The 54,331-nt window shown below is 68.6% G+C and carries 62 protein-coding genes, 2 tRNA genes and 1 pseudogene (1 of these 65 cut by a window edge); 34 read left to right on the top strand and 31 right to left on the bottom strand.

Annotated elements, in window-relative coordinates; genetic code table 11:
* Positions 1–331, bottom strand: a pseudogene (locus tag AB0M95_RS02245) (BTAD domain-containing putative transcriptional regulator); its annotated part reaches 899 nt to the left of the window's first position; the annotation flags it as partial.
* Positions 332–1,086: 755 nt separating this feature from the next.
* Between AB0M95_RS02245 and AB0M95_RS02240 the strand changes: the two are divergent.
* Entirely contained in the window at positions 1,087–2,313 is a 1,227-nt protein-coding gene (locus tag AB0M95_RS02240; protein WP_363758262.1) for a serine hydrolase domain-containing protein, read from the top strand.
* Between the two features lie 108 nt (positions 2,314–2,421).
* Positions 2,422–3,474: an NBR1-Ig-like domain-containing protein gene (locus AB0M95_RS02235; protein ID WP_363758261.1), complete on the top strand. Its 1,053-nt coding sequence runs from the start codon at positions 2,422–2,424 to the stop codon at positions 3,472–3,474.
* A 59-nt stretch (positions 3,475–3,533) separates the two neighbouring features.
* Here the strand turns inward: AB0M95_RS02235 and AB0M95_RS02230 are convergent, their stop codons facing one another.
* A complete protein-coding gene (locus AB0M95_RS02230; protein WP_363758260.1) occupies positions 3,534–4,469 on the bottom strand; it encodes a SpoIID/LytB domain-containing protein in 936 nt (311 codons plus the stop codon).
* A gap of 40 nt (positions 4,470–4,509) precedes the next feature.
* On the bottom strand, positions 4,510–5,355 hold the full coding sequence (locus AB0M95_RS02225; RefSeq protein WP_363758259.1) for a peptidoglycan-binding protein: 846 nt from the start codon (positions 5,353–5,355) through the stop codon (positions 4,510–4,512).
* A 148-nt stretch (positions 5,356–5,503) separates the two neighbouring features.
* Between AB0M95_RS02225 and AB0M95_RS02220 the strand changes: the two genes are divergently transcribed.
* Entirely contained in the window at positions 5,504–5,824 is a 321-nt protein-coding gene (locus AB0M95_RS02220; protein ID WP_363758258.1) for a hypothetical protein, read from the top strand.
* Between the two features lie 293 nt (positions 5,825–6,117).
* Here the strand turns inward: AB0M95_RS02220 and AB0M95_RS02215 are convergent, their stop codons facing one another.
* The gene (locus tag AB0M95_RS02215) at positions 6,118–7,098 is read right to left on the bottom strand and encodes a hypothetical protein (protein WP_363758257.1); all 981 of its coding nucleotides are present in this window, start codon (positions 7,096–7,098) and stop codon (positions 6,118–6,120) included.
* A gap of 184 nt (positions 7,099–7,282) precedes the next feature.
* On the opposite strand from AB0M95_RS02215, the gene AB0M95_RS02210 reads away from it, so the two are divergent.
* Genes AB0M95_RS02210 through AB0M95_RS02190 form a run of 5 tightly spaced genes read left to right on the top strand, consistent with a single transcriptional unit; the run spans position 7,283 to position 13,005 of the window.
* Positions 7,283–8,311, top strand: coding sequence for a LacI family DNA-binding transcriptional regulator (locus tag AB0M95_RS02210; protein WP_363758256.1), 1,029 nt, complete (start codon positions 7,283–7,285; stop codon positions 8,309–8,311).
* A gap of 15 nt (positions 8,312–8,326) precedes the next feature.
* Complete coding sequence (locus tag AB0M95_RS02205) at positions 8,327–9,931, top strand: FAD-dependent oxidoreductase (RefSeq protein WP_363758255.1); 1,605 nt, start codon at positions 8,327–8,329, stop codon at positions 9,929–9,931.
* Positions 9,932–9,972: 41 nt separating this feature from the next.
* Complete coding sequence (locus AB0M95_RS02200; RefSeq protein ID WP_363758254.1) at positions 9,973–11,250, top strand: sugar ABC transporter substrate-binding protein; 1,278 nt, start codon at positions 9,973–9,975, stop codon at positions 11,248–11,250.
* Positions 11,247–12,185: a sugar ABC transporter permease gene (locus AB0M95_RS02195; protein ID WP_363758253.1), complete on the top strand. Its 939-nt coding sequence runs from the start codon at positions 11,247–11,249 to the stop codon at positions 12,183–12,185. Before AB0M95_RS02200 ends, AB0M95_RS02195 begins: the two co-directional genes overlap by 4 nt.
* Positions 12,175–13,005, top strand: coding sequence for a carbohydrate ABC transporter permease (locus tag AB0M95_RS02190; RefSeq protein ID WP_363758252.1), 831 nt, complete (start codon positions 12,175–12,177; stop codon positions 13,003–13,005). The genes AB0M95_RS02195 and AB0M95_RS02190 overlap by 11 nt, the downstream gene beginning before the upstream one ends.
* A gap of 210 nt (positions 13,006–13,215) precedes the next feature.
* On the opposite strand, the gene AB0M95_RS02185 is transcribed toward AB0M95_RS02190, so the two are convergent.
* A complete protein-coding gene (locus AB0M95_RS02185; protein ID WP_363758251.1) occupies positions 13,216–13,587 on the bottom strand; it encodes a DUF5997 family protein in 372 nt (123 codons plus the stop codon).
* A 56-nt stretch (positions 13,588–13,643) separates the two neighbouring features.
* Here AB0M95_RS02185 and AB0M95_RS02180 point away from each other — a divergent pair, with 56 nt between their 5' ends.
* Positions 13,644–14,372 carry a LysR family substrate-binding domain-containing protein gene (locus tag AB0M95_RS02180; protein WP_363758250.1) on the top strand — a complete coding sequence of 243 codons (729 nt, stop codon included), beginning with the start codon at positions 13,644–13,646 and terminating at the stop codon, positions 14,370–14,372.
* Between the two features lie 530 nt (positions 14,373–14,902).
* The gene (locus tag AB0M95_RS02175) at positions 14,903–15,298 is read left to right on the top strand and encodes an OsmC family protein (protein WP_363758249.1); all 396 of its coding nucleotides are present in this window, start codon (positions 14,903–14,905) and stop codon (positions 15,296–15,298) included.
* Positions 15,299–15,426: 128 nt separating this feature from the next.
* On the opposite strand, the gene AB0M95_RS02170 is transcribed toward AB0M95_RS02175, so the two are convergent.
* Positions 15,427–15,906, bottom strand: coding sequence for an ATP-binding protein (locus AB0M95_RS02170; protein ID WP_363758248.1), 480 nt, complete (start codon positions 15,904–15,906; stop codon positions 15,427–15,429).
* Between the two features lie 187 nt (positions 15,907–16,093).
* On the opposite strand from AB0M95_RS02170, the gene AB0M95_RS02165 reads away from it, so the two are divergent.
* Entirely contained in the window at positions 16,094–16,402 is a 309-nt protein-coding gene (locus AB0M95_RS02165) for an antibiotic biosynthesis monooxygenase (RefSeq protein ID WP_363758247.1), read from the top strand.
* On the top strand, positions 16,399–17,601 hold the full coding sequence (locus AB0M95_RS02160) for a helix-turn-helix transcriptional regulator (RefSeq protein ID WP_363758246.1): 1,203 nt from the start codon (positions 16,399–16,401) through the stop codon (positions 17,599–17,601). Before AB0M95_RS02165 ends, AB0M95_RS02160 begins: the two co-directional genes overlap by 4 nt.
* 467 nt (positions 17,602–18,068) lie before the next feature.
* On the opposite strand, the gene AB0M95_RS02155 is transcribed toward AB0M95_RS02160, so the two are convergent.
* Together AB0M95_RS02155 and AB0M95_RS02150 are read right to left on the bottom strand one after the other, a co-directional pair.
* Positions 18,069–18,144: transfer RNA gene (locus AB0M95_RS02155), tRNA-Arg, on the bottom strand.
* 105 nt (positions 18,145–18,249) lie between these two features.
* Positions 18,250–18,486 carry an RNA-binding S4 domain-containing protein gene (locus tag AB0M95_RS02150; protein WP_363758244.1) on the bottom strand — a complete coding sequence of 79 codons (237 nt, stop codon included), beginning with the start codon at positions 18,484–18,486 and terminating at the stop codon, positions 18,250–18,252.
* Between the two features lie 389 nt (positions 18,487–18,875).
* Here AB0M95_RS02150 and AB0M95_RS02145 point away from each other — a divergent pair, with 389 nt between their 5' ends.
* Positions 18,876–19,445 carry a hypothetical protein gene (locus AB0M95_RS02145; RefSeq protein ID WP_363758242.1) on the top strand — a complete coding sequence of 190 codons (570 nt, stop codon included), beginning with the start codon at positions 18,876–18,878 and terminating at the stop codon, positions 19,443–19,445.
* Between the two features lie 184 nt (positions 19,446–19,629).
* On the opposite strand, the gene AB0M95_RS02140 is transcribed toward AB0M95_RS02145, so the two are convergent.
* Complete coding sequence (locus AB0M95_RS02140) at positions 19,630–20,178, bottom strand: hypothetical protein (RefSeq protein WP_363758240.1); 549 nt, start codon at positions 20,176–20,178, stop codon at positions 19,630–19,632.
* 132 nt (positions 20,179–20,310) lie between these two features.
* Between AB0M95_RS02140 and AB0M95_RS02135 the strand changes: the two genes are divergently transcribed.
* Together AB0M95_RS02135 and AB0M95_RS02130 are read left to right on the top strand one after the other, a co-directional pair.
* Positions 20,311–21,519: a histidine kinase gene (locus AB0M95_RS02135; RefSeq protein ID WP_363758238.1), complete on the top strand. Its 1,209-nt coding sequence runs from the start codon at positions 20,311–20,313 to the stop codon at positions 21,517–21,519.
* Positions 21,516–22,133 (top strand): response regulator transcription factor, encoded by a 618-nt coding sequence (locus tag AB0M95_RS02130; RefSeq protein ID WP_363758236.1) that lies wholly within the window; start codon positions 21,516–21,518, stop codon positions 22,131–22,133. The genes AB0M95_RS02135 and AB0M95_RS02130 overlap by 4 nt, the downstream gene beginning before the upstream one ends.
* Before the next feature lie 71 nt (positions 22,134–22,204).
* On the opposite strand, the gene AB0M95_RS02125 is transcribed toward AB0M95_RS02130, so the two are convergent.
* Together AB0M95_RS02125 and AB0M95_RS02120 are read right to left on the bottom strand one after the other, a co-directional pair.
* Positions 22,205–22,660, bottom strand: coding sequence for a MaoC family dehydratase (locus tag AB0M95_RS02125; protein ID WP_363758234.1), 456 nt, complete (start codon positions 22,658–22,660; stop codon positions 22,205–22,207).
* 132 nt (positions 22,661–22,792) lie between these two features.
* On the bottom strand, positions 22,793–23,242 hold the full coding sequence (locus tag AB0M95_RS02120; protein ID WP_363758232.1) for a TIGR03668 family PPOX class F420-dependent oxidoreductase: 450 nt from the start codon (positions 23,240–23,242) through the stop codon (positions 22,793–22,795).
* Positions 23,243–23,725: 483 nt separating this feature from the next.
* Here AB0M95_RS02120 and AB0M95_RS02115 point away from each other — a divergent pair, with 483 nt between their 5' ends.
* Complete coding sequence (locus tag AB0M95_RS02115) at positions 23,726–24,451, top strand: HAD family hydrolase (protein WP_363758230.1); 726 nt, start codon at positions 23,726–23,728, stop codon at positions 24,449–24,451.
* A 17-nt stretch (positions 24,452–24,468) separates the two neighbouring features.
* On the opposite strand, the gene AB0M95_RS02110 is transcribed toward AB0M95_RS02115, so the two are convergent.
* From AB0M95_RS02110 to AB0M95_RS02090, 5 genes are all read right to left on the bottom strand, one after another.
* Complete coding sequence (locus AB0M95_RS02110) at positions 24,469–24,810, bottom strand: hypothetical protein (RefSeq protein WP_363758228.1); 342 nt, start codon at positions 24,808–24,810, stop codon at positions 24,469–24,471.
* Between the two features lie 87 nt (positions 24,811–24,897).
* Positions 24,898–25,185: a hypothetical protein gene (locus AB0M95_RS02105; RefSeq protein ID WP_358526550.1), complete on the bottom strand. Its 288-nt coding sequence runs from the start codon at positions 25,183–25,185 to the stop codon at positions 24,898–24,900.
* Between the two features lie 164 nt (positions 25,186–25,349).
* Positions 25,350–25,679 carry a hypothetical protein gene (locus tag AB0M95_RS02100; RefSeq protein WP_363758226.1) on the bottom strand — a complete coding sequence of 110 codons (330 nt, stop codon included), beginning with the start codon at positions 25,677–25,679 and terminating at the stop codon, positions 25,350–25,352.
* A gap of 342 nt (positions 25,680–26,021) precedes the next feature.
* The gene (locus AB0M95_RS02095) at positions 26,022–27,173 is read right to left on the bottom strand and encodes a histidine kinase (RefSeq protein ID WP_363758224.1); all 1,152 of its coding nucleotides are present in this window, start codon (positions 27,171–27,173) and stop codon (positions 26,022–26,024) included.
* Positions 27,174–27,231: 58 nt separating this feature from the next.
* Positions 27,232–27,768 (bottom strand): hypothetical protein, encoded by a 537-nt coding sequence (locus tag AB0M95_RS02090; protein ID WP_363758222.1) that lies wholly within the window; start codon positions 27,766–27,768, stop codon positions 27,232–27,234.
* A 200-nt stretch (positions 27,769–27,968) separates the two neighbouring features.
* On the opposite strand from AB0M95_RS02090, the gene AB0M95_RS02085 reads away from it, so the two are divergent.
* Positions 27,969–29,579 (top strand): FAD-dependent oxidoreductase, encoded by a 1,611-nt coding sequence (locus AB0M95_RS02085; protein WP_363758220.1) that lies wholly within the window; start codon positions 27,969–27,971, stop codon positions 29,577–29,579.
* A gap of 25 nt (positions 29,580–29,604) precedes the next feature.
* A complete protein-coding gene (locus AB0M95_RS02080; protein ID WP_363758218.1) occupies positions 29,605–30,843 on the top strand; it encodes a cytochrome P450 in 1,239 nt (412 codons plus the stop codon).
* A 146-nt stretch (positions 30,844–30,989) separates the two neighbouring features.
* Here the strand turns inward: AB0M95_RS02080 and AB0M95_RS02075 are convergent.
* Together AB0M95_RS02075 and AB0M95_RS02070 are read right to left on the bottom strand one after the other, a co-directional pair.
* Positions 30,990–31,079, bottom strand: a tRNA-Ser gene (locus AB0M95_RS02075).
* A gap of 500 nt (positions 31,080–31,579) precedes the next feature.
* Positions 31,580–32,143 carry a YceI family protein gene (locus AB0M95_RS02070; RefSeq protein WP_363758216.1) on the bottom strand — a complete coding sequence of 188 codons (564 nt, stop codon included), beginning with the start codon at positions 32,141–32,143 and terminating at the stop codon, positions 31,580–31,582.
* Positions 32,144–32,248: 105 nt separating this feature from the next.
* Between AB0M95_RS02070 and AB0M95_RS02065 the strand changes: the two genes are divergently transcribed.
* Positions 32,249–32,743, top strand: a complete 495-nt coding sequence (locus AB0M95_RS02065) for a MarR family transcriptional regulator (protein ID WP_363758214.1) — start codon at positions 32,249–32,251, stop codon at positions 32,741–32,743.
* On the opposite strand, the gene AB0M95_RS02060 is transcribed toward AB0M95_RS02065, so the two are convergent.
* Entirely contained in the window at positions 32,724–34,319 is a 1,596-nt protein-coding gene (locus tag AB0M95_RS02060) for a long-chain fatty acid--CoA ligase (protein ID WP_363758212.1), read from the bottom strand. The genes AB0M95_RS02065 and AB0M95_RS02060 overlap by 20 nt on opposite strands.
* A gap of 58 nt (positions 34,320–34,377) precedes the next feature.
* Positions 34,378–34,908, bottom strand: coding sequence for a SigE family RNA polymerase sigma factor (locus AB0M95_RS02055; RefSeq protein ID WP_358526563.1), 531 nt, complete (start codon positions 34,906–34,908; stop codon positions 34,378–34,380).
* 292 nt (positions 34,909–35,200) lie between these two features.
* Here AB0M95_RS02055 and AB0M95_RS02050 point away from each other — a divergent pair, with 292 nt between their 5' ends.
* Both AB0M95_RS02050 and AB0M95_RS02045 read left to right on the top strand, forming a co-directional pair.
* Positions 35,201–36,139, top strand: coding sequence for a hypothetical protein (locus AB0M95_RS02050; RefSeq protein WP_363758210.1), 939 nt, complete (start codon positions 35,201–35,203; stop codon positions 36,137–36,139).
* 3 nt (positions 36,140–36,142) lie between these two features.
* Positions 36,143–36,973, top strand: a complete 831-nt coding sequence (locus AB0M95_RS02045; RefSeq protein WP_363758208.1) for a MauE/DoxX family redox-associated membrane protein — start codon at positions 36,143–36,145, stop codon at positions 36,971–36,973.
* A gap of 214 nt (positions 36,974–37,187) precedes the next feature.
* Here the strand turns inward: AB0M95_RS02045 and AB0M95_RS02040 are convergent, their stop codons facing one another.
* Positions 37,188–38,369, bottom strand: a complete 1,182-nt coding sequence (locus tag AB0M95_RS02040) for an ATP-binding protein (protein ID WP_358526569.1) — start codon at positions 38,367–38,369, stop codon at positions 37,188–37,190.
* A 347-nt stretch (positions 38,370–38,716) separates the two neighbouring features.
* Between AB0M95_RS02040 and AB0M95_RS02035 the strand changes: the two genes are divergently transcribed.
* Positions 38,717–39,559 carry a M15 family metallopeptidase gene (locus AB0M95_RS02035; RefSeq protein WP_363758205.1) on the top strand — a complete coding sequence of 281 codons (843 nt, stop codon included), beginning with the start codon at positions 38,717–38,719 and terminating at the stop codon, positions 39,557–39,559.
* Positions 39,560–39,574: 15 nt separating this feature from the next.
* On the opposite strand, the gene AB0M95_RS02030 is transcribed toward AB0M95_RS02035, so the two are convergent.
* The 3 genes from AB0M95_RS02030 to AB0M95_RS02020 are packed head-to-tail and all read right to left on the bottom strand — an operon-like array spanning position 39,575 to position 41,640.
* Positions 39,575–40,843, bottom strand: a complete 1,269-nt coding sequence (locus AB0M95_RS02030) for a site-specific integrase (RefSeq protein WP_363758204.1) — start codon at positions 40,841–40,843, stop codon at positions 39,575–39,577.
* 10 nt (positions 40,844–40,853) lie between these two features.
* Entirely contained in the window at positions 40,854–41,054 is a 201-nt protein-coding gene (locus tag AB0M95_RS02025; protein WP_363758202.1) for a hypothetical protein, read from the bottom strand.
* Complete coding sequence (locus AB0M95_RS02020; protein WP_363758200.1) at positions 41,041–41,640, bottom strand: helix-turn-helix transcriptional regulator; 600 nt, start codon at positions 41,638–41,640, stop codon at positions 41,041–41,043. The genes AB0M95_RS02025 and AB0M95_RS02020 overlap by 14 nt, the downstream gene beginning before the upstream one ends.
* Positions 41,641–41,748: 108 nt before the next feature.
* On the opposite strand from AB0M95_RS02020, the gene AB0M95_RS02015 reads away from it, so the two are divergent.
* The 10 genes from AB0M95_RS02015 (at position 41,749) to AB0M95_RS01970 (ending at position 48,580) form a co-directional block, all read left to right on the top strand.
* On the top strand, positions 41,749–41,937 hold the full coding sequence (locus AB0M95_RS02015; RefSeq protein ID WP_363758198.1) for a helix-turn-helix domain-containing protein: 189 nt from the start codon (positions 41,749–41,751) through the stop codon (positions 41,935–41,937).
* Positions 41,934–42,287 carry a hypothetical protein gene (locus AB0M95_RS02010; RefSeq protein WP_363758196.1) on the top strand — a complete coding sequence of 118 codons (354 nt, stop codon included), beginning with the start codon at positions 41,934–41,936 and terminating at the stop codon, positions 42,285–42,287. Before AB0M95_RS02015 ends, AB0M95_RS02010 begins: the two co-directional genes overlap by 4 nt.
* Entirely contained in the window at positions 42,287–43,072 is a 786-nt protein-coding gene (locus AB0M95_RS02005) for a bifunctional DNA primase/polymerase (RefSeq protein WP_363758426.1), read from the top strand. Before AB0M95_RS02010 ends, AB0M95_RS02005 begins: the two co-directional genes overlap by 1 nt.
* Positions 43,069–44,685 (top strand): hypothetical protein, encoded by a 1,617-nt coding sequence (locus AB0M95_RS02000; protein ID WP_363758194.1) that lies wholly within the window; start codon positions 43,069–43,071, stop codon positions 44,683–44,685. The genes AB0M95_RS02005 and AB0M95_RS02000 overlap by 4 nt, the downstream gene beginning before the upstream one ends.
* Entirely contained in the window at positions 44,682–44,921 is a 240-nt protein-coding gene (locus AB0M95_RS01995) for a hypothetical protein (RefSeq protein ID WP_363758192.1), read from the top strand. Before AB0M95_RS02000 ends, AB0M95_RS01995 begins: the two co-directional genes overlap by 4 nt.
* On the top strand, positions 44,918–45,205 hold the full coding sequence (locus AB0M95_RS01990) for a hypothetical protein (protein ID WP_363758190.1): 288 nt from the start codon (positions 44,918–44,920) through the stop codon (positions 45,203–45,205). The genes AB0M95_RS01995 and AB0M95_RS01990 overlap by 4 nt, the downstream gene beginning before the upstream one ends.
* On the top strand, positions 45,205–45,495 hold the full coding sequence (locus AB0M95_RS01985; RefSeq protein WP_363758188.1) for a hypothetical protein: 291 nt from the start codon (positions 45,205–45,207) through the stop codon (positions 45,493–45,495). The genes AB0M95_RS01990 and AB0M95_RS01985 overlap by 1 nt, the downstream gene beginning before the upstream one ends.
* Positions 45,496–45,608: 113 nt before the next feature.
* Positions 45,609–47,513, top strand: a complete 1,905-nt coding sequence (locus AB0M95_RS01980; protein ID WP_363758186.1) for a hypothetical protein — start codon at positions 45,609–45,611, stop codon at positions 47,511–47,513.
* The gene (locus AB0M95_RS01975; RefSeq protein ID WP_363758184.1) at positions 47,513–47,734 is read left to right on the top strand and encodes a hypothetical protein; all 222 of its coding nucleotides are present in this window, start codon (positions 47,513–47,515) and stop codon (positions 47,732–47,734) included. The genes AB0M95_RS01980 and AB0M95_RS01975 overlap by 1 nt, the downstream gene beginning before the upstream one ends.
* Positions 47,735–48,112: 378 nt before the next feature.
* The gene (locus tag AB0M95_RS01970; RefSeq protein WP_363758182.1) at positions 48,113–48,580 is read left to right on the top strand and encodes a phage terminase small subunit P27 family; all 468 of its coding nucleotides are present in this window, start codon (positions 48,113–48,115) and stop codon (positions 48,578–48,580) included.
* A 194-nt stretch (positions 48,581–48,774) separates the two neighbouring features.
* Here the strand turns inward: AB0M95_RS01970 and AB0M95_RS01965 are convergent, their stop codons facing one another.
* Together AB0M95_RS01965 and AB0M95_RS01960 are read right to left on the bottom strand one after the other, a co-directional pair.
* On the bottom strand, positions 48,775–49,071 hold the full coding sequence (locus tag AB0M95_RS01965) for a 4a-hydroxytetrahydrobiopterin dehydratase (protein ID WP_363758180.1): 297 nt from the start codon (positions 49,069–49,071) through the stop codon (positions 48,775–48,777).
* Positions 49,072–49,094: 23 nt separating this feature from the next.
* Entirely contained in the window at positions 49,095–50,207 is a 1,113-nt protein-coding gene (locus AB0M95_RS01960) for a hypothetical protein (protein WP_363758178.1), read from the bottom strand.
* Between the two features lie 502 nt (positions 50,208–50,709).
* On the opposite strand from AB0M95_RS01960, the gene AB0M95_RS01955 reads away from it, so the two are divergent.
* Positions 50,710–50,895: a hypothetical protein gene (locus AB0M95_RS01955; protein WP_363758176.1), complete on the top strand. Its 186-nt coding sequence runs from the start codon at positions 50,710–50,712 to the stop codon at positions 50,893–50,895.
* 133 nt (positions 50,896–51,028) lie between these two features.
* Complete coding sequence (locus tag AB0M95_RS01950) at positions 51,029–51,184, top strand: hypothetical protein (RefSeq protein WP_363758174.1); 156 nt, start codon at positions 51,029–51,031, stop codon at positions 51,182–51,184.
* Positions 51,185–51,877: 693 nt separating this feature from the next.
* Here the strand turns inward: AB0M95_RS01950 and AB0M95_RS01945 are convergent.
* From AB0M95_RS01945 to AB0M95_RS01925, 5 genes are read right to left on the bottom strand one after another with little or no spacing between them, the layout of a single operon-like run.
* Positions 51,878–52,843: a DUF2637 domain-containing protein gene (locus AB0M95_RS01945; protein ID WP_363758172.1), complete on the bottom strand. Its 966-nt coding sequence runs from the start codon at positions 52,841–52,843 to the stop codon at positions 51,878–51,880.
* The gene (locus AB0M95_RS01940) at positions 52,840–53,067 is read right to left on the bottom strand and encodes a hypothetical protein (protein WP_363758170.1); all 228 of its coding nucleotides are present in this window, start codon (positions 53,065–53,067) and stop codon (positions 52,840–52,842) included. The genes AB0M95_RS01945 and AB0M95_RS01940 overlap by 4 nt, the downstream gene beginning before the upstream one ends.
* Positions 53,064–53,285, bottom strand: a complete 222-nt coding sequence (locus AB0M95_RS01935; protein ID WP_363758168.1) for a hypothetical protein — start codon at positions 53,283–53,285, stop codon at positions 53,064–53,066. The genes AB0M95_RS01940 and AB0M95_RS01935 overlap by 4 nt, the downstream gene beginning before the upstream one ends.
* Positions 53,282–53,608: a hypothetical protein gene (locus AB0M95_RS01930; RefSeq protein WP_363758166.1), complete on the bottom strand. Its 327-nt coding sequence runs from the start codon at positions 53,606–53,608 to the stop codon at positions 53,282–53,284. The genes AB0M95_RS01935 and AB0M95_RS01930 overlap by 4 nt, the downstream gene beginning before the upstream one ends.
* A complete protein-coding gene (locus AB0M95_RS01925) occupies positions 53,605–54,063 on the bottom strand; it encodes a hypothetical protein (RefSeq protein WP_363758164.1) in 459 nt (152 codons plus the stop codon). Before AB0M95_RS01925 ends, AB0M95_RS01930 begins: the two co-directional genes overlap by 4 nt.
* Positions 54,064–54,331: the final 268 nt, after the last annotated feature.

Genomic DNA, 54,331 nt, shown 5'->3' with positions numbered 1-54,331 from the left:
AGGCGAGCAGTTCCTCGTCGTGCGGCCGATCGGCCGCCGCCTCCTCCAGCAGCGGCAGCGCGCCCTCGTGAGCGCCGCTCCGGCCTCGCGCGATCGCCGCCACCCGTCGCGCCTCGGCCGCCCACCCCGCGGCGACGCTCCTCAGTTCGGCGAGTGGGCCCGTGGCGCCGTCCAAGCCGCCGGCCGCGAGACCCATGGCCTCTTCGGCGCGCCGACACGCGAGCGCCATGTCGTCTTCGCCCAGTGCGGCCCGTGCCTGCTCCACCAGCGCGCCGAGCAGCAGCGCGTCCACCTGACCGGCGGGCAGTCCGAGCCGGTAACCACGCGGCATCCGCACCACGACGTCGGCGCGGGTCGCCGCCCTGGTCCGCGAGACGACCACCTGCAGCGCCTTCGTCGGGTTGGCCGGCGCCTCGTCGGGCCACAACTCCTCGACCAGGCGCTCGTCACCGACCCCCGCACGCCCGTGCATGGCGAGCATGGTGAGCACGGCCAGCAGGGTCTGCGCGCGCTCGCCGACCACGCGCGCACCCTGCCAGCGGACGCCGTCGAGCAGGACGAGTGCGGGGGACACACTCCCAGCCTACGGACGGGTGGCAGTCGAGGAGCGTGACCATGTACATCTCGGTGTATTCGGCGAGTGGATCGAGTAAGTCGGCATGTGGATCGAAGCCCACGCGGCCGCGATCAAGCCGCGGCCGTTCGACCGCGCGATCAGGTTCGGAGAACTTCGACGAGTCTTACGGCGACGAGATTCCCACCCCTTGCGATAGTTATACGCCGTCCTTCGCCCTCTCCTCAAGCAGGCCGACTGCGCTGACGAGTCGAATCTTCCGTAGCGCGTGATTTCGGGCGGCTGCGGCCGAGCCCGGAAAATGCCGTCATTTTGCCCGATGTGGCCAGCGATCACCGAGCAGTGTCAACAAAGAGATATACGTAAGGAAAAAGGCGTCGATCACCGTTTGTGACTCTGAGGAACGGAAGGCAGACCTCACAAGAATGGCCGCTGGGGCGTTCTCGAACGAGACTCACTCGATTCGAAGAAATGCCGGAATTTCGGGGCAGCGGTACGCTCAAGGGAGAGAAATGCCCAAGTGTCCTAATGTTGTCAAGTTTCTCGTGATCAGCGCCGCGTTGACCGGCGGCTCCATACCCTCGGCCACTCCTGCCATCGCCGTAACCGCCGGGGACACCGTCGCGACCGGCCTCGCTGTCGATCGCGGCGCGGCCACCCAGAAATCGGACCCGCCAGCCACCTCACCAGCACGGCAGGACGATGAGACCGCCAAGGCGATGCGGGAGTACCTGCAAGATCTGGCCGCGAAGAAGGAGTTCACCGGCTCGGTGCTGGCGGTACGACGCGGAGAGGTGCTGGTGCGTTTCGCCGCCGGCGAGGCCGACGAGGAGAAGCACATCCCCATCCGGCCGGACACGGTCTTCCGGATCGCCTCGGTCACCAAGCAGTTCACCTCAATGATCGTGCTGAAGCTGCGCGACCGCGGGCTGCTCGGCCTGGACGACCCGGTCTGCCCGTATCTCGTCCCGTCATACATCAAGACCTGCCCGAAGGCGTGGCGGCCCATCACGATCCGTGAGATCCTCACCCACACCTCCGGCATCCCCGACATCCAGCAGTTTCCCGACTTCTATGCCAAGCTCTCGGAACCGACCACGACGCGGAGGCTCATCCAGCGGTTCGTGCACAAGCCACTGAACTTCAAGCCCGGCACATGCTGGGCATACAGCAACTCGGGCTACATCCTGGCCGGGGCGATCATCCAGAAAGTGACGCACAAGCCGTACGGCACCGTACTGCAGGAGGTGATCGCCGGCCCGCTCGACCTCCAGCACACCGGCTACAGCAGGGGGAACCCGCCCGACGGGTACGCGAAGGGCTACTTCACGGTGGGAACACCGGCCCCGCCCATCAACGGCTCCCAGGCGTTCTCCGCGACCGGCATCTACTCCAACACCGACGACATCGTCCGCTGGGACCGGTCGTTCGGCGCGCACGTGGTCGCGCCACCCGCCACCGTCAAGCAGGCGTTCACGCCACAGGCCGCGTGCCCCTCCAATGGCTGCCTCAACTTGCCGTCGACCGCGTACGCCTTCGGCTGGCTCGTCGACCGGCTCGACGGGCACCGACTCCGCTACCACCCAGGTCTTCTCCAGGGCTACGCGGCGAGCAACATGTACCTGCCCGATGACGACATCGCGGTGGTCGTGCTCAGCAACGTGCAGAACACCGACACCAACGCCATCGCCCGCCACCTCGCCACGATGGCCCTCAAGTCTTCCGAGTGCGCCTCATGAGCGCAGGCAGAACCCAGATCTGGCCCAGTAGTACCAGCTCGCCTGACTTCGCCCGCCGCTGTGGGGTCGAGCTTGAGTGAATACCGTGGGCGCTGTTAGCTTCACCCGGTGGACGACTTGCCTGCACGGGCGGAGGCGATCGAGGACTTCGCGGCGGCGCTGCGAGAACTTCGCAAATCGGTCGGCAATCCACCTTTCCGGGAGATGTCTGGCCGGTCGGGGGCGATCTCGCACACGACGTTGCACGAAGCCACGAAGGGTAACCGGCTCCCGAGTTGGGAGACCACCGTCGAGTTCGTCAAGGCGTGCGGCGCGGACCCGGCCGCGTACCACGAACGCTGGGAGAGGGCGAACCTGGCGGTCAGATCGGCGAACGCCGGAGATCCTTCGATCCGCGCAGGCACCCTGGTGGCCCGTCCGCCTGGTGGACTCGCAACCTCCGCCCCAGGCGCCGCGGAGGGTCGTACCGTGGACAGCGCCGTCGGGTCGCAAGCGCCACCGTCGGCTGGTGAGATCTCGGCATCTGTGCCTACGCCGCCGCCACCGCCCGACGAGATCGCGGGCGACGTCCAGCCGGTCCTCCCTGCGCCGGGGGGCAGAGGGCGATTCCGACTGACCCGCCCGGCGGCGGCGCTCGCGGCAGCGGCCGTCGGTGTGGGGACAGCGGTCTTCATCATGGCCGCCGTCAATCGCGGCTCCGGGACCGACGGGCGCGGCTTGAACCCGTCCGGCGGCCCATCGAAGGCCGCGCCGTCGGAAGCCGACTGCCCGGTGCGTGCGACCAACCCGCCGTGGGCTCCGGCTGCGAACGAGGGTGATTCGGCAGTGTTCATCGGCGACATCACGCTGCCAGACTGCACACACGTCGGCCCCGGCCAGACCAAGCCCAAGGTATGGCGGCTCAAGAACGCTGGAACCGTGCCGTGGAAGGGATATTCGTTGCATCGCCTCGACCTCCCGCAGCAACCTGATCAATGCCAGACCATCTCCGACGTACCGATCAATGACACGCGACCCGGAGAGATCGTCGACATCCGGACCGACATCACCACGCCAAGGAACCCAGGCTTGTGCTACGTGCGGTTCAAGATGATGGATGGTTCGGGACGCGTCGCATTCCCCGGAGGCCGGCCACTCAACTTCCAGGTCATCGTCGACTGACGCCCGTTCCCCGCCGTGCGTCACACGGCGGGGAACCAGGAGCGGACGGTCTCCGGGGTTCAGGATTTGAGAACGATCCCCTTGTAGTAGTACTTGAGCATCCTGGAGTAGCTCCAGCCCGCCTTGGCCTTATCGCGAGAGCCGGTCTGCGACATCCAGTCACCGGTGACCCAATTGCCGCAAGCCGTCGTCGTGGAGCAGTACTGGGCCTTGAAGATCTTCCCATCGCGCGTCATCCGGATGCCCCACGTCGCGTCCACCGCGGCGTTCGTCGCCGCCGTCGCGGAGCCGGGCTTGTACACCTGGCTGGACGTGTGGTCGGAGACGTCGTAGCACTGGCCGCTCGGCGTCTTGCTCGCCGAACGCAGCGCCCAGTACCAGCCGAAGTTCTTGACGGCGATCGCCCCGGCCCTGAGGGACTCCCTCGGCCCGTGCGACCGCCACTCGTTGGGCAGGACGTTCTTGATGTAGGTCTTGAACTCGACCCGGTCCACGCGATTGAGGGATTTCCGGTAGACGAGGATCGTCGTGGGCGGCTTGCTGTGCGTGCCGTCGGTCTTGCACCCGGTGGGCGGTGCGGAGCTCAGGAATTGGTGCGAGGCGTTCTGGTTCTTGAGGCCGGCCTTGAGGTTGCCTTTGGCGCCGGGTTTGAAGTCCTGGTAGATGCTGCCGCCGTAGTTGCTGTTGAAGTAGACCCGGACGGTGTTGCCGGTGCGGTTCCAGACGGACGCGGCGGCGTTCTTGACGCACTTGCCTTTGCCGGCGCCGGGTCCTTTGAAGTCGAAGCAGGAGGGCTGCTTGGTGCCGTAGTCGCCGGCCGATCCGGTGAAGTCGGAGACCGATCCCTGGTTGTTGCTGTTGAAGTAGTAACAGAACTCGCCGGTCTCGCAGACGCCGTTGCGACCGGCCGCCGAGGCGGGCGCGGCGGTGGCGAGCACCGTCCCACTGACCGCCATCGCGGCGGCCACGGCGAGGATCTTGTCAAGCGTTCTCATGGTGTTCTCCTTGTGTCTGTGCGGCCTGGGTTTCGGATGGTCAGCGGCGCTGATACTCCTCCCAGGTGCGGATGGTCACCTTCGGGCCGTCGTCCGGGCCACGGCTGGCGAGCCCGTTCAGCCCGAGGTAGTAGTCACCGATCTGGTGCTGGGCCTGGCTGGAGAGGTCGGTGTCGTTGATGGCGGCGGCGTGGATGTGCCACGGCCAGTCGGCTTGATCTGGGCTACGCACCCATGCCGCGAAGCCGACACGTCGCAACGCGCGGACGACCGCGGTGCGGGTGGCGGAATTCATCCCCTCGACCGAGATGTCGACGACGCCCCCGCCGTCGTGGGTACCCGCGGACGTGGGGTCACCGCCGCGGTTGTACGAACCCTGCAACAGCACGAGGTCGCGGCGGAGCAGCCGCTTCGCCTCGGCCAGCATGCTCCGCGTACGGGTGTCGATGACGACGCCGCCGACGGACACCCGGGCACCCGGGCCGATGATGTGGGTGACCCTGAAGCGGCCGGCTCCGAGCCTGGCGAGCGACGCCTTGCCCGGCAGGCCGTTGGCGGCGAGACCCGTGAGGCCGAGCGACTTCTGGAACTTCGCGAAGGCGGCGACCGTTGTGGAGCCGAAGTAACCGTCCACCCACTTCGCGTCGAGCAGGTGCCGGTCGTGCAGCGCCTGCTCAACGAGGAGCACGCCGGCCTTGGCGCCCGGGGTCAGCTCGCCGTCAGACCGCCGCGGGTCGATCTGGGCCGCCTTGACAGTGGCCTCCATGTTCACGCTCGGAAGGGCCCTGGCGTCGGCCGCCTGTGCCGCCGACATCCCGGACGCTTCGGTCAAGGAAGCGAGCAGGGTGGCCGCCACGAGGGCAGCGGCGCATGAAGGCAGCTTCATCGTTTCTCCTGGTTTCGGATGCTGGGGGTGATTCCTGCGGCGGAATCCACGGTTTCGGATCGCTCACGCTGTCCACAACAAGATCGTGTTGTCAGCCTGTCCGACAGGCCCTGCGTACAGGCGTACGCGCCGCCTGACAGGTCATCCGATGGCGAGCGAGACGCACAGCCCGCAACGGCGCAGGGCGGTGCTCGGGCAGGTCGACGCGTCGGCACTCCTCAGCGCGGCTACGTCCCGGCTTGATGGCAAGCGCGTGGCCGCCGGTTCGAACCGGCGTCACCGTGTCATCCTGTCCAGCGCCATGGCATACGCCGTAGAACTGCAGTTGTTTGAGAAGAACCCGATCACGGACCTGAAGGGGAACCCGTCGAAGACCATGTTTCAGGTGGACCGCGACGATCGCGGCCTGAAGCATCGGGACGGCGGGCACCGATCGGAACACGAAAAAGCCCAGGTCATCGCGGGATGACCTGGGCTTCCGTCTGGCGCGGCCAAGAGGACTCGAACCCCTGACCTTCTGATCCGCAGGGGAATACTGGACGGCACGATCAGCTGGTCCTGAACTGCAAGAACTCAAGTGCAGAGACGCTGACCGGGGTCACGTGGAAACTCATTGGGAAGAGCGATCTGGCCTTAGGTCTTCTGTGCTCAGGAAGTAAGGCCGTACTCGGGACGAATTGGGAGCGGGTCTTCGCCGAGACCGGCGCATGCGTGACTCCCGTGCTGTCGCCGTGGGATGCCTCGCCGGCCCGGCCACATGTCTCAGACGGCTCGGGCGATGCAGATGCGCGCGCCCAGCCGCGGCCCGGCCTCGTAGAACATGTAGCTGACGCCGTCCTGAGTGCCGAATGACGGTGCCGCCACCCTGCCGTTGTCGGAGGGGATCGGGGAGTGGAAGACGCCGAGGTGCGTCTCCCGGTCGAACGCGTTGCCGACCTCGGTGATGCGCATTCTGCCGTCGTTGCCGTGATAGGCCACGTAGGTAGTTCCGTTGCGCTTGACGAGGTGAGGGCCGGAGATGTCGGTCAGGCCGTCGGGTTCGGGATTCACCAGCGGGGTCGCGCTGAACTGCCAGTCGTCCCAGCCGTTGGGCGACCAGCCGTAGAAGAGGCGGCGGCCGTTACGTACGCCCATGAAGATCATCACGTATTTGTTGCCCCGGCCGGGCAGCGGGTGCTCGAAGACCCTCGCGTAGGAGGTCTCGGAGGTGCCGGGCACCAGGCGGGTGCTCAGGATCGGGGTCTCGTTGGTGAAGGTGATGCCGTCGGTGGAGCGGGCCACGCGCGTGGTGAAGTTTTCGCCGTGGAAGTAGCAGAAGAACTGCCTGGTGGCGGCGTCCCAGATCACGTGTGGTGAGGACACGTGGGAGACCGTGGTGGTCGGCAGGTGGTTGTCGATGAGCGGGTTGCCCGAGTAGTCGTCGAACGGTCCGGCCAGGGAGTTGGCGAAGGCCACGCAGATGCCGCCGGGCCTCTCATGGGGGGCGTAGTACAGGTAGTAGCGCGCCCGGGGATTGCTGAGCTTGTCGTACACCCCTCTGATGCAGGGGAAGATGAACTCCCCCGTGGGGTTGTGGCTGAGCGGTAAGGCCAGTGCGTCGCGCAGGTAGCGGTAGGTCGGCATCCCGGCGGGACCCGCCGCCGCGCTCGCGGGCGGTCCGAGTCCCAGGCCCGCGGTCACGCCCGCCGCCGCCGCGCCGAGCAACACGGTCCGCCGTCCGATGAGTTGCGGGGGAGTTTCCACGTCAGCTCCTTCACGCTACGTCGTGGTGGCGATTCACACGTTCGTCCCGCGCGGAATACCGCGTCAAGGTGCTAATGCGAATTACTACAGGAGATATCGCCTCTTGACAGCAACGGGGGCCTTGCCGAGGATGATGCGTCATCAGCGGCTAATGCGCATTATCTGATCATGAAGGACACGGACGGTGACTACTCAAGGTCGGCGTCTCACGCAGCAGGACATCGCCAGGATGGCCGGCGTGAGCCAAACGACGGTCTCGCTGGTGCTCAACAAGCGCGGCGACGCCGACGTGCGGATCGCTCCCGAGACCCGCGAACGGGTCCTGCAGGTGATCAGGGAGACCGGCTACGTGGCCGATCCCGTCGCGCGGCGGCTGGCCTATGGGCGCAACCGCATCCTCGGCGTGTTCACCTACGAGGCGGTCTTCCCCGCCGAGAGCGCCGACTTCTACCACCCCTTCCTCGTCGGCATCGAGGAGTGCGCCCAGGAGATCGGCTGCGACCTGCTGCTGTTCACCAGCGCCAGGGCGGCCTCGGGCGCGCGGCGGCGGATCTTCAACGAGGAGAGCCGCGTACGGCTGGCCGATGGCTGCGTGCTGCTCGGCCGAACGGTCGACCGTGAGGACCTGGCCCGGCTGCTGGCAGAAGGCATCCCGTTCGTCTCCGTCGGTCGCCGCGACGACGCGGGCGGGCCCGTGCCATACGTGGGGGCCGACTACCCTCCGGCCGTCCGGGCGCTGGTCGAGCGGGCGGTGGCCCTCGGCCACCGGCGGCTGGCCTACGTCGGGGCGGGGACGGGCGGCGAGTCCATGGCCGACCGCCTGCGCGGATTCCATGAGGGTGTGGCCGCCACGGGCGCCGACGGCCGCCACCTCACCCCGGACGTGCCGCTGGGGGACCTGGTCGCGGCCGGGGTGACGGCGGTCTTCGTCGAGGAGTACGCCGACTGCGTCGCGATCGCCGCGGCCGCCGGGGAGCGCGGCGTCGAGGTGCCCCGCGACCTGTCCATCCTCACCCTGGGCGCATTCACCCGGCCCGTCCGGATCGACACCGACTTCACCGGGTTTCGCATCCCCAGGCGCGAGATGGGCCGCAGAGCCGTCCAGCTGCTGGCCGGAGTGCTGGAGACCGGCGGAACCCCGCAGGAACTGCTGCCCTGCGAGTTGGTCGACGGCACCACGCTGGCCCCGGCCCCCGACCGAACCGCAATCTGACAGGAGACCTCCCACGTGGTTGAGATATCGGCAGACGCGGCCGTCGTCGGCGGCGGGCTGGGGGGCGTCGCCGCCGCGCTCGCCCTGTTGAGGGCCGGCCGGATGGTGGTCCTCACCGAGGAACACGACTGGCTCGGCGGCCAGCTCACCAGCCAGGCCGTACCACCCGACGAGCACTCCTGGGTGGAAAGGTTCGGCGTCACGGCGAGCTATCGGGCCCTGCGCGAAGGCATCCGGCGCTACTACCGCGACCACTACCCGCTCACCGAACGGGCGCGCGCGCAGCGGGAGCTGAACCCCGGCGCCGGGCACGTGAGCCGCCTGTGCCACGAGCCCAGGGTCGCGGTCGCGGTGATCGAGGCCATGCTCGCCCCCTACCGGGGCTCGGGCCGGTTACGTGTGCTCCAGCCGTACCGGCCGGTGGGCGCGGAGGTGGACGGCGACCGCGTCACGTCCGTACGGCTGGCACATCGCGACGCCGCCGAGCAGGTCGTGCTCCGCGCGCCGTACATGCTGGACGCCACCGAGACCGGCGAGTTGTTGCCGCTGACGGGGACCGAGTACGTGACCGGGTTCGAGGCACAGTCCGAGACAGGCGAGCCGAACGCTCCCGCCGAGGCGCAGCCGCTGAACATGCAGGCCGTGTCCGTCTGCTTCGCGATCGATCACGTCGACGGCGACCACACGATCGACCGGCCCGCCTCCTACGACTTCTGGCGCGCCTACGAGCCGCCGTTCTGGGGGGACAAGCTGCTGTCGTGGCGGTGCCCGAACCCGCGCACGCTCGCGATCATGGAGCGTTCGTTCACACCCAACCCCGACGACGACCCCCAGCTCGTCGAGGCCGACCAGCGGGCCAACCCGGGCGATGCCAACCTGTGGACCTTCCGCAGGATCGCCGCCCGCCGCAACTTCACCGAGGGCGCGTACGCCAGCGACATCACGCTCGTCAACTGGCCGATGATCGACTATCTGGAGGGACCGGTCATCGACGTGCCGGACGCCGCCCGGCACCTGGAGGCGGCTCGCGAGCTGTCGCGCTCGGTCTTGTACTGGCTGCAGACCGAGGCGCCGCGTGCCGACGGCGGCACCGGCCTTCCTGGCCTGCGGCTGCGCGGCGACGTGACGGGCGGCACCGACGGCCTGGCGCAGGCGGCCTACATCCGCGAGTCCCGCCGCATCCGGGCGTTGCGCACCGTCACCGAACAGGACCTGTCGCTGGCCGTGCGCGGTGACAAGGGCGCGGTCTCCTACGCCGACTCGGTCGGCATCGGCATGTACCGCATCGACCTGCACCCCACGACCGGCGGCGACAACTACATCGACGTGGGCTGCTCGCCGTTCGAGATCCCGCTCGGCGCGCTCATCCCGCGCCGCATGACCAACCTGCTGGCCGCGGGCAAGGACATCGGCACCACCCATATCACCAACGGCGCCTACCGGCTGCACCCGGTGGAGTGGAACGTGGGCGAGGCCGCGGGCGCGCTGGCCGCGTTCTGCCTGGACCGGGCCACCACCCCACACGCCGTCCGGGAGAAGGAAACCCTCCTGGCGGACTTCCAGCAGCGCCTGACCGGCGACGGCGTCGAGCTGCGCTGGCCCGACGTCACCGGCTACTGACACATGACCATTCGGGGGAAGCCACCCAAGGAGATCACCCCATGAAGCCAACCGGGACACTGGCCGCCGTCGCCATGGCCGCGCTGCTCACCGTCACCGCGTGCGGCGGCGGCCAGAAACCTGCCGAGCAAGGCCCGCAGCCGCTGCGCATGACGATCTGGACGTCCAACGAGGCCCACCTGAAGCTCTTCAACGAGATCGCGGCCGAGTACAAGAAGACACATCCGGACGTCGGCGCCATCACCTTCGACTCGATCCCTCTCGAGAGCTACACCACCACCCTCACAACGCAGATCGCCGGCGGCAACGTCCCCGACTTGGCCTGGGTGCTGGAGAGTTCCGCCCCGGACTTCGTCTCCTCGGGCGCGCTGGCGCCGTTGAGGGGGACGCTCGGCAAGGCGCAGGGGTACGAGCTGGGCGACCTGACTCCGGCCGCGACGAAGTTGTGGGAGCGGGACGGCGAGCTGTACGCCTACCCGTTCTCCACTTCGCCGTTCGGCATCTTCGTCAACGACGACCTGGTCAAGAAGGCCGGGCAGAAGACACCGCGCGAGCTCATCAAGACCGGTCAGTGGACCTGGGAGAACGCCGTCGCCATGGGCGCGGCCGTGGCGAAGCAGGGCAAGGCGGGCCTGGTCGTCCGCGACTTCGACTACAAGAGCTGGGACAACCTCGCCTCCATCTGGGGAGGCTGGGGCGCCAGGGCGTGGAGCGAGGACGGCAAGACGTGCGGCTTCAACAGCCCCGAGATGCTCCAGGCCATGACGTTCCTGCACAAGGCGATCTTCGTGGACAAGGCACTGCCGGGACCCGGCACCAGCGTCGACTTCTTCGCCGGTGACGCGGCGATGACCATCGCCCAGATCTCCCGCGCCGCCTTGCTGGACGGGGCGAAGTTCGGGTGGGACCTGGTGCCACTGCCCGCCGGGCCGAAGGGCGACTACGCGGTCATCGGCCAAGCCGGTCTGGGCGTACTGAAGAAGTCCCCCAACGCCGCCCAGGCCATCGACTTCCTGGCCTTCTTCACCAACCCCGCCAACTCCACCAAGCTCGCTGCCTACTTCCCGCCGCCCCGGGCCTCCCAGCTCACCACCGAGACGCTGGCCAAGTCCAACCCGCTGCTCAAGCCGGAACAGCTCAAGGAGGTCGTGATCGATGGCCTCGCGAAGGCCGTCGTCAAGCCGAGCCACATCGGGCAGGCCGAACTGTCGCAGACCGTCCGGGCGGAGCTCGACCCGCTGTGGAAGGCCGACGCGGACGTCAAGGCGGTGCTGGACGGAGTCTGCGCGAAGATCCAGCCGATGATCGGCGCGTCGTGACCCTCACCCGGACCAGGGGGACGACGACGGCGCGCCGGGCCGTCGTCTCCCCCTACTGGACGATCCGCCGCCGGGACAACCTCGTCGGCTACCTGTTCATCGGACCGCAGCTCGTCGGCAGTGCGCTTTTCGTGCTGCTTCCGCTGGGGCTGGTGCTCTGGTACAGCCTGCACGAGTGGAACGTGCTGGCCGGGACCTTCGAGTTCACCGGCGGCGACAACTACGCCAAGCTGCTGAACGACCCGAAGCTGGGCAAAGTGCTCGGCGGCACCGCGATGTTCTCCGTCGGCCTGGTCGTCCTCAACCTGAGCCTTGCCCTGCTGCTGGCCGTCCTGCTCAACCAGCGCCTGCGCGGCACCACGTTCTTCAGAACCGTGTTCTTCTCCCCGGTCGTGGTCTCGCTGGTGGCGTGGACGATCGTGTGGCGGTTCCTGCTCCAGGCGGACGGCGGCGTCAACGGCCTGCTCGGCTCCCTCGGCGTCGACGGACCCAACTGGCTGCGTGGCGAAGCCACAGCGATGGTGTCGGTGGTCGTGGTCCAGGTACTCAAGAACGTCGGCCTCAACATGGTGCTGTTCCTGGCGGCCCTGCAGGGCGTGCCGAGCCAGCTTCACGAGGCCGCCCGCGTCGACGGCGCGGGGGCGTGGACCCGGTTCGCCCGCATCACCGTGCCGCTGATCAGCCCCACCATCCTGCTCACCTCGATCATCACGGTCGTCGGCTCGCTCCAGGTCTTCGCCCAGATCGCCGTCCTCACCGAGGGCGGGCCAGGCCTGTCCACGACCGTGCTCGTCTACTACCTGTACCAGCAGGCCTTCCAGTTCCACCACTTCGGTTACGGTGCGACCCTGTCGGTCCTGTTGTTCGCGATCGTGGCGGCGCTCACCCTCGCGCAGTGGCGCATGCGCAGGAAGTGGGTCCTCCATGAGTCGTAAACTTAAGATCGTTCTGTACGGCCTGCTCTGCGTGCTGTGTGTGCCCTTCGTCTTCCCGACCTGGTGGATGGTCACGTCCTCGTTCAAACCGATCGGTGAGATCTTCGCCTTCCCGCCCGCCCTGCTGCCCTCCTCCTGGGACCCGTCGGCCTACCGGCAGGTCTTCGAGCTGCAGCCCTTCACCAGCCAGTACCTCAACAGCCTCTACATCGCTCTGCTCGTCACCGCCGGGACCATGGCGGTCTCGGCGATGGCCGGATACGCCTTCGCGCGCATCCGTTTCCCCGGCCAGAACGTGCTCTTCGTCGTCGTGCTGATCGGACTGCTGATCCCCAGCGAGGTGACGATCGTGCCGCTGTTCCAGATGTTCCACGAACTCGGGCTCACCGACACCCATTGGCCACTGATCCTGGTGCCGATCCTCGGGGCACCGAGCGTGATGGCGACCTTCATCATGCGCCAGTTCTTCATCAGCCTGCCGAAAGAGCTGGAGGAGGCCGCCCGCGTCGACGGGCTGGGCCGCTTCGGCACCTTCGCCAAGGTGGCGATCCCCCTGGCCCGCCCTGCACTTGGCGCGGTCGCCATCTTCACCTTCCTGCACTCGTGGAACCTCTACCTGGAACCAATCGTGTTCCTCTCCTCGCCGGAGAAGTTCACCCTGCCCCAGGCGCTCACCCAGTTCGTCGACGCCTACGGCGGGCCCATGTGGAACATCCAGCTCGCCGCGGCCTCGCTGACGGCACTGCCGATCCTGGTCGTGTTCGTCCTGGCCCAGCGCCAGTTCATCGAGGGGCTGGCGCACACAGGCCTGAAGGGATGACGGTCCGCCCTCACTGCCGGCCGAGGCCCTCCACATCCCCAGCGCCGACCGTGTACGCCCTCTGATGCCGGAGCCCGCAAACGGCGCAGCCATCGCACCCAACCGTATGGCTGCGCCTGCGCGGCTGCGGCGCGTCCCCGGTCGGGTGCGCGAGGGTGGCGGCAGCCTGGAGACGCGTCTGGGGTCGGAGACGTGCAGGATCTCAGCTGTCTAGCGTTGCTTGAGACGGAGTGCTTCTTTGCGGACCTCGGCCTGGATGGACCGCTCGTGCTCCAGCCACGCCGGGTTCTCCGCTTTCAGCGCATCGATCTCAGCGGTGGTGAGCGGTCCGGTGATCCCACCTCTGATTAGGCCAGAAATGGAGACTTTGAGCTTCGCGGCGATGACCTGCTTGGGGTGCGGGCCGTTGCGGCGCAGGTCAACGAGCCAGGCGGGTGGCGTCGACTGCAACTCGTTCAGCTCGTCCCTGGAGACGACACCCGCCTGGAACTCGGCGGGAGTGGCCGAGAGGAGGACACCCAGCTTCTTGGCCGCGGTCGCGGGTTTCATCGTCTGGATGGTCTTCGGTTTGGGCGAGCTCATGAACGTCAAGAGTAGTCAGTCGGAACGGGTTCCCATAACATCGGTAGCCTGAGGAAGTGACTGATGGAGAGACCGGCAGGGTGTTTCGGCTGGCGTACGTGCCCGGGGTGACACCCGCGAAATGGGTCAACATCTGGACCGAGAGGATGCCCGACGTGCCGGTCACCCTGGTCGCGGTTCCCGCCGCCGAGGTGGTGGGACTCCTGCGAAATGGCGGTGCCGACGCCGGATTCGCCAGGCTGCCGGTCGACCGGGACGGGCTCAGCGTGATTCCTCTCTACGTGGAGACCACGGTGGTCGTGGTACCCAAGGACCACGCGGTGGCCGCCGTCGACGAGGTGGCCATCGCCGACCTTATCGACGACGAGGTGTTCCATCCTCTGGACGACACCATCGAGTGGACGGTCCGGCCTGGGCTGCCCGCGTTCACCCGCCCAGCCACAACGGCGGACGCGGTCGAGCTGGTAGCGGCCGGCACTGGGATTCTCCTGGTTCCACAGTCGCTGGCACGCCTCTACCACCGTAGGGATCTCACTTACCGGCCGGTGCTGGACGCGCCGCAGTCTCAGGTCGCGCTGACCTGGCCCACGGACGCAACCACTGACCTGGTGGAAGATTTCATCGGCGTCGTCCGCGGCCGGACGGTTAACAGCTCGCGGGGCCGTGCCCCTGCCTCCCCCGCAGAGAAACCAGCACGGCGGCAGGCACAAAAACCCGCGCAGAATGGCTCCGGTCGCCGGGCCGTGCCGGCCGGCCGTAAGAGGAAGGGCTACCGATCTCGGTGACCTGCAGCCCCGAACCTCCGGTTCGGATTCGCTTTGGGAGTTGTTGACGCAAACCCTGTTCCCACGATCGGAAACGGGGTCTTTTCGCAGGTGGACGGTACTGGATTCGAACCAGTGACCCCTCGCTCCCCGACCACAAAGGCTCAGGGCGTTTCTATAGGTCTAAGAATGTGGTCAGGGGCGGGGTCGAACCGCCGACCTTCCGCTTTTCCTTCATATGTCAATCCCATCAAACATCTCCGGTGGCGACCAACGCTCACCGGCAACGCGCGATTCGTCCCGGCATTGTCCGCGCCGCTGTGCGGCAGCACGAGAGGGCGCGCTTCGCCGGCACGCTATGTGGCGAAGATGCCACGCGTATTACATGAGCGGACCTCCGAGGGGGTATGGACGCGTCCTCCACCAAACGGCCCAGCGGCATGAGCGGGTGTTCCCGTGTGAGGGAATGCTGTGTTGCCGGTTGGCGGCTGCGACGTGTAGGACGGCTCTTGTCGTCAGGTCCGTACGCCTGAGGTGCCGGGAGCTGAATCATGGATGATCGTTTCAACGTGATCGTGAGCGCAGGATCGCTGAAGGTGACGGACGAGCACGCGGTGCATTTCCCTCATCGGTGGACGCCCGAGGGCGTGAGCGTCAGGGCGGACTTCACCGGAGGACATCTCCTTCACCTCGCGGCGGCGGGATGCGTCCTCAACGACATTTACCGGGAGGCCGCCGCACTGGGAATCGAACTCCTGGGAGTGCGCGTTTCCGCAGCCGGCGGCTTCGATATCGAGAGCTGGCGATCAACCGGGATCACCTACACCGTCGACGTCAGCTCCACTGCTTCAGCCGAGAGCATCGCCCACCTGATCGACATCGTGGACTCCGTCGCCGAGATCCCCCGCGCCATCCGACGGGGTGCCACCGTGCAGAGGATCAGCTAACGACCATGCAGGAACACAACCAACGAGGACTTCCGCACCGCTACGGCGGCATGAACACGCGGTCGGCGGCATGAGCGGACGTAGGAGAGTCGCACGGTCTCTGTCGCGTCAACTGCCGCACGCGGCGGTCACTCAGCACCACGAGGACTAGCCACGGCACGGCGACGACGGCAGCCAACGCCTGGTAGCCAGATGGGCCGCGCCCATGGAGCCGGTGGGGGGAGTTCGGCCCAGACGGTTCGGCCGGTGTGGTCGCCTTTGATGCCCCAGGCGGTGGTGAGGGCGGCGATGAGGGGGAGTCCTCGTCCGCCCTCACAGGTGGAGGTGCGTGGGCCGAAGGTGGCGGGGTCGCCCTGGTCGGTGATTTCCAGGTAGGCGGTGCCGTCGTCGCGAACCAGGATGGTTGCGGTGAAGGTGCCGCCGGGGGCGCCGGTGCGGGTGTACGCGATGGCGTTGGTGGCCAGCTCACTGGTGATGAGCTCCGCGTCGGGGCGGTCGGGCAACCATGTGCGGGCGAAGTGGCGGGCTTCTCGCACCTGGTCCTTGCTTCCGGGGAACGTGTGGCTCCGCGTGGCCTCGTCTTCGCTTGGGCGTTGTCGCGGGATCATGTCGGCTCACCTCACGATCATGCAGGTCAGAGGCTCGCATGTCCTCCTATCGGTACTTAAAATACGGGCGTAGGATTTGAAGTACAAGCGACTTCGGGTACTTGCGTCGCACAATAAGTGCTGGTCCCGCAGACAAGTACCGGTCACCGCGGCCCCAGAGCGGGCCTGCGATCAAGGGAGGGTGCGCGTGTTCGGTCTAGTTGTCCGGTTCACCTGTAAGGACGAGGGGAGCGCGGAGGCGTTCGATCAGCTCGTCGCCGAGACGATCGAGAAGATCCGCGACAGGGAGCCGGGGACGCTGGTGTACGCCTCGCACCGGGTCGATGGCCAGCCGCTCAAGCGGATCTTCTACGAGCTGTACCGTGACCGGGCGGCCTTCGACGCCCACGAGGAGCAGACCCACACCAAGCACTTCCTGGGCGCTCGGGGCGAGTTCCTGTCCTCGGTCGAGGTCGACTGGTTGCGGCTGCAGAGCGGTAAGGGAACAGACGGGTGAGCATCGAGTATCAGCGCGCTCTTGGCCGGCGCATCGCCCAGGAGCGCAAACGGCGCGGCCTGTCCCAACCCGAGCTTGCCCGGTTGATCGACCGGTCAGTGGCCTGGGTCTCGCAGGTGGAGCGCGGGGTCCGCAAGGTCGACCGCATGTCGGTGCTAGAGAAGCTGGCCGAAGCGCTGGACGTGCCGCTGTCGGAGCTGGCCGCCGAAGCGCCGGTGGTCGCCGCGGCTGCCGAGGAGATCCCCGGGACGGCCGGCCTTCGACTGGTGCTGTCCGGGGCGCACTCGCTGCGGGCGATGCTGCACGCGGCGCCCGTCCCGCCTACCGAGCAGATCAAGTCCCGCGTCGATCACGCGTGGGAGCTGACGCACGCCAGCCGGTACCTGGAGCTGACCGACCTGCTCCAAGGGCTGGTCCCGGCGCTGGAGAGCGCGGTCCGTTCGGCCGAGGAGGAGCGGCGTGCGGAGTTGTTCACGTTGCTGGCGGTGACCTATCAGGCGTGTTCGGCCGCGTTGGCCAAGCTGGTCGAGCCGGAGGCGGCGTGGATCGCCGCGGACCGGGCGATCGTGGCGGCCGAGCGGGCGGGTGATCCGCTGCTGATGGCGGCCGGGGCCTACCGGCTGGGGTTCGTGTTCCTCGGGGCGCGGCACTTCGACCTGGTGGAGGAGACGGCGCGTACGGCGGCTGAGGCGTTGTGGTTCCTGGCCGAGGAGGGCAAGCCTGAGGCGATGTCGTTGTGGGGTGGGCTTACTCTGCAACGCGCCGTAGCGGCCTCCCGGCTGAACGAGGCCGACACCGCCTACGGCCACCTGGCCCGCGCCCGGGAGATCGCCGAGCGTCTGGGCGAGGGACGCAACGACTACAACACCGAGTTCGGTCCCGCCAACGTCGCCCTGTACGAGGTGGCGGTGGCCGTCGAGCTGGGGGACGCCGGCCACGCGCTGCGTGTCGGGGCCGCGGTGGACACCTCGCCGCTGTCCAGCGAGCGCCGCGCCCGGCTGCATGTCGATCTGGCCCGCGCGCACGCTCAGCGCCGTCAGGTGGACGAGGCGGTGGCGGCACTGCTGGAGGCCGAGTCCATCGCTCCCGAGCAGATCCACAACCATCGGATCGCCCACCAGCTCGTGTCGGACCTACTCACCATGCAGGATCCGCCGTCCTCTGACCTGCGGGAACTCGCTGATCGGGTGGGCGCGTAACAGGTCTCACGTTCGCCCATCTTTGCCCTCAGGTGGGCAACAACGCTCTCTGGCGCATGGCTCTGTCTTCGAAGCCACTGCTGCTGGTGCGTCATCGTTGCTGGCCCCTCAGACCGTGAGGGACCAGCAACGGCGCACATCAGACAGGGCGTGTGATGAGGCCATCTCACGAAAGCCTCATATCAAGCCGACATACGGCTTTCTGAGCTAGTGCGTGCCATGCGTATGAGTCCTTCGGCGGGAAAGTTGGAGTACGTCAGCACATCGACCAGGGGCTTACAGCGCCTGAGCGGCCTCGGCTGTGGAGCCGGGCACGAGCGTAGCTCGCCGTTCGGGGATCGAAGAGGCGGGAGCCTCCTGGGAAAGTAGCCCTGAGCGGAGCGAAGGACCATTGCGAGGCACGACCGGCACCTCAGTCCTGGTCACGCCAAGGGCCACTCTCGGTGGTCGAAAGTGGCCCTTGGCTGTGGCGCGGCCGAGAGGACTCGAACCCCTAACCTTCTGATCCGTAGTCAGATGCTCTATCCATTGAGCTACGGCCGCCTGCTTGCTTGCCTCGACAAGCATAGCGGGTCTTGGGCAGTGCGCTGTACCGGATTACAGAGCGGGGTGGGTTGCGTGGCGGGCGGGCAGGGGCGGCGGCCGGGGTCAGGGGGCGGCGGCCACTACGCGGATTTCGAAGTCCATGCCGCTGACCACCTGGCCGGCTCTGATCTTGCGGGTCTTGCGGAGTTCGACCTCGCCATCCACCAGGACGTCGCCCTCGGCGATCAGGTGCTTGGCTTCGCCGCCGCTTTCGGTGATGGAGCAGTACTTCAGCAGGTCGCAGAGAGGGATGTACTCGTCGCGGAGCTGGAAGGTCTCCTCCAGGAAGGTTTCGTCCACGAGGCCAGCATAGGCAGATGGTCAGGGAGAGTCGGACCCGTAACCCGAGACGGATGGCCCCGGCGAGGTAGGCAGCCACAGCCGGCCACCGCTCCGGCGGCTTCCTCACAACTGGCCACCCCTCCCGCAGGCTTCCGCACAGCAGGCCCCCCTCCCGCGGCGCACAGCAGGCCCCCTACTGCGGGCTTCCGCACAGCAGGCCCCCCTTCCGGTGGCTTCTTCCTGGTAGGTCCCCTCTCCGGGGCTTCGCAGCTAGGACTATTCGGGCCGGTGGTGCTGATGGGGACATAAGGTGTTCAAAGTTTCTCGATTCCGGGCGTGGCGGGGGCGGGGGCGGCAATGAACCTCGGCAACGTTTCCGCACGTGGCGAGTAGTTCCGGATCGAGGCATGAACCAGCCATCCCTGTACGGCGTTGCCGGGCTTTCGACGCAGATCGTCGTGGGCATCGGGTTGGCGTTGCTCGGCGTCGTGGTGATCGTGGCGGCGCTGCTGGCCAGGCGGCGGCACAGGGCGGTCGCCGCGGACGAGCACGCGCAGCACGTCACCCAGCTCAGACGGCTGTTGCTGAGGACGCAGTACGACTACCCGCGCCCGACGCTGTCCGATCTGGTGCAGGCTTCCCGGCATGAGGGGCTGACGATACGGCTGCATGTTGCCGGAACCCCCATGGAACTCCCTGATCCGGTTGATCTAGCGGGTATGCGGATCATCCAGGAGGCGCTGACCAATGTGTTCGCGCATGGGGAGGCGCACGCCACCGTCATGCTCACGTATCGTCCGGATCGGCTGGTCGTCACCGTGGACAATCCCCTGAAGGGGCGGATTCCGGGCTCTCGGGGTCGGCGGGAGGGGTTGGAGACGATGCGGCGCCGGGCGGGCAAGCTGGGCGGGTCGGTGTCGGCCGGGCTGTATCAGGGGGGTTGGCGGGTATACGCCGAGCTTCCCTTCCGCGCGTAGGCTCAGTGCCGATTTCCCTTCCCCGAGCGCGCGTAGATCCACACCTCCCTGCTGACCCCGTGGAACGTAAGGCCGCGGATCCGTTCGGGTGCCATTTCAGGCCGTCCGCCTCGTTGGAGGGCCGTCGGCGGCCTCCGCGACGCCCGCGCGCGCCCAACGATTTATCCACTTACAAGCTGATATTTCACGACGCGCGCTGGTCTGTAGTCTTCTTCGGGAACAGCGTGTAGGACAAGGGCCACAAAACCGCGATCACCGGGACGCGGGCCAGGCTGAGCATGAAGTCCGTGAGCGCGGCCGTGCGCGTGGCGTCGCCGATGATCCAGATCGCGAGGCCCAGAAGGCCGCAGGCGATGCCGTACGCAAGGACGATGCGCAGCCAAACGCCCCATTCATACCGGGCCCTGGCCATTCCGCCCGCAGGTGGCTTCCAGGGCGGCGGGCCGCCGGACAGCCGGTGGGCGGCGACCTGGTCGGCCCAGCGGATCGTGCGGTGGCCGAACACGATCGAGTACGCGAGGTACGCCGCGGCGAGCCCGTGCGTCCACGCCGCCGTGCCGCCGCCGCGCAGGTCGATCACCGTGGCCGCGAGCAGGACCAGGTCGACGAGCGGGACGCACAGCAGGAGGACGCCGCCGAGGCGCCGGCGGCGCAGTTTGTAGCGTGCCAGCAGGCCGAGGCCGAGCAGCACCCAGAACCCGATCTCACATCCGATGATGACGGCTACGATCACCCTTCCAGCCTGGACGTGGCGGAGGCGGCCGTCGTCGTCGGCGATGATGAACCGGACTACACCGTTGTATGTACGAGCAGGTCATGACGGGGACGGTGTCGCGGGGAGTTCGGACATGATGCGATGAAGAGCATGAATCCGGTCCGGCAGGACGCCTTGATGGCGGGCGTCGTGTTCGCCGGCGGCCTCGCCCTGCTGGCCAGCGACGCGTACATCCACCGGGGCCGGCCCGCGGCCTTGCTCGTCATCCCGCTGGCGGTGGTGTGTCTCGGGGTGGTCCTGCGGCGGCGCCGGCCGGTGGTGACGCTGGCGCTCGGCGTGGCGGCGATCGTGGGTGATCTCGCCCTGGGCCCATCCTTGGGCACTATCCTGATATTTACGGACAACTTGTACGCCGCCTCCCTGTACGGCCCGCGCCGCCTGGCCACGTGGCTCCTGGGGATCACGTCCGTCCTCGCCGTCGTCGTGGGCGCCATAGCCGGATTCGTCGCCAGAAACTGGGCTGCCCTGGCGATCGGCGGCGTCCAGGCCGGGCTGGTGCTGACGACGCCGGTCGTCACGGCGCTGATCATCCGGCAGCACCGCGACCAGGTGATCGCCGAGCGCGCACGCGCGGAGCAGGTCGCGCGGTTGGCCGAGTTGGACCGCCAGGCGGCCGTGACCACCGAGCGCGCCCGCATGGCCCGCGAGCTGCACGACATCATCGCCAACCACTTCAGCGCCGTCGCGATCCAGTCGGCGGCGGTCATCTCGCGGCAGGACCTCGACGCGGCGTCCGTCCGGAAGGTGCTGGAGTCGATCAGGGAGAACAGCGTGCGCGGAATGGCCGAAATGCGCACGATGATCGGCCTGCTGCGGGCGGAAGCCGAGGACGAGGAGCCCGAGGCGACCCGCCATCGCCTGAAGGACGCGCCCGACCTGGTCGCGCGGTCGCGCCGCGCGGGGATGGACATCGATCTGGCGGTGTCCGGTACGCCCCGTGACCTCCCGCCGGCCATCGAGCTGGCGGGCTATCGCATCCTCCAAGAATCCCTGACGAACGCCCTCAAACACGGCGCCGGACGGGCGGACGTGACCGTCCGGTACACATCCGACGAGGTGGTGCTGACGGTCGAGAACCCGTGCGGGGCCGATTCGGCCGGTCTGCCCGGTTCCGGTGCCGGGCTGGTGGGCATGGCCGAGCGGGCGGCCCTCGTCGGCGGCACGTTCACCGCCGGCCCGCGCGAGCGGGAGCCGGGCCACTCCCCCGGCACCGCGCGGATCTGGCGCGTCGTGGCGACCCTGGCCGCGGAGTCACAGCCGTTCGAGGCCAAGCTGATCTCGGCCGAGGAGGGCAGATGATCAAGGTCCTGGTCGCGGACGATCACGCCTCGGTGCGCGCGGGCGTGGTGCTGATCCTCGAAGGTCAGCCCGACATCGAGGTGGTCGGCGAGGCGGCGGACGGGGAGGCGGCGGTCCGGGCGGCCGTGGAGCTGCGTCCAGACGTCGTCCTCATGGACATCCGCATGCCCCGGCTCGACGGCATCTCGGCCACGCGCGAGCTGGCCGGTATCACGGACGTGCTCATCCTGACCACGTTCGACCTGGACGAGTACGTGTTCGGCGCCCTGCGCGCTGGCGCCGCCGGGTTCCTGCTCAAGAACACCGACGCCGACCAGCTCATCCACGCCGTACGGGTGGTCGCGCGCGGTGACGGGCTGATCTCCCCGTCCGTGACCCGGCGCCTGATCAGGGCCTTCGCCCGGACCGGTGAACCCGAGGCGCACGACCTCGGCGTCCTGACGCCGCGCGAGCGCGAGGTGCTGGCCTGCGTGACGCGGGGCATGTCCAACGCGGAGATCGCGCGTGCCCTCGACATGAGCGAGGCGACCGCGAAGACGCACGTCAGCCGCATGCTGGGCAAGCTCGGGCTCCGCAGCCGGGTCCAGGCGGCGATCTTGTACGCCGGTATGTAAACCGGACTGCTGTGCCTATGGCCGCGCCTCCGGCATGGCGGTTCGATGCGCCCCGGAGGCCTCGAACTGGATCAGTCGACGACGATGAGGGAGAGGGTTTCGGCCACGCAGGCGGGCCTTTTCGCGCCCTCCACCTCAATGGTGATCTTGAAGGTGGCGAGCGTGCCGGACGGTGTCCCCTTCACGTCGAGGACCTCCGCGCCCGCGCGGACCTTCGCGCCCACGGGGACCGACGCCGGGAACCGCACCTTGTTGAGCCCATAGTTGATCACCATCTTGGGCCCGTCGACCCGGAAGATCTGCCTCGTGAACGAGGGGATCAGCGCCAGGCTCAGGAACCCGTGGGCGATGGGCCCGCCGAACGGCCCGCTCGCGGCGCGTTCGAGGTCGACGTGGATCCACTGGTGGTCGTCGGTGGCGTCGGCGAACAGGTTCACCTGCTCCTGGGTGACCTCGCGCCACTCGGTGTATCCCAAGTGCTCGCCTTTGGCCGCTTTCAGCTCGCTCAGGTCTGCGAAGATCCGCATAGGAGAAGATTATTCGGTACGGCCGCGATCCGCGCACCCCTGCGACAGCGGATCAGCCCCTGCGTACGACCGGTCAGCCCCCGCCTACGATCGGCCAGCGCCGGTGTACGACCGCTCGGCCCCGCGCACCGGTCAGTCCCCGGCGTACGACCAGGCGGAGTACCGCACGACGTCGATCCTGATCACCGGCCCCTCGGGGACGCGTTCGGCGTACTGCGGATACTTCGCGATCAGCGGTTCCAGCGCCGGGAGGCGTTCCTCGTCTCGTTCCAGGACCGCCGCCAGGCCGTCGGCGCGCACCCACCACAGGCGCGTCCAGTCGTCCTCGTAGTGGTCCACGAGAACGGACACCTGTGGGTTCGCCCGGATATTCCGGATACGCCGGAGCTCGTCGGTCTTCTTCGGCTTGTGGTCGACGGCGGTCACGATGCGCTCGCCGTCGAACGCGAACGTGATGGGAACCAGATGCGGAGTCTGGTCATCGCCGACGGTCGCCAGCCTCGCCACGCGCGCGCCGCGCATCTTCTCGCGCGCACGCCCGTCGGCACCGCCGCCCGCCGTGGGTTCGCCTCGTCCGGCCACCCGCGTATCCAAGCACGTCACGACCGGCGGGGACGGGAGGTGGCTCAGGTGTCGGGCTGACGGGGAAAGACATGGTCACCGGGGTGGTCCAGGGGCAGGACGCAACGACGGCCGGTGTCGGCTTCGGCGCAGCGCATGGCTTCGTCCCGCCGGGGTAGCGGCGGCGATTCGGAAGGGGGGTGCTCCATGGGGTGCTGCCTGTTCTCCAGGGTGGGTGCCTGGACCGAGAGACGTAATCACACGGGGCCGTCGGACATTCCTCTCTTCGAAGCCCCTGGACGATCAACCTCAAAACTACTCGAACCCGGACGAAATCCCGCGCGCCGCCGGGCTGCTGGAAAGGGTGTCTCCCATCCCGGCATCCGTCAAGGTCCGCGACACTCGCTCCCCACCTGACATAGGGGCGCGGCGGCGGGAACGATCGTGAAGAGCGGACGGCGTCATGGCGCCGGCTACACAGCCACATGAGATGAGGCCATCAGGATGGAACCGACAGTCCGGGCACTGCTGTTCGACCTCGACGGCACGCTGATCGACCACGACACGGCCGCGTCGCTCGCCCTGGCCGAAACGCTGGCGACCACCTCCGACGTCCCATCCGACCTGGACCGGGATCACGCCGCCCGCCGATGGAAGGAGCTGGAACGGCACGCCATGGACCGCTACGCCGCCGGGGAGCTCACCTTCCTCGGGCAGCGGCGCCTGCGTATCGTCTCGCTCGCCGCCGAACTGGGCCTCGGCGCGTGGGACGACACACGGGCCGAGGCCTGGTTCGCCACATATCTGCGTCACTACGAGGCCGCGTGGCGGCTCTTCCCCGACGTACGCCCGGTGCTCGACGTCCTGATCGAGCGGCATCCGCGTGTGCGGCTCGGCGTGCTGACCAACGGAGACTCCCAGCAGCAGCGCCACAAGCTGCGCGACATCGGCCTCGCCGACGACCTGCCCGCCGTGATCATCTCCAGCGAGGTGGGAGCGGCCAAGCCCAGCCCCGAGATCTTCGAGCGGGCCGCCGACCTGCTCGGCCTCCGTCCCGGCCACATCGCCTACGTCGGCGACCGCCTACGGACGGACGCGCTGGCCGCCGAGCAAGCCGGAATGCACGGCATCTGGCTGAACCGCCACGGCGGACCGGCGCCGTCCTCGGTTTCCGTCATCCAGACGCTGCACGACGTCCCCGCGCTGCTCACCAGCCTCAACAGAACATGACGTCTCCCGCGGCGTTCTCAAGAGTCGTGGACGACCGCGGGCTCGCCGTCCTTCCTCGGACCATGGGCGATCATCCACAGGATCCACGCCTGGAACAGGCCGGCGGCGAAGAACAGGAGAAGGGCGAGGTCCGCACCGAGCGCCTCCAAGGGAAGTTGCAGCAACACGAGAGATATGGGCGCCGTCACAAGGAAAAGAAGAACGGCCTCAAGGCCCTGACTTCCCGGCTGGCGAATCCCGATCTCGACGTAGACGGTCACACCGACGACGAGCAGCGCGTACGGGACGGCGATCGCCAGTGCGAGGCGCCACCGCCGGTATCGGGAGACGTAGCCCGTGACAGCTCGGGTGATCCGCATGCTCCGAAGTCTTCCTCGTGTCACCCGCACCGCCATGAGCGCACGTACTCAAATGCCCTGGGTACACGGGTACGTGCCGGTGGACCGTCAGAGCGACACCACAGGTTCGTACGTCTCCTGGAGAACCTCGCCGTCGATCGGATAGAACTCCCCCTTCACGCCTCTGATCACCCATTGGCCGGTCTTGATGCCCACCCACGTCGAGTGCAGGACGTCCAGCACCTCGGCGGTGACGTCCGTGTCGCCGCCATGGGCCCCGGCGACCACCGTGCGGAAGCGAAAGCCGGCGAAGGAGACCAGCTCAGCCACATTGTCGCCGCGCCACTGAACGGCCTCGACCTCAACAGGACGCTTGCGAAACCTGTGAACGCCCACCGGTCATCCCTCCTCACCAATCAGTTCATGGTGCACGACGACCACACCGACACGGCAGACCAGTGTTCCGTGCGCGAGGCGACCGGAAACGGAAAGACCCTCCCCGCCGGAAGGCGGAACGCGGAACGGTCAACGGGGAAGGCCCTTCGGCGCGGGCCGGAAGGTCAGTCCTGCGGCTCGTCCCTGGACGACGTCACCTTCTTGCAGTCCGTGCCCGATATCGAGAAGGGCGCGTCCGTCCCGACGCGGTCCACCTTGCCGCAGGTGTAGACGCTCCAGTCCCGGCTGAAGAAGACCTGGCCTGGGTTGCCCAGGGCGTTCTCCCGGCACTGGGTTCCCGCGATGTCGGTGCCGACCTCCCAGGGGCCGTTGTGACAGGCGTACTGGGATGACGACGGCACGACCTCGGCGTACGCCCTGGGGGCGAGGCCGCCCAGGGCGACGGTGACGGTGGCCGCGAGCAGAGCGGCGCGGCGGCGGGTGCGCGTGGACATGAAAGCTCCTGGGGGTAGATCGAATTCGCGATCGTCGCTTTAAGTCACCTGGACACTACTTTACGTGAGCGACACTTTCCGGCGCGGCTCGTCGCCTGGACGGGATGGCCGACGGTCAGGGGGTGCTGCGCGTCCGGCGTACGGAGATCAGCTGACCGGGGTTCCGGCGCGAACCGGGTCCGGGGTGGCCTTGTCCGGGGGCGGCCGCGCTCGGGGGCCGCTGGGGCTGGGGGCAGCCGGGTCTGTGGGCTGGTGGGCTACTGGGCTGGGGCGGCCGGGTCTTTGGGTGATACCTGGGGGGTGGTTCCTCCGCGAGCGGCGGCGTTCACTCGACAGATCTGTTCACTCGACAGATCTATCGTCGGCGCTCAGGGGGAGCCGGGCCGCGATGGCGAAACCGCCGTCGGGGGTCGGGCCCGCGGTGAGCCGGCCGCCGGCCAGCGTGACGCGCTCCCGCAGGCCGTCCAGCCCGTAGCCTCCTCCGGCCGAGGCCGCCCTTCTCGCCATCGTGTGCGTGTGATACCCCTCACCGGCGGTGTTGTCCACGCGGACGCACACCTGGCCGCCGTCCAGGACGCAGCTGACCTGGACCAGCGCGCCCGGCGCGTGCTTGCGGACGTTGCTGAGCCCTTCCTGGACCAGCCGATAGCAGGCGTGCTTCACCCGCGGCGAAAGCCCGTCTTCAGGAAGGTCGAGATGAAGATCGACTCGTAGCCCGGCGGCCTCGGCGTCCCTCACCAAACGGGCGATCGCGTCGGCACCTCTGGCGGCCGGCACCTCGTCCCGGCGCAGCACGGTGAGCAACTGGCGTAGCTCGGCCAGCGCCTGGACCCCCTTGTCCTCGATGCCCGCCGCCAGCTCGGGAATCTCCGCGGGATCCTCGACGTCGCGGATGATCCCGGCGTTGAGCACCATGCCGGTCACCGCGTGCGTCACCGTGTCGTGCAACTCCCGGGCCAGCCTCCGCCGCTCCTCCGACGCGGCGAACTCCTCCCGCTCACGCACGCCCGCCCGCAGCTCACCGACCAGCCCCCGGTACTTGCACACCCACGTCCCCACCAGCGCAGGCAGGTAGACCAGCGTCAGCGCCCGTACGACGCTGAGGTAGAGGGTCTCGTCGGTGTACGGGTCCACGTAGTCGGCGACCGCGTACACCGCCGTGAGCACCAGGGCGACGATCTTCCACGAGCGCATTCGATGTTCGGACGTCATCGAGAAGGCAGCCAGGATCAAGGGCACGGTCTGCGCGGTCACGCAGGCGCAGACGGCCGAGGCGATGATCATCGGCCAGGGGGTGCGGCGCCGGACCAGCATGGTCGCGGCCGTGATCGCGCCTACCAGGTGCGAGAGCCAGTCCGGAGGGTCCCCCCACAGTGCGTAGGAGTGCCCGATGGCCGTCGTCGGGATCGTGAAGGCCAGGACGGCGGCGGCGAGCAGCAGATCGACCAGCAATGATCGATACCGCTTGACAGACTCCCCGTGCTCGTCACGCACGTATTCAGTATGCGCCATCCGTATTCGCTATCCAAAACGCCGCCCACGAACCGACGCCCTACCCCATGCCACGCCCATGCCCCCGACCGTCCCCCACCAACCTCTGACCACAGTAGGCCCCACGACCAAACCCCGACAGCGCGGCCCCGCAGGGAGGCCTGGGGCAGGCGGCCTGGCATTCGACGCCGACAGCGGAAGGCCGCGGACCGCGGTGATCCACAGACACCGCACAGCGCCCGGCACAGCGTGACCAGCCGACCTCCCGGAGGACCCGGCAAGGCCCCTGGCAACCGGGGTCGGCGGCGTTCACACGGATGCCGGGCAGCGCCTTCGCGTCGGCCTGCACCAGCGCACGGAAGGTGTCGCGGTCGTCCGCGACGCGCGCGGCGATGAGCTGCCCGGCCCGCCTCTCCACCGGGTCGATCTCGGCGATGTCGGTGCGCTCTTTGGTCTCCTGGTCCTGCCAGACCAGGCGGACGCGCATGCCCCGGGCGAGGCCGGGCGTGCGGGCGATGAGCGTGTCGATCTTGGCCAGCATGGCCGGCATGGCCGGCATGGCCAGCCCGACGCCCTCGCCCCCGTGCTCCGCCGACATTATGAATTTTGAAGTCTCCAGAGCATTTCTTGGGCTCGGTTGTGGTCTCAATATTCGGCCGACGATTAATTGAAGATCATTGCGGTAGGTGGGGGCCAGAGAGTGGGGTAGGTCAACCGCTGGGAGGCCGCTTGGGTGGGACGCCATCACGACTTGAGACAGCGGGTGGCCTGCGCTCGACGGGGGAATGCGCTGTGCGGGTGATCGTCGATCTCACACGGTGTCAGGGGTACGGGCAGTGCGCGTTCCTCGCGCCAGGCGTCTTTGCGATGCACGGCGGCGAGGCGTTGCTGTACGACCCGGACGCGGACGAGGCGCAGCGTGAAAACGTACTGCGGGCGGCTGCGGCGTGTCCGGTCCAGGCCATCCACGTCGACCGGATGGCCACCCAGCACCCGGGGATGCGGACCGGACCGGCCGCTCCCGCACAGGTCGGCGACGGCGATGGGTTCCGGAAGACGGGCAGCATCGTGATCGTGGGCGCCTCGCTGGCCGGAGCGCGGGCGGCGGGTGTGCTCCGGCGGGACGGCTTCACAGGCTCGCTGACCCTGATCGGGGAAGAGTCGTACGAGCCGTACGACCGCCCGCCGTTGTCCAAGCAGGTGCTGGCGGGCCGGGTACCCGAAGATCACACCCTGCTCCCTCGCCTGCGTGAGGTCGATGCCGAATGGATGGCCGGCACGCGCGCGGCGGGGCTTGATTTGGCCGCCAAGAAGGTGACGCTCGGCGATGGCCGGGATGTGCCGTTCGACCGGGTGCTGATCGCGACGGGCGCACGGGCCCGGCCGTGGCCGAACCCGGCGGAGGCGGCGCTGGAGGGGGTGCTGCCGCTCCGCACCATGGAGGAGGCGGCCCGCCTGCGCGAGCTTCTCGCGGCCGGTCCGCGTCGCGTGCTGGTGATCGGCGCGGGGTTCACCGGGTCGGAGGTCGCCTCGGTCTGCCGGGACCTGGATCTTCCGGTGACCGTCGCCGAACGGGGTCCGGCGCCGCTGGTGAGCGCCCTGGGCGCGGTGATCGGGGCGGTCGCGGCCGACGTGCAGCGCGACCACGGCGTGGACCTGCGGTGCGGCGTCACAGTGGAGGCCTTGGAGGGCGGCGCGGATGGCCGGGTACGGGCGGCGCGGCTGTCCGACGGGTCCACGGTGGAGGCCGATGTCGCGGTGGTCGCGCTCGGGGCGGTCCGCAACGTCGAGTGGCTGCGGGACTCCGGGCTGGCCGCGGGCGTCTGGGGGGTGGCCTGCGACGCGGGCTGCCGGGCCGTCGACATCAACGGCCTGGTGACCGACGACGTTTTCGTGGCCGGGGACATCGCGCGCTTCCCGCATCCGGTCTACAACTACCAGTTCATGACGCTCGAGCACTGGGGGAACGCGGTCGCCCAGGCCGAGATCGCCGCGCACAACATGATCAGCGACCAGGCGCACCGCTGGGCGCACCTGGCCCTGCCGGTGTTCTGGTCCAACCAGTTCGGGATCAACATCAAGTCGGTCGGAGTGCCGACCTTCGCCGATGAAGTGGTCATCGTCCAAGGCTCGGTGGCCGAGCGCCGGTTCGTCGCCGTCTACGGCTACCGGGGCCGGGTCACGGCCGCGGTCACCTTCGACCAGGCCATGTGGCTGGGATTCTACGAGGGACTGATCGAGCGGGCCGCGCCCTTCCCACCCGATTTTCGCGGTGTCGACCGCAACGAGGAGATGCGGCCGGTGCCGGCCGAGGTGCCCCAACACATCAACGCCAGCGAGGTGACCGTCGTGGTGACCGGACATGATCCGGCGGAACGCCGCGCCCGGCTGGTCCACCGCGACATCTGACCGACTGTGACAAGGAGGCGCCGCCATGACACCAAACAGCGTCTTCCAGCAGAGCCTCGACAAATCCAATCGCGCCGACCCCTACCCGCTGTACGCCGAACTGCGCAAGACGCCGGTACGGCGGGAGGAGGACGGCACCTACGTCGTCAGTACCTACAACGAGATCGTCGCGCTGCTGCACGATCCGCGCGTCAGTTCGGCACGCCCCACCTTCCCTCAGCCGGGCGAGCCCGGCTTTTCCGAGGAGGCCGCGCAGCAGCCACGGGCCTTCATCAACACCGATCCGCCCGAGCATGACCGGATCCGCCGCATCGCGATGCGCCACTTCGGCCCACCGCATTCGCCGCATCGGATAGACGACCTGCGGCCGGAGATGGTCGAGATCATCACCGGCCTGATCGACGGCGTCACAGGCCGACGGCGGATCGACATCGTCGATGACATCGCCTACCCGTTCCCGGTGACGGTGATCTGCCGGATCCTGGGAGTACCGCGCGAGGACGAGGCACGGTTCCACGCGTGGGCCGACACGGTCGTCGAGGCGTCGGACTCCAGACAGGAGGGCCGGGCACAGCGCCTGCAGCGGCGGCAGAGCGCGCTGCTCGAGTTGCACCGGTACCTCGGCGGGATCGCTGCCGAGCGCCGCAGAGCTCCCGGAGACGACCTGATCTCCGGCCTCATCACCGACCAAGGCCCCGACGGGTCGATGTCCCTGATCCAGGTGGCGGTCACCGGCACGCTGCTGCTGATCGCCGGCCACGAGACGACCGTCAACCTGATCACTAACGGAATGCTCACCCTGCTGCGCCATCCCGAGCATCTCGACCGGCTACGTCATGAGCCGGACCTGGCGGTCTCCATGGTTGAGGAACTGCTGCGATACGAGCCCCCGGTGCACTTTTTGTCTCTGTCGCGGATCGCCCTGGACGACATCGACATCGCCGGGACCACCATCCCCAAAGGCGCGCCAATCGTCCTGGCGCTCGCGGCGGGAAGCCGCGACCCGGCGCACGTGCCCGACCCTGACCGCTTCGACCCGGACCGCCGGTACAACGAGCACCTCGGCTTCGGCGGCGGCATCCACTACTGCTTCGGCGCTCCACTGGCCCGCCTGGAAACCCAGATCGCGCTGACCGAACTGGCGAGGCGCCTGGACAATCCCCGCCTTGTCGCCGACCCGCCCCCCTACCGGCCAAGCCCCGGACTACGCGGACCCCGGCATCTTTTCATCGACATCGACGGTGTCGACCGACCTGCGCGATGAACCGCTGACCTCGATCGCCGCAGGTCGGCGGAAACGGCGTGATCGTCTGCCGGATGGTCTGGCATTGGTCCGGCAACGCCTTGATTTCTCGACTTCGGGCAGAAGAAAGGCCCTCCCGCGATTCGCGCGGAAGGGCCTTTGAAGTGCGGAGGCTCGGGGATTTGAACCCCGGATGGGCTGTAGACCCAAACCGCATTAGCAGTGCGGCGCCATAGACCTGACTAGGCGAAGCCTCCTGATCGGCCGGTCGGCTTGGTGTTGCCGCCGACTGGCTCAGCACAGAGTACCGGCCTTGATGCCGGGCGGCAAAGTGGATTCGCCGTCGGGGGCAATCATATCGATTCGCCATCGTGGGCGATCGGGTCTGGGCGGGGCTGTGCCGGGTGGCCGCGTCCGGACTTGGGGGCTTGCCTGGCTTTCCACACCCTGTGTCCACAGGCTGTGGAGAAGGGCGGGCCGCCGGGGCAGGAAGCCCGGCGGCCCGCTTCAGCGCTCTGGCGGCCTCCGCCGAACTGACCGCCGCGCTTCCGGGGATGTGGTGTCACCGGCCATCCGGTCCCACGGTGTCCGGATGGCCGGGAGCTGAGAGGCTCAGGCCCTTGCCCCAAGGGGACTGGTCTCACAGGTGGACCGGCGTTGGAAAGGTCAGCGGGTGCGCCTCTGTTCGACGGGCCGGGCGCCGCGGGCGGACCTGTGTCGGACAGGGCGGACGCGGCGCGTGGGCCCGTTCGAAGGGTCAGGCGCGGCGGGCGGCCTGGCCTTCGACCTCGATCTTGACCTTCTTGCTGACCAGGACGCCGCCGGTCTCGAGGGCGACGTTCCAGGTCAGGCCGAACTCCTCGCGGTCGATCTCGGTTTCGATGGAGAAGCCGAAGATCTCCGCGCCCCAGGGGTTGGTGCCGGCGCCGCCGTACTCGACCTTGAGGGTGACCTCCTTGGTGACCTCGCGGATCGTGAGGTCACCGACGACGACGAAGTCCTCGTCCGAGTGGCTGACGACGCGGGTGGTGCGGAAGGTCAGCTCGGGGAACTTGTCGACGGCGAGGAAGTCCTCGCTGCGCAGGTGGTTGTCGCGGTCGGTGCTGCCGGTGTCGATGCTGGCGGTCTGGATGGTGAGCTCCGCCGACGAGTCGAGGGGGTTCTCGCCGATCGTGACGCTTCCCTTGAAGTCGCCGAACCGGCCGCGGACCTTGGTGACCATCATGTGCTTCGCCATGAAGCCGACGCGCGTGTGTGCGACATCCACGTCGAAGGTGCCGGGCTCGGGGATCGTGAGGCCTTCCCAGGCGCGAGTGCTCATGGTGTCCATCTCCGTGGGAGTAGTTGCTAGGCGGAATGTCTGCCGCAACAGATGTCTACACGAGGAATATTCCGTCCGTCAACTATCGTCGGTTAGACTGTGAATGTGATCCCAACTGACGACGCCCGGCTCACCGCGATAGGCCTTCTCATGGAGGTCCACTCCGGCCTCACGAGCAAGATGACGCCCGCCTTCGCGGAGAGCGGGCTGTCCGAGGTCGACTTCGAGACGCTGATCCGCCTCGCGCGCTCCCCCGAGCGGCAGTTGCGCATGAGCGACCTGGCGGCCCAGACGTCACTGTCCACCAGCGGGGTGACCCGGGTGGTGGACAGGCTGGAGCGCGAGGGGCTGGTCCGGCGCGTGGCCTGCGCGAGCGACCGGCGTGCGTCCTACGCGACGCTGACGGAGGACGGCCTGGCCCGGTTGCAGACGGTCCTGCCCAAACACCTGGAGGACATCGAGACCTGGTTCACGGGCCTGCTCACGCCCGCGCAGCTCGAGACGCTGCTCGACACCCTCCGCGTCATCCGCGACGTGGTACGGCCCTGCGCCACGGCGGGCGCGGACGTGCCGGCCCAGGTCACTCCTGCACGATCGTGAGCTCGCCGCGGGCGTGCATCTCGCGCAGCGTCCGTTTCGCGAACTTGCCGACGCTGGTCTTCGGCACCGCCTCGACGAACGCCCAGCGTTCGGGCACCTGCCAGCGCGCCACCTTGCCCGACAGGAACTCGCGCAGCTCCGCGACCCCGGCCTCCCCGCCGAGCACCACGCACGCCAGCGGACGCTCTCCCCAGCGTTCGTCCGGCACGCCGATCACCGCGGCCTCGACCACCGCCGGGTGTCCCATCAAGGCGTTCTCCAGCTCGACCGACGAGATCCACTCCCCGCCGGACTTGATGACGTCCTTGAGGCGGTCGGTGAGGGTCACGTACCCACGCTCGTCGAGCCTGCCGACGTCGCCCGTGCGCAGCCAGCCGTCGTGGAACCGCGAGGGGTTCTCGTCCAGGTGGTAGGACGCGGTGACCCACGGCCCGCGCACCTCCAGCTCCCCCACCGCGACGCCGTCCGAGGCCAGGACGGTGTCGCCGTCGCCGACGATCCTGCCCTCGACTCCGGCGAGCAGCCTGCCCTGCGTGACGCGCAGGCTCCAGTCGTCTCCGTGGGCGACGGCCGCGGTCGGCGAGGTCTCGGTCATTCCCCACGCCTGGACGAGCCGGACGCCGAACTCCGTCTGCAGGCCCTTCATCAGCGACTCGGGCACGGCCGAGCCTCCGCACGGCACGAGGCGCAGCGACGAGAGGTCGGGGTGGTGCCGGCGGGCGTACCGCAGCAGGTCGGCGAAGATCGTGGGGATTCCGCCGGAGATGGTGGGCTTCTCCTCCTCGATGATCTTCGCCAGGTGGGCCGCCTGCATGAAGCGGTCGGGCATGACCAGCGAGGCCCCGGCCATCAGCGCGCCGTACGGCATGCCCCAGGCGTTGGCGTGGAACATCGGGACGATCGGCAGCACCCGGTCGTCGGACGTCACGGCCATGCCGTTGGCCGTGCAGATGGCCATGGCGTGCAGGTAGGACGAGCGGTGGCTGTAGACGACGCCCTTGGGGTTGCCGGTGGTGCCGCTGGTGTAGCACATGGACGCGGCGGCGCGCTCGTCCACCTCGGGCCAGTCGAAGGCGTCGGAGGCGGCGTCGAGGAGCGCGCGGTAGCCGTGCACCCGCTTCCCGGCCGCGAGCAGCGGTTCGGTGTCCCCGGCGCCGATCACGACCACGTGCCGCACGGTCTTCATCACGGGCAGGATCGGCGCGAGCAGGGGGATCAGCGAGCCGTCGACGAGCAGGACGTCGTCCTCGGCGTGGTCGGCGATGTAGGCGATCTGGTCGGGGTGCAGGCGGATGTTCAGCGTGTGCAGCACGGCGCCCATGGCGGGCACGGCGAGGTACGCGGTGAGGTGCTCGGTGTTGTTCCAGCAGAACGTCGCGACGCGCTGGTCGCCGTCCACGCCGAGCGCGCGCAGGGCGCCGGCCAGGCGGGCGGCCTCCCGCGCCAGCTCCCCGTACGGCAGGCGCCGGTAACCGTCGCCGGTGTACGTGGCCACCTCGTGATCGGCGAACCGGCCGGTGCCGTATCGCATGATCGAGGTGATGGTGAGCGGGAACTCGGGCATCGTGCTGCGCATCAGTGCCACCTCCGCTTACCGAGTCTGACCCCGTGCCCGGCCCTCCACAACCGTTAGATCACCTCGCGGACCCTAACCGGGGTCGCGTCTCGGGTCCGCACGGCTCGACGACGACCAGGTCGCCCCGGAGCTTCGCCATCGCGCGGGAGACCGTGCTCTTGACGGTGCCGATGCTGATCCCGAGCGTCCTGGCGATCTCCGTCTCGGTCATGTCCTCGTAGTAGCGCAGCAGGATCGCCGTACGCTGCCGCGCGGGAAGCCGGTCGATCGCCTCTTCCAGCAGCTCGTGGATCTGCCCGGGCGTGGGGCCGTCCCGCACCGGGGTCTCCGGCAGTTCCTCGGACGGGAACTCCTCCAGCTTCCTGCGCCGCCACCAGGAGATGTTGATGTTGACCATCGCCCGGCGCACGTACCCGTCCAGCGAGGCGCGATCGTTGATGCGCTCCCAGGCGAGGTAGGTCTTGGCGAGGGCGGCCTGGAGCAGGTCCTCGGCGTCGGCGGGCTGGCCGGTCAGCTGATAGGCGACACGCAGCAGCGCCGGGCCGCGCGCGACCACGTACTCGCGGAACTCCTCATCTTTACCGCTCATGCGACCACCGGTACCGGGACGAAGGCATGATTCGTTCGGATCTCGTGGTCAGAATCGCAGCCGCGGCCCATAATGCGGCCGAACGTTCATCCAGGTTTCGCCCCACCGAATGTAAAGATCGTTAGAGTCGGACGGCAGGCGGAGACGGCGACTAGTTCCTCCGAGAGTGGGTAATTTGCTACCCGCGCCCTTGGCGGGGGAAATATTCGTCCCGCCGGAAACGCTGCCCTCGGCAAAACGTGTGACGCTAGCGGGCATCTAGGTGACTCGCCGCGGTTGCTGGGGAGGGCCCATGGGAGTGGAGCGCCGCCATGCGCTGGCGTCCAAGGCACTCGGCCGCAGCCTGGTGCCGCCACAGCCGGAGGAGGAGATCCCCGCCCTCACGGCGGTGGTGGGCGAGATCCTCGACGTCAGCCCGCATCTGATCATCGTGGAGAACCCCGAGGGGGTGGAGGAGCGCTTGGTCATCGCGCCGTGGGCCACGGCGTGGCGCGGCAGCGTGGTCGCGCCGGCCGACCTGCCCGCGGGGGGCCGGGTGGTCATCCGCGCCCGGCAGTCCGGCCGCGTGGCCGACCGGCTGTGGGGCGACGTCACGCGCGTCACGGGCGTGATCCTCTCCATGGGCAGGGAGGGCCGGGACCGCACGGTCGAGCTGGACTGCGGGCCACACCGGGGCACGCGCGAGGTCGTCATCCCGTACGGCGCGTCCGGCCGCATCGCCGTACGCCACCCGCAGCTCGAACCGGGGTACCTCTTCGACGCCATCGGCACCCGCGTCGAGGGCGTGACGACCGCCTACCTGCCGGCGACCTCGCAGCCGCCGTACCGCGCGACCGCCGTACCGCCTCCGCCGCCCGCGTACAACGGCGTGCAGTCGAGGATCTCGGGTGCGGCCGCGTGGTCGGACGCGTTCGACGAGGGTGAGGCTGGGGCCGCCTACCCGATGTTGGAACGTGCCGATTCGCAGTGTGACGACGCCGGGGTGTCGTGCACTGGTTTGCCGTACTTGTCGCTTGGGTCGATGCTTTACGTCGGCAATGTGTGCGAAAGCCGCGCCGCAGTATTGCCGATCGTGGCCTGCGGGTGCATGGCGGGCCGATTCTGTGATCGATGCGTGGAATGTGGCACGTCACCACGGGGACGGATCGCCGAGCTTTCGCCGGCGTCCTTTGTCGAGCTCGGGGGAGATCTCACCAACGGATGCTTCAACGCCCGTGTCGGATTGGGGTGACCCATGGCGCCTGAAAGCCTCGCCACCGCCGCTCTCGCGATCGTCGTGCTCCTCCTGCTCCTCGGAGGCGCCGCCAAGGCCGCGACCGCCGGTTCACACGCCGAGCCGGGAGCGCTCGCACGGCTCGGTCCCGGAGTCCTGGCGCCCGAGCGGTGGCGCAAGCCGATGATGATCTTCTGTGCCGGGATGGAGTTCGTGCTGGCCGCGGGACTGGTCTTCACCGCAGGCCCACTTCCCCGGTGGGGGACGGTCGCGTTCTTCTCGGTGGCGACCTACGTCCTGTGGGAGCTGCGCCGGCGGCGGCCGGACGTCGGGTGCGGATGCTTCGGCGACGCGAGCAGCACCCCCGTGGGCCTGCGGTCCATCGGCCGGGCCGCGGTGCTCGCCGGGGCGGCGTTGCTGGTCGCGGTCGTGCCCGTGACCGGAACGGACCTTCTGACGCCGTCATGGCACACGCTGATCGCACTCGGGGCGGGGCTCGCGCTGCTGGCCGTCCTGTCCCCCGAGATGGAGGAGACCTTCGCCCGCGTGCGGCACCGGGCGCCGTGCGAGCAGCGGCCCGTCGCGGCGCCCAAGGCGCTCTCCCGGCTCAGGGCGAGCAACGAGTGGCGGTCCCACCTGGACCTGCTCACGGCGTCCGAGCCGTCCGACAGCTGGCGTGAGCTGTGCTGGCGGTTCTTCGTGTACCCGGCGCGCGTGGCCTCGGGGGCCGAGGCGGACGTCGTGTTCGCCGTGTACCTCAGCGGGCGGCGGCCTCCCGTGCGGGTGGCCGTGGTCGAGGGCGAGGGGTCCGGGCCTCTTCGGGAATCTATCGGTGTATCGGCTGGATACTAGAAAGCCTTAGACGACGGCAGACATACGCGCCCGGGGCCGCCATACCGAGAGCCATAACCGAGAGCCGCACCGAGAGGGAGCACGATGCCGGACGGCGGGGGCGGCCGCCCGGCATCGTGCATTCAACTCTCTACGGCTCTCTAGCTTCCCCTCTAGAAAGCCGTAGAGAGGCCAATGGGGTACGGGCCGCCGCCACGCGCCCGTCCGGTTTCGACTACAAGGGCTGGGCCCGGAGAAACCTGCCGAAGTGCGGCACCGTGAAGGCGATCAGGCCGCGCTCGGCGCTGAAGATCAGTCCTTTCTTGATGAGGCTGTCCCGGGCGGGAGAAAGGCTGGACGGCTTGCGCCCGAGCAACTCGGCGACCTCGGACGTCGGCACGGGCTCGTCGCCGACGGACGCCATCGCGTGCATGTACTCACGTTCGGCCGGGGTGGCGCGTTCGTACCGGCTGCCGAAGAAGCCGACCGCCAGCTCTTCCTCGGCCTCGGGAGAGGCGACCCGGATGTCGTCGGCCGTGATGGGCGACTTCGGTGCGACGTCCCAGGCGACCTTGCCGTAGGCCTGGACGAAGTAGGGGTAGCCGTCGGCGGCCTCGTACAGCGCGTCGAGGGCCTCGGGGGTGAACTCGACCTGCTCGCGCTCAGCGGGGGCGATGAGGGCGAGATCGGCCGCGGCGCGGTCGAGCCGGTCGATGCGCGCGTACCGGAACAGGCGCTCGGAGTAGCTCTTGCTGGCGCTCAGCACGCTCGGCAGGTGCGGGAGGCCGGCGCCCACGACGATCAGTGGGCCACCGCTCTGGGACAGCTCGTGGCAGGCGGCGCACAGGGCCGAGATGTCGGGCGGCTGGACGTCCTGCATTTCGTCGATGAACAGGGCCACGCCCACGCCGAGGTCCGTCGCCACCGAGGCGGCGTCCACGAACAGCTCGGTGAGGTCGATCTCCAGGTCGCCGGAGTCGGCGCGGCCCCGGCCCGCCGGGACGTCGATCGCCGGGGACCAGTGGGACGTGCCCTTCGCCGCCGAGGGATCGCGCATGGCGAAGGCCTTCAGCACGCCGAGGAACTCTTCGATGCGCTCGGGCGCGCGATGGCGGGGGGCCAGCTCGCGGATCGCCATGTGCATCGCGGCGGCGACGGGACGGCGGATCGACTGCTCGGGACGGGCCTCTATCTTGCCGGTGCCCCACAGGCGCTGCATCGCCATGGACTTGAACGTGTTGAGCAGCACGGTCTTGCCGACGCCGCGCAGCCCGGTGAGGACCATGCTGCGCTCGGGCCGCCCACGGGCCACGCGCTCGAGCACGACCTCGAACTGTTGCAGCTCACGATCGCGCCCGGCGAGCTCTGGGGGGCGCTGCCCCGCACCGGGGGCGTAGGGATTGCGCACGGGGTCCACGCTCTCGGACTGTATGACCGGATATAGCGGCCGTCCTAGATTTCCGTAGAAAGCGCTACGGCGTGTCGCCGGACGGCAGGGCACGCGCGCCGGGCGTGACGCCGGCCGAGCGGGCGTCTGAGGCGTCGAGAGCATCACCATGGGCACATCACCCCTCACCTGGAACTCCACTGCCCGAACGCCCGTTCGATCCGGTGACCAGAACTGTAGCGTGTAGTCGAACACGTGCGCGAGCGATCCCGGGTAAAAGCTGCGGCACAGATCCGGCCCTCGCGCGCCGGGCGGCACATGACCGGCGACATCACGATTTCGTCACGAGCGGGGTCACGAAGGCCTTACTGTGGCGTATGCCCGAGAAACCAAAGCCACGCCACCTGGGCGTTCTCCTGCTTGCGTGCGCGTCCGCCGTGGTCACGGCATGCGGCGGCGCGGGAGCCGGCACCGGGTCCGGCACCGGGTCCGGTGTGGGGTCCGGTGTGGGGTCCGGTGTGGTGGGCGAGCCTGCGGCCGACTCGGTCCCGCCCTCGACGCCCACCGCCACCACTGTCACCACTGTCACCACTACATCCCCGCCCGCCTCCGCCTCGCCGGAGCCCAGCGCGGCCCCGTCGCCGTCCGAGCCGCCCGCGTTCACGTCGAAGGTCTCCACGGTCACGCCCGGCACGCTCAAGCAGTCCTGGCGCGAGGGCTGCCCCGTCTCGCCACAGGACCTGCGGAAGATCACGATGACCTACTGGGGCTTCGACAGGAAGGCCCACACCGGGGATCTGGTCGTCAACGAGGCGGTCACCGACGACGTGGTCTCCATCTTCAGGCAGTTGTACGCCTGGCGTTTCCCGATCACCCGCATGGAGCCGATCGACGAGTACGGCGGCAGCGACTTCGACTCGATCGAGGCCGACAACACCTCGGCCTTCAACTGCCGCAGGGTCGCGGGCTCCAGCAGCTGGTCCAAGCACTCGTACGGCAAGGCCATCGACATCAACCCGCGCGAGAACCCGTGGGTGGAGCCGGACGGCTCGGTCGCCCACGACAACGCCAGGCGCTTCGCCGAACGTCCGCTGCGCAAGCCCGGCGTGATCAACGGCGACGACCGCGTGGTGCGGCTGTTCGAGAAGTACGGCTGGGAGTGGGGCGGCTACTTCAACGGCGCCAAGGACTACCAGCACTTCTCCAAGGGCGGCGGCTGAGAGCTGCGTAAACGCTCACTCGCCACCCCCCTGGGCCGTGCTTGGGCCGTCAGCGGCCCGTGCGGGCCGTCTCAGGGCCGCGTCGATGGTCTTCCCCATCCGCTGCTCCGAGGACGGCATGAGATGCCCGTAGTGGTCGAGGGTGAACTTGGCGCTGTGGTGGCCGGCCCACTCCGACACCGCGGTGATGGCCTCGCCCTCGGCCAGGAGCGCGCTGACGAAGTAGTGGCGCAGCATGTGGACACCGTGCTCCCGGTAGCGGGTGCCGCGCTTTTCCCCGGCCGGGATCGGCGGGACGATGCCCGCCCGCTCCAGCACCTTGTGCCACGTCTCCAGGAAGGTGACCGGGTGGACCGGCCGCCGGATGGTGTTGGAGAAGAACAGGCGCACGGTGGTCGGCTCGCCGTCCACATCGCCCCACGGCAGGGTGACCGTGATGGGCTCCAGCTCACGCATGTGCTCGGCGAGCGTCACCTTCACCGTCTCCGACAGCGGAACCTCGCGGGTCTTCTGCCCCTTGGGCGGGGCGAGGATGAGCTTGCCCCTCAGTAGTTTCAATTGCCGGTTCACGGCGATCTTCCCGTGCAGCCAGTCGACGTCATCGGGGCTGAACCCGAAGATCTCACGGTCGCGTAAGCCGAGCCCGGCGCCGACAGCCACCATCGCCTGATAGCGCGCCGGAAGCTTGTCGTGCACATCGAGCACCTGGTCGGCCGTCCATGGCACGAGCTTCTTCTTCACGACCGTGGGCAGCACCACCGTGGACGACTTCACCGGATTCTTGGTGATTAGCTCGTCGTCGATCGCGACGGAGAACACCAGGCCGACGTGCGCCATGATGACCTCGATGTAGCTCGGCGCGAGCTCGGCCGACATCTTCTTCACGAGATTCTGGATCATGCTCGACCGCCGGGACAGCAGGCCGATCTCCTTCGACCCGATCACCGAGTACACGTGCTTGCTCAGGCGCTGCCGCATGACCACACGCGTCCGCGGGTCGAGCGTCCGCGTGTCGATGATCTCCTCGGCCAGCTTCTTGAAGGTGATCTTCCCGGCGTCAGGGTCGATGTACGTCCCCCGCAGGACGTCCGCCGCTACCGCGTTCTTGAAGTTGTCGGCGTCGACCTTCTTCGCGAACGACTTGTTGCGCTCCTCGCCTCCGGGGTCGAGGTAGCGGACCCGCCAGCGCTTGCCCTTGCCGTATCGGGCCGGGTCTCGCTCCATGGCGGGCTTGCCGCTCGGGGTGAATAACGGCTTGCCGTCTGGGCCGCGCTTACAGCGCATCCACCGGTCATCAACGTGAGCCATCATCGACCTCCATCGCCGTGGCGTGTCGCTCCGCGTCACCTTTTTTGGCGAACGCCTTGGTGTCCGGCTTCCTGTCCGGGCCGGTCCACTCGGCGAGGTAGCGCGGGTGCCTGGCGGTCGGCACCTTCACCTGCCTGCCCTCGGCGTCCTTCGCCGTTGTGAACCACAGGTCCTTAACCCTGGCCATTGGTTCGCACCTCGCCGGGATGTTCGAGCCAGCCGTTCGCGCGCATCTTCTCGACCCAGTCGGCGGGTACCGCCGGCGGCGTGATGCCGGTCTCGATCATCGCGTCGAGAACCTTGGCCATCGATCGGAGGTAACCATTCACGGTGCTCTGGTCCTCCAGCCACTCCGATTGCACGATCACCTCGAAGAGCCGCCACAGGTCCCGATGCAGGTTGACGGGGGCGGCGACCTCCCTCCAACGCTGGCGGCGCTCCCTGTCTTCGGGCTCCCGTTCCCCGCTCACCCACATGAGCGCCTGGAGGTCGCCCATCTCGATCTCGGGTGAGATTCGGAGGAGAGTCCGGCCGTCAAGGGGGATGAACAGCAGGGCCGGGGGGGCGTCGAGCGCGTAGGCGAGACCGAGCAACTCGGTCAGCGAGATTGATTCGCGCCGCCCGTTCTCCAGATTCGTGATGACCTGGCGCTTCAGCTCCGGGAAGCCAGCTTCGGCGCAGCGGTCCGCCAGGTTCTGCGCGCTCATGCCGCGGCGCTGCCGGAGCTCGCGCACGCGCTTGCCTACCACCTCGATAGGCGTCACTTGTTCCATGGCGGCACATCCTATGCCTTCGGTTGACAACCGACAATCACCAGGTGCACCATGCAGAACCTACCCACCGCACAACCTGTGCGGTCGTGGAACATCTGAGGTGCTGAGATGGCAGAGAAGCACTTGGGGCCCGAGGAACTCGCCGACCGGGTGGGCGTGACAGTCCAGACGGTCTACTACTGGAACAAGGTCGGCAGCGGGCCCCGGTTCATGAAGATCGGCAGGCACTGCCGTTATCGGCTGGCGGACGTTCTTGCCTGGGAAGAGTCGCGGTACGCGGACGGTGCCGCCCGATGACTCCCATCAACAAGAAAGGCCCCGAGGGGAGAGCCACCTCCCACCGGGGCCAGTACGACCAGAAGGCCGCCAACGACAAGGCAACGGTACAGCGCCCGGCCGACAAGCGCAGCATCCCCACACAGACGAGTCTGCCGATCGTCGCGGGCGTGCTGTACGTCGGCGGTCCGGCCCGCAAGACCGCAGACCTGATGGTGGCCGGGTGCCCGGTGTGCGGCCGTGACCATCGGCACGCCTGCCCGCTGCCCGCGCCCTCGCTGACGTCGACCAAGAAGCCGGACTGTGGAGCCCGGTACCAGATCGTCCCGAAGCGCGCCCACGCCACCAGGCGGGGACGGAGGGCCGCGTGATGGCCGAGTCCGTGATGCTGATCGCTGCCCTCGCGCTGATCGCGCGGGGGTGGCCCGTCTTCCCGTGCGTGCCCGGGGGTAAGCGGCCTCTTGCCCGGTGCGTCCCGAACGGTTTCCACGGCGCCACCACCGATGTTGAGTTGGTCACGCGGTGGTGGACGGCGTTCCCCTTCGCGAACGTCGCGATCCCCACCGGCCCCGCCACGGTGGACGTTTTCGACGTCGATGTGAAGCCCGCCGGCACCGGGTTCCCGGCGTTCAATCGGCTGAAGGCCGCGGGGCTGCTCCCGGCACCGCTGGCCATCTACGAGACGCCCTCGGGCGGGCTTCACTGCCACTACCCCGGGACCTCGCAGGCGTGCGCGTCGCTGAAGGTCCACTTCATCGACTTCAAGGCGCTCGGAGGGTACGTGCTCGTGCCGCCCTCGGTGGTCGACGGCAGGGCGTACCGGCTCATCTCCGAGCCCGACCCGAGCGCAGGCCAACTCAACTGGTCTGCGGTGCGGAGCTTCCTTGACCCGCCCAAGCCCGTCCCTCCGCCGAGCAAGCCCAGCGCCCGGGGCACTGGCATCCCTGGCCTGGCCGCGTGGCTGGCCACCAAGACCAAGCCCGGCCGGAACGGCTCGTTGTTCTGGGCCGCGTGCCGCGCGACCGAGAACGGCGCCGCCGAGGGGGAGCTCCACGAGCTGTACGCCCGGATGCAGTTCGGCGCTGGATTCGACGAACGGCAGGCCGCGCGCACCGTCGCCGACGCCTACCGCATCACTACGAGGAGAAGCGCGTGACGCGCCTGCACGTTGTCCTGGACACCCCCGCGCCAAATCTGGCCAACCTCGCGACGGTTGAGCCGGGAACCCCGGACATCCCTTTCGCCAAATCTGGCCAACTTCTCGACGCCACCCGTGGCGCCTACAGGAGGTGGTTCGGCGAGAAGTACGACATGGGCGCCCTGGAGGCGGTACTCGCCACAGCCGCCGCTGAGCGCCTCGGCGGTGACCCGTGCTGGCTGCTGGTCGTCTCCGGGTCCGGGGCGGCGAAGACCGAGACCATCATGCCCCTGGAGGGTTCCGGGGCCCTGGTGGTGTCGACCATCACGGGCGAGGCCGCTCTCTTGTCCGGCACCTCCGAGAAGGACCGCGCGCCCGACGCGACCGGCGGGCTTCTGCGCAAGATCGGCGAAACCGGGGTCCTCGTCGTCAAGGACGTGACCACGATCATCTCAATGAGCCGCGACTCACGCGCCGAGGTACTCGCCGCGCTCCGGGAGATCTATGACGGCCGATGGAATCGCGAGGTCGGCACCGAGGGCGGCAGGACCCTCAGTTGGCACGGCAAGATCGTGGTCATTGGCGCTGTGACCACGGCGTGGGACTCGGCGCACTCGGTCATCGCCAGCATGGGCGACCGTTTCGTCCTCGTGCGGATCAACTCCACGCAGAACCGCCGCGAGGCCGGTCTCCAGGCGCTGAAGAACGTCAGCTACGAGCCTGCGATGCGGATCGAACTCGCCGAGTGCGTCAAGGCGCTCATGGCGTCGGTGGTGCGTGGCACGCCGGTAACCCTGGCTGACGAGGAGATGATCGCGCTTCTCGACCTCGCCGACATCGTCACCCTGACCCGCACGGCCGTCGAGTACGACCAGCAGGGCAACGTCATCTCGGCGCACGCCCCGGAGATGCCGACGCGGTTCGCGAAGCAGCTCGCCCAGATCGTCCGGGGTGGCATCGCCCTCGGCATGACTCGCGGCGCCGCTCTCACGCTGGCTGTCCGCTGTGCTGGCGACAGCCTGCCGCCGCTGCGGCTCGCGGTCTTGAGGGACCTGGCCAGTAACTCGCCGTCCCCGGTGAGCGACATCGTCAAGCGGTTGCAGATGCCTCGCAAGACCATCGATCGGACCTTGCAGGCCCTTCATCTTCTCGGCGTACTGACCGCCGCGGAGGAGAAGTGGGGGCAGTCCACGCGGGCCGTGTACGCCGTGTCTGACGGTATCGACTCTGAGGCGCTCGCGAGGTTGGCCAGAAATGGCGACACCCCACCCCCGGAGAACGGCAAGACCCCGGAGAGGTTGGCCAGAAATGGCGAAGGGGGTCCGAGGGCTGAAGCGCCGGACACCAAGTTGGCCAGAAATGGCGACACCCCCGTGCATCCGGATCAGATGACCGTGCCCGGAACGCCACCCGCCGAGGCGCCGCCTGCCGCCCCCAGGGCCACCGGCCCGCGCAAGAAGCCCACACCCGATCCCAAGCCCAAGCGGCGATGTCAGGCAACGGGCTGCAGGAAGAACATCCCCGGGACCGCCCGCAGCGACGCCCAGTACTGCTCACCCGCGTGCCGCTTCCGCCAGGCGGACAAGCGTAAGCGGGCCGCGAAGAAGACCACCCCGAAGGAGACACCGTGACCGCCAACCGGTCATTACGCCTGTCGGTGCCGGCCGAGACGTTCGCCGCTGTCGAGACCTACGCGAAGTGGCTCGACATGAGCATCGCCAAGACCGCGGCGTTCATGCTCGCGTTCGGCCTCGCCGCCGCCGAGGCGTACGCCGAACGCCAGCTCGACGCCGAGGACGCCAAGACCGCCAACCCGTCCGGCGCGACACCGACCGCGCCCGGCTCCACCTTGAACGGAGCGCAATGAGAAACGTCCCCATCCGGTCCATCCCGCTGCCCGGGGCCAGCAGCGCCGTCCGCAACGCCCAATCCATCTACTGCGGATTCACCATCCGCGAGACCTCCGGCGTGGCCGCCGCCCGCGTCCGGCTCTACGACCACGCCACCACCGCCACCGGGACCATCCTCGAAGAGATCACCCTGGCCGCCGGAAAAACGCTGCGATGCTGCTACCACGGCGGTCTGTGGGCCGTGAACGGCATCTACGCCGAAATCGCGGGCGCGGTGTCGGGAAGCGTCAGGATCAGCTGATGACCAGACGACGGCCCCCCACCCGCGCCCGCCTCGACGTCCAATGCTGGCAGCACGGCAAACGCCTCCTCCTGGTCGAGATCGACATCCGCGACACCACCGCCGTGCACGCCACCGCCCCCAAACACGGCGACCTCGACCACGTCACCGGGCCCCTGCCCGTCGCCTGCCCACGCGGATGCGCCGACGTCGTCAACCTCGACGAACTGGTCGCCGCGCTCCGGGAACGCGCCGAGCACTACCGGCGCCCGTTCATCCTTCCCTGGCCGGCCGCCATGCCGGTAACATGATCTCGGAATAGCCCCCGCGCCCCCCGGGCGCGGAGCGGCGGCCGGACTCGCGGTACTGGCCAGAATCTTCGCGAGAGCCCACCCTTGGCGTGCTCTCGGAGGATCCACCAGCCATGCCCCGCACCACCACCGCGCCCGACCGTGACCACGTCGAGGGGCGCATCCTCGAAGCCCTCGACCCCGCCCCCGGCGGGGGCCGCGCATACCGCATCAGGATCATCGCCTACGGCGACTCCCGCAACGGCCGCCGCTACCCCGAGGCGTTGCTACGGCAGGCCGCCGGCCTGTACGAAGGTGCCCGGGTGTTCGACGGCCACCGCACCGACGACGAACTCAGGTCCTCGGCCACCCGCGGCCTCCTCGGCTACGTCGACCAGGTCACCGCCGAGGCGGACGGGCTGCACGGCCGTCTGAACCTGCTCCCCTCCGCTCAGCGTGCCGCCGAAGCACTCGACGCCACCCTGACCGGGCAGGACGCCGGACGCCCCGCCCTGGTCGGGTTCTCCCACGACGTGCTCGCCCACTTCGAGCCCATCGTCGAAAGCGGCCGGCGCATCCTCGGAGCCACCCGGATCGTCGCGGTCAACTCCGCTGACCTGGTCTGCGATCCGGCCGCCGGGGGCGCGGTCCGCGCCGTCGCCGGTGGCGTCGACCCCGACGACCCCGATGACGACCCGCTGCTCATCCATGACGGCCGAACCGCTCGCGGCCGTGCCGTCGTCGTCGCCGAATGCGCCGCCCGTGGCCTGCCCACCGAAGCCGCCAAAGCCATCGGCGACGCCCTGCCGCACCGGTTCTCCGAAGCGCAGCTCACCCACCTCATCGACGTGGCGTGGTCCGCCCGCGCCGACGCCGAACGCGTCACCCTGACCCCGACCGTGCCCACCGTGCACGTCACCCAGGAAGCCCGCGACCGGAAGATCGCCGCCCTCGACGCGATGCTCATGACCGGCCCCGACCGGCCATCCGTCGCCTACCGCTCCCTGCGTCACGCCTGGGCCGACATCACCGGCGCCCGCGTCGACTTCCTCGGCGAAGACGAGAACCGGCGCATCCTCCGCGACACCATGGGCGGCAGCGGCTACGACTCCGGTCTACGCTCCACCGAATCCCTCACCGCCACCTCGTGGGATCAGATCTTCGGCGACTCCATCACCCGGCGCATGATCGCCGAATACGGCTCGGCCAACCTTCAATCGTGGAAGCTGGTCGTCAGCTCCGTCAGCTACGGCGTCGACTTCCGCACCCAGCGCCGCGAAAGGGTCGGCGGCTACGGCGTGCTCCCCACCGTCGGCCAGGGCCAGCCCTACCAGCCGCTCACCAGCCCCACGGACGAAGAGGCCACCTACGCGATCACCAAGCGCGGCGGCACCGAAGACCTCACCCTGGAAATGGTCGCCAACGACGACCTACAGGCGATCCGCAACATCCCCGTCAAGCTCGGCCGCGCCGCCGCCATCACCCTCTACCGGTTCATCTGGGACATCTTCCCCACCAACGCGGCCACCACCTACGACTCCACAGCCCTGTTCCACGCCAACCACGGCAACACCGACAACCCGGCGCTACTCGGCCAGTCCACACTCAGCAACGGCCGGCGCAAGATGCGGCAACAGGCAGCGTACGGCGACGCCACCGACGTCCTTTCCACCGTGCCCCGATACATCGTGGTCCCCAGCAGCCTCGAAGAGATCGCCTTCCAGCTCTGCACCTCCGCCGTCGCCATCCCCGCGACCCCCGCCGGACCCTCCGACACGCCCAACCTGCACCAGGGCCTTGAGCCCATCGTCATCGACTATTACAGCGACCAAAACGACTGGTACCTCGTAGCCGACCCCCGCATGTGCCCCACCATCGAGATCGGGTTCTACGCCAGCAGCGACGCCCCCGAACTGTTCACCCAGGCCGACCCCACAAACGGGTCCATGTTCAACAACGACACCGTGATCTGGAAGGTCCGCCACATCTACTCGGGCACCGCCCTCGACCACCGCGGATTCTATAGAGGAGCCAACTGATGAACCCCCTCCTCAGCCTCGGCGACCTCGGCATACTCGGCGTCATCGACCGGCACATCGAAGCCACCACCGCACCAGACTCACGCGGCGACACCATGGCCTCACTCCTGCTCACCTGCTTCGGCAGACGCGGCCCCGCCGTACTCGACGCATGCGCCGCACACCTCCAAGACCTGTGGGAGATGCGCCACCTCGAAGCGCCACAACTCCACACCACCTAGACCAGGGCGGTACGGCGTCAACCACACCCACGGCTCACCGGGCACGGCGAGCCACCCACGGGAACGGAAGGCGACCACACCCAAACGGCCCTCCTGTGCCGGGTCGACCTGCGCCGCACCGCCCCATCCCAACTCCCACAGCGCCACACAGCCGGGGACCCCGCCCGCTCCTCATCTTTTTTGCTTACGGGTCTGGGCCTTCCACAACCCGCGACCCACGCGACGCCACCCACCAGCGCTACCCGCACAAGTCGACATCTCCGCAGGCCACACACCACCCCCCGCCCCCGGCGGGTCCCTCCGGCCATCGGGCCCCGCTGACCCCGCCACAGGCTTCTTCTTTCCGTCTCACTATGAAGATTTTTTTAGGTGGTGATCATGGCTGCTAGCGCGGGCCGTAAGAGCCGGCCTCCGAGGCTGAAGCTTCTTGAGGGTCGGGGGAACGGCCGTGATTCGGGTGGCCGGCCGGTCAAGCCTGAGCCGGGGTTCCGCCGTCTGCCGCCGGTGAAGCCTGATGATCTCAGCTTGGACGCCGCGGCGCTCTGGGACTTGATCGTTGATGAGTTGGCGCGTCTCCAACTCATCAAGGAGATCGACGGCGCGGCGCTCCAGGTGGCGTGCGAGGCGTACGCGCGTTGGCGTCGGGCGTCGGCTCAGCTCGCCGTCGAGGGCTTCACCTACACCGCGGCGTCGGGACTGGTGAAGGTCAACCCGTTGTGCGGTGTGGTGGAGAGGGCAAGCGCCGAGTACCGGGCGTGGATGGCCGAGTTTGGGATGTCCCCCGCTTCGGAATCGAAGCTCGGCGCGTCGCCTGACGACGACGGCGACGACAACCCGTTCGCGTAGCCGGGAGGCTCAGCGTCTTACTGACTCTCGCGGCAAGAAGAAAGCCCCCTGAAGCTGATCGAGGGGCGCGGGTACAAGGCCAAGCGCACCGCTCGCACCGACCTCCGATCGACGAGGTAGAGCCTGTCTCCCCGGCAGGGAACAGCCCCGCCCTGGTGTCCTTCGTGGACGCCGGGGCGGGGCTTCTTCGTGTTTCAGGCGTGGGCCTGGATGATCTGGTCGATGCGCTCGGCGAGGAGGAAGTCAAGTTCGGTGACGACGTCGCCGGCGGTGTGTGTGGTCATGAAGATGTGGAGCTGATCCCACCTGATGTTGATGTCTGGGCGGTGTTCCAGCTCGATCGCGGCTTGGCCGATGTCGGCGACGATGCGGATCGCGGTGTCGTAGTCGACGGCGTACGTCTTGCTGATCTGGTTGGTGTCGCCGGTCCATCCGGTCGATGTCAGGCGCTCGGCGACTTGCTCGGCCGTCAGGGGATCACGAAGACCCACGTGCCAGCTCCCTCCGATTGGGCCTACAGAGTTTCGCTGGCCAGCATCTCAGCCATGACCTGGCCCTGCGCAGAGTGGGCCCACGCGCCCATACGGTCGGGGATCGCGCGCAACTCGGCCCGCTGCCGGACTGAGCCGGTCTGGCGTAGGAGCTGGATGGCTTCCCGGGCGACGTGGGTCGCCCGCTCGGGGTCGGGGGTGGCGGCGAGGGCGGCGGCCTGCCGGGCGAGGAACACGCCGATGTCCCGCCGCGAGGTCTCGGGGATAGCGGGCAAGATCTGGTCCCACAGGGCTACCGCACTCGCGGTCAGTCCGATACGGCCGTAACAGGTGGCCCGCTGAATCTCCACGTAGTTCGGGGTCCGGCAGGCGTTTCCCCACATCCGGTCATCGTCTTCGAGCTGGTCGACCAGCGATGCCGCCTCGTCGAGGAGGGCGTCACACCGGGCGCGGTCGGAGACCAGGGAGTACCCGTGGGCGGCTTGCTGCAAGGCCAGGATCTGCGTCTTGGCCATGAGCGGGCGCCGGTCGATGAGGGCGGCCTCGGTGAGGTCGATGACGGTGGCGGCGTCGCCGAGGTCGGTGGCGAGCATCGCCTTGTTGGTGAGGGCGTGGGTGACGAGCTGGACGTCCTGGGCGCGGTGCGCCATCTCCAGGTTCAGGTTCAGCCACGCCCCGGCCCGGTCGACCGCGCCAGCGTCCTGGCACAGCCACCCGGCGAACGCGGCGAACCCGGCGGCGAGGCGCAGCAGTTCGCGCCGAACCTCTCCGCGGGCGTGCCCGGCGAGTTCACCGATGGATTGGTACTGCGAGGCGACCGGGCCGAGCAGGTGGCGCGGGCCGAGGAACGCATCAGCGGCATAGTGGCTCAGTAGCTGCATGCGGAAGTAGTCCACCAGCTCAGGGGCGATGTGGCGGCTGGGGCCTACGGGCAAGGGGGCGTCCAGAGGGAAGACCTCTTCGACGTCGTCGGGCATCTCGTTCTCACCGGGAAGCAGGTCATCTGCGAACAGTTCACTCTCACTGATGCCGAACACCAGCGACAGCAGGACGGGGTACGGGTCGCGGGGCTTGCGCCGGCCGCTCTCCCACTCCTTCCACATGCGGCGCAACGATTCGCGCGTGGGCAGGTGCATACCTCTGGTTTCGGCCGCTTCTACCAGTTCGCGCACAACATCCTTTTGGGACCACAGGGCGTTCCGGCGTGCGGCACGAAGCCGGGCGGCCCACGCCGGGGTTTTGGTAGCCATCGTGTCCCCTTCGACCCGTCCGAGTAGACGACGCTCCCCAAGCGTCCCCCACCGTCCCCTAGCTGTCTCGCTGTCCCTAAAGCTGTTATGGACCGTGCACGCTGCGAGACGGGCGGACCCGCCGCAGTGCTAGGCACACTGACGACGGGTCCTTGATCAGGAATCGAGGTCCTGACCCAATGGCAAACCTTAAGCCCCCAGAACAGCCGGTAACCGGATGGAGTCTCTTCCGTAGCGATGTCGGAAGGTACTGGGGCACCCGGGTATCGCCGTGGCCGAAGACCGCTGCGGGTCTCGCCGAGATATGGCGCACGAACGACGCGGACACCCTCGGCGAGCTGGTCGAGAAGATCCGCGCCCAGGAAGCGTTAGTCGCGTCCCGATCGACATGACCCGCGTAGAGACCGGCGAGTGCCGGCACTGTCAGGTCGGGATCCAGCGGAGCCGAGGCGGCGTCTGGTCCGCCACCGTGCGGCAGCACGACCACTGGGGCGTCATGCTCTCCGGGCACTGCCCGGCGCGGGGGCACGTGTTCGGGTTCCGCCAGCCCCACGAGCCCGCCCGGCCCCAGTAGCACGCAACGACCCCCGCCGGCCCCGACTGGGGAGGAAGGGCCGGCGGGTACGGCGCGGCGGCGCGCCCCCTTCCCCTTCGCCAGGCCCTGGGGTGCGCCGCCGCGCTTCCAACCCATCCGAACGGAGACACGGATGCCTGTACCCGATCTGAAGGACTTCGCGATGGTCCTCGCCGTCCTGGCGCTGATCGGCCTGGCCTGGTGGTACGACTCCGGGCACATGGCGACCTACCTGCGGGGGTGGAGACGCCGCCGGCGGGCTCGCAAGCTACGCCGCACGCGAGGCTGAGCCTCACTCTCCGTGGCCGTTATTGTCCCAGCGGGCCCCTCTCGGGAATTGTCCCCGACCCTCCCCCAGCGGTCGTATATGCGGTTCTGGGACATTCTCTTGGGACGTTCTGCCCGTCGCCTCGGTCGTCGCTCTCGGTGACGCTCACGGGCTGAGTTGCCCTCGCGGCAACGCAGGTCGCCGAGTCCGCCCCGGGCGCGCGGGGGAAGACCTGGACGGCCATTTTGGCCGTCCAGCCCTCTCCGACCCCTGGCTACGAGCTCGAAGATCGAGGGGGTCAACCTGACCCTCTCCGATGTCCACGAAGATCATCGCCGTGGACATGCCCGGCCCCTACACGCGTAGGCGTGCGAGAACAGTCCCCGTGGACGTCTCGTGCACATCGCCGGAAGGGGGTCGTGGACAACGCCCGTGGACATCCCGGGGGAGGGGTACCATCGCGCGCGCTACGCCCGGGTGCGCGTTACGTAACGCGTCCGCGCGTTGGGCGGGTCCGCACAGACCTTCGCCCGCGAAGCCGCAGGCCGGGCGTTCCACCCCGGGCGCGCAGGAAGGTCTGTGCAGGTCTGTTCAACCCGGCCATCCCTCCAGGTCGACGCTGGCGCCCGAGGTCTGTGCAGAGGTCTGCGAGGGGTGTGTGCGCACAGACCTGCACACACCCCTGAACAGACCTCCGCCGCGCCTACCAGGGGCTCATGGACGTGTACCTGAGTCGACCAGGTACACGAGGTGTTCGCGTACCTCGCGCGCCTTGTCCGTACCTACCCGCAGCCCGTCCTTGATCTCCTTGACGGTCGGCACCCGGCCCGCGGTGAGGTACGCGGCGAAGTGCTGGGCGCCTTGTACCTGAACCTCGGAAGCCTCAGGTACGCCCGCGCCTGCCCGTACCTGAGGGTCAGGTACGGCGTCCTCGTCGTCCGGTTTCCCGGCGCCGGGAACCGCCCCGACCTGCACAGGTACGCCAGGTACGCGTACCGACACCTGTACCCGGCGCCCGCCGTCCGACGCTGCCAGAGCGGCCCGGGGGAAGCCCTCGATGGGGCCGAGGACGGGCAGGCCAGCGAGCAGCGACCGCCGTTCAGGTACGGGCTCAGGTACGGCAGGTACGTCGTCAGGTACGCCAGGTACACGTACCTCGTGATCTTCTTCCCCCATGGGGGAGCTGGACATTTCGGGTGCTGACTGCTCGGGATCCCGAGCAGTTTTATCACTCTCTGTGTCGCACGGAATCGCTGAGAGTTGATTCAACGGTGGCAGATCTGCCACCATTTTGCTGCTCTGCGCTGCCGTCCCGCTCCGCACGAGGATCATCAGCATCTCGAACGCGAGGACCAACGCGACCGCAGGGAGCGCCGAGAACGCCGCCCCCACGATCCCCCTCTCGATGCCGTGCAGCACGTTGCCGGCCAACGTCGACCCGATGCCGACGACCAGGCCGACCCACACCAGCCAGTTCGGGCGGACGCCGCGCCGGGTCGCGTCCAGGGTGCACATGCTCGCGGCGTACACCAGCAGGTCCGGGATCGCCGGGACGAGACTGGCGGTCACGCCGGTCGCCAGGCCCTTCGACGCGATGACCGCGCTCAGATGCTCGTAGGACACCGCCGCGGCGATGGCGGCGAGCGCCACCACGACGACGGTCGTCGACCAGCGGATCACTGGCCACCTCCCACCGTGGACGCGTTCCGCGCGGCGTGGACCATGGCCAGCAACGACCACGCCACCCGCTCGGCCCGCTCCAACGACAAGCCGTGGTCCTCGTGGTAGTCGTCGACCCACACCGTGACCGGTTCGCCCGGCGCCCAGGTCAGGGTCACCTCGTCCTCGGTCCACGTCCGGCACACGTTCTCCACGTGGCTGGTACACCAGGGCTGGCAAGTCATCGGCTCACCCCCGCCCGAGCGGTGAAGACGTCCCACGCGCCGTCCCACGAGGCGACCTCGGCCGGGTCCAGCGCGGTCGGCACGTACACCGCGTCGCCGCCCCGGTCGACCTCCACGAAGATCTGACCGGTGCCGGCGTGCCATACCAAGCTGATCGAGAACGTGAAGTCGTCCGGCCAGTGCGCGTTGAGACAGTCGATGTGCTCGAAGTCGGTCAACACGCCTCCCAGGCCGGGGGCGTCGGGCGGAACCGGGCGAGCAGCAGCCACACCAGCGGCCAGGGCAGATGGTTCGCCTTCCGCTTGTTGCACGGCTCGCACGCCAAGACCAGATTCCGGCTCTTGTGGCACTTCCTGTTCGTCCACAGCCCGATGGGGAGGTAGTGGTCGAAGGTGAGGAGCAGCGGGTCGGACGGCACCCGGCAGTAGAAGCAGCGGGCGCCGTCACGCTCGGCGAGCCTGAGGCGCTTCCTGCGACCCCGCTCGCCGGTCAGCTTCTTCGGCCGAGGCCGCCGCGAGGCGGCCGAGCGGCGGCGGCTCACTCGCCGTCCTCGTCGTGGCGGGTCGAACAGTCCGCCTCGATGTCCAGCGCGGACCTGCGCGGGGCCACGGCGAACCTCTGGTCGTAGAAGTCGGCGGGCTCCTCGCGCTCGCCGAGGACGATCTGCCCCTGCGCGAGCGCGGCGAGGAACTCGCCGACCTGCGACAGCGGCAGGTCCGCGAGCGCGTCGGACAAGACGCCCGCCGCGTGCGGGGACAGGTCGGCCATGTCGTCGAGCTCGCGGTGGTCCTCGGAGTCCACGAACACGCGGACCACCGGGGCCGCGAGGACGCCGGCGGTCTCCATCTGCACCAGCGACAGGGCCACGGTGACCGGGCCGGCGTCGAAGGTGCCGAGGTCGAGGAGGTGGCCTTGCTCGGGGTGGTCGTCGTGGCCGTTGCGGCACCACGGCACGCCGCAGCCCGAGGGAAGGGAAGGGGGCGGTACTTTCTCCATGGGTCTGTCTCCTGTGTTGGCAGGGATAGGCCAGGGCCCTCGCCTCGCGGCGCAATCGCGCGGCGGGGGCCGTCTTGCTTCCCGGGGGCGGCCCGCTGGGATGGCGGGCCGCCCGGGGAGGTCTACTTGGTGCGGGCCTCGCGGATCCGCTCCCAGAACTCGGCCCGCCGGTCGGGGTCGAGGAACGACGCGACGTCCTCCAGGTCCGGGGAGTCGGGGTGAGCGGCGAGGACCTCGAAGATCTGGCTGCGGTCCGTGGGACGTTTCC

It is taken from the genome of Sphaerisporangium sp. NPDC051017, assembly GCF_040683095.1.
Taxonomy (GTDB): domain Bacteria; phylum Actinomycetota; class Actinomycetes; order Streptosporangiales; family Streptosporangiaceae; genus Sphaerisporangium.
Note: the sequence above shows the minus strand (reverse complement) of the source record. Positions and strands in the feature narration are given on the sequence as shown.

Bases quoted from the DNA above. Each gene is read 5' to 3' on its own strand.
- AB0M95_RS02240 (WP_363758262.1), top strand. From the start codon at position 1,087: ATGCCCAAGTGTCCTAATGTTGTCAAGTTTCTCGTGATCAGCGCCGCG.
- AB0M95_RS02230 (WP_363758260.1), bottom strand. From the start codon at position 4,469: ATGAGAACGCTTGACAAGATCCTCGCCGTGGCCGCCGCGATGGCGGTC.
- AB0M95_RS02225 (WP_363758259.1), bottom strand. From the start codon at position 5,355: ATGAAGCTGCCTTCATGCGCCGCTGCCCTCGTGGCGGCCACCCTGCTC.
- AB0M95_RS02220 (WP_363758258.1), top strand. From the start codon at position 5,504: ATGGCGAGCGAGACGCACAGCCCGCAACGGCGCAGGGCGGTGCTCGGG.
- AB0M95_RS02200 (WP_363758254.1), top strand. From the start codon at position 9,973: ATGAAGCCAACCGGGACACTGGCCGCCGTCGCCATGGCCGCGCTGCTC.
- AB0M95_RS02190 (WP_363758252.1), top strand. From the start codon at position 12,175: ATGAGTCGTAAACTTAAGATCGTTCTGTACGGCCTGCTCTGCGTGCTG.
- AB0M95_RS02185 (WP_363758251.1), bottom strand. From the start codon at position 13,587: ATGAGCTCGCCCAAACCGAAGACCATCCAGACGATGAAACCCGCGACC.
- AB0M95_RS02175 (WP_363758249.1), top strand. From the start codon at position 14,903: ATGGATGATCGTTTCAACGTGATCGTGAGCGCAGGATCGCTGAAGGTG.
- AB0M95_RS02170 (WP_363758248.1), bottom strand. From the start codon at position 15,906: ATGATCCCGCGACAACGCCCAAGCGAAGACGAGGCCACGCGGAGCCAC.
- AB0M95_RS02145 (WP_363758242.1), top strand. From the start codon at position 18,876: ATGAACCAGCCATCCCTGTACGGCGTTGCCGGGCTTTCGACGCAGATC.
- AB0M95_RS02135 (WP_363758238.1), top strand. From the start codon at position 20,311: ATGAATCCGGTCCGGCAGGACGCCTTGATGGCGGGCGTCGTGTTCGCC.
- AB0M95_RS02130 (WP_363758236.1), top strand. From the start codon at position 21,516: ATGATCAAGGTCCTGGTCGCGGACGATCACGCCTCGGTGCGCGCGGGC.
- AB0M95_RS02125 (WP_363758234.1), bottom strand. From the start codon at position 22,660: ATGCGGATCTTCGCAGACCTGAGCGAGCTGAAAGCGGCCAAAGGCGAG.
- AB0M95_RS02115 (WP_363758230.1), top strand. From the start codon at position 23,726: ATGGAACCGACAGTCCGGGCACTGCTGTTCGACCTCGACGGCACGCTG.
- AB0M95_RS02110 (WP_363758228.1), bottom strand. From the start codon at position 24,810: ATGCGGATCACCCGAGCTGTCACGGGCTACGTCTCCCGATACCGGCGG.
- AB0M95_RS02100 (WP_363758226.1), bottom strand. From the start codon at position 25,679: ATGTCCACGCGCACCCGCCGCCGCGCCGCTCTGCTCGCGGCCACCGTC.
- AB0M95_RS02090 (WP_363758222.1), bottom strand. From the start codon at position 27,768: ATGTCGGCGGAGCACGGGGGCGAGGGCGTCGGGCTGGCCATGCCGGCC.
- AB0M95_RS02080 (WP_363758218.1), top strand. From the start codon at position 29,605: ATGACACCAAACAGCGTCTTCCAGCAGAGCCTCGACAAATCCAATCGC.
- AB0M95_RS02070 (WP_363758216.1), bottom strand. From the start codon at position 32,143: ATGAGCACTCGCGCCTGGGAAGGCCTCACGATCCCCGAGCCCGGCACC.
- AB0M95_RS02060 (WP_363758212.1), bottom strand. From the start codon at position 34,319: ATGCGCAGCACGATGCCCGAGTTCCCGCTCACCATCACCTCGATCATG.
- AB0M95_RS02055 (WP_358526563.1), bottom strand. From the start codon at position 34,908: ATGAGCGGTAAAGATGAGGAGTTCCGCGAGTACGTGGTCGCGCGCGGC.
- AB0M95_RS02050 (WP_363758210.1), top strand. From the start codon at position 35,201: ATGGGAGTGGAGCGCCGCCATGCGCTGGCGTCCAAGGCACTCGGCCGC.
- AB0M95_RS02045 (WP_363758208.1), top strand. From the start codon at position 36,143: ATGGCGCCTGAAAGCCTCGCCACCGCCGCTCTCGCGATCGTCGTGCTC.
- AB0M95_RS02035 (WP_363758205.1), top strand. From the start codon at position 38,717: ATGCCCGAGAAACCAAAGCCACGCCACCTGGGCGTTCTCCTGCTTGCG.
- AB0M95_RS02030 (WP_363758204.1), bottom strand. From the start codon at position 40,843: ATGCGCTGTAAGCGCGGCCCAGACGGCAAGCCGTTATTCACCCCGAGC.
- AB0M95_RS02025 (WP_363758202.1), bottom strand. From the start codon at position 41,054: ATGGCCAGGGTTAAGGACCTGTGGTTCACAACGGCGAAGGACGCCGAG.
- AB0M95_RS02020 (WP_363758200.1), bottom strand. From the start codon at position 41,640: ATGGAACAAGTGACGCCTATCGAGGTGGTAGGCAAGCGCGTGCGCGAG.
- AB0M95_RS02015 (WP_363758198.1), top strand. From the start codon at position 41,749: ATGGCAGAGAAGCACTTGGGGCCCGAGGAACTCGCCGACCGGGTGGGC.
- AB0M95_RS02010 (WP_363758196.1), top strand. From the start codon at position 41,934: ATGACTCCCATCAACAAGAAAGGCCCCGAGGGGAGAGCCACCTCCCAC.
- AB0M95_RS02005 (WP_363758426.1), top strand. From the start codon at position 42,287: ATGGCCGAGTCCGTGATGCTGATCGCTGCCCTCGCGCTGATCGCGCGG.
- AB0M95_RS01990 (WP_363758190.1), top strand. From the start codon at position 44,918: ATGAGAAACGTCCCCATCCGGTCCATCCCGCTGCCCGGGGCCAGCAGC.
- AB0M95_RS01985 (WP_363758188.1), top strand. From the start codon at position 45,205: ATGACCAGACGACGGCCCCCCACCCGCGCCCGCCTCGACGTCCAATGC.
- AB0M95_RS01980 (WP_363758186.1), top strand. From the start codon at position 45,609: ATGCCCCGCACCACCACCGCGCCCGACCGTGACCACGTCGAGGGGCGC.
- AB0M95_RS01975 (WP_363758184.1), top strand. From the start codon at position 47,513: ATGAACCCCCTCCTCAGCCTCGGCGACCTCGGCATACTCGGCGTCATC.
- AB0M95_RS01970 (WP_363758182.1), top strand. From the start codon at position 48,113: ATGGCTGCTAGCGCGGGCCGTAAGAGCCGGCCTCCGAGGCTGAAGCTT.
- AB0M95_RS01960 (WP_363758178.1), bottom strand. From the start codon at position 50,207: ATGCACCTGCCCACGCGCGAATCGTTGCGCCGCATGTGGAAGGAGTGG.
- AB0M95_RS01955 (WP_363758176.1), top strand. From the start codon at position 50,710: ATGACCCGCGTAGAGACCGGCGAGTGCCGGCACTGTCAGGTCGGGATC.
- AB0M95_RS01950 (WP_363758174.1), top strand. From the start codon at position 51,029: ATGCCTGTACCCGATCTGAAGGACTTCGCGATGGTCCTCGCCGTCCTG.
- AB0M95_RS01940 (WP_363758170.1), bottom strand. From the start codon at position 53,067: ATGACTTGCCAGCCCTGGTGTACCAGCCACGTGGAGAACGTGTGCCGG.
- AB0M95_RS01925 (WP_363758164.1), bottom strand. From the start codon at position 54,063: ATGGAGAAAGTACCGCCCCCTTCCCTTCCCTCGGGCTGCGGCGTGCCG.